Raw genomic sequence first — 57,028 nt, 5'->3', positions numbered from 1 at the left:
AGTTCGAGCCGTTCGGCGGCTGAGCCCCGGGCCGGACGGCCCGCACACCGTGCAGCGAGGCGTGACACCTACCGGTGTCACGCCTCGCTGGTATGGACCGCCTCGCTGGTATGGACCGCCTCGCTGGTATGGACTGCCTCGCGCTCACCCCTCGCCGGCGAAGACCACCTGGTAGCCGCTGGCCCGCAGCGCGCTGATCAGAGTGTCCGAATGCTCCACGCCGCGCGTCTCCACCGAGAGCGCCACCTCCACCTCACCGAGGTGCAGGTGTGGGTGGACCCGCTGGTGCTCCACGTCCACCACGTTCGCCCGGTGCTCGGCGATCTCGCTCAGCAGCGAGGCGAGCTGACCGGGACGATCCGAGCAGCGCACGGTGAAGCGCAGGTAGCGTCCGGCGGCGGCCAGTCCGTGTTCGATCACCCGCAGCATCAGCAGCGGATCGATGTTGCCGCCGGAGAGCACCGCGACCACCGGCGCCTCCACCTGCACCACACCGGCCAACAACGCCGCCACTCCGACCGCGCCGGCCGGCTCGACCACCTGCTTGCCGCGCTCGAGGAGCATCAGCAGCGCCCGGGAGATGTCCTCCTCGGAGACGGTGACCACCTCGTCCACCAGCTTGCGTACGTGAGTGAAGGTGAGATCGCCGGGACGGCCCACCGCGATGCCGTCGGCGATGGTGGCGAACGCCGGCAGCCGCACCGGCTCCCCCGCGAGCAGGGAGGGCGGGTACGCGGCCGCGCCGGTCGCCTGCACACCGATCACCCGGATGTCCGGACGCAGTGCCTTCGCGGCCACCGCGATCCCGGAGACGAGGCCACCGCCGCCCACCCCGGTGATGATCGTCTTGACGTCCGGGCACTGCTCGAGGATCTCCAGCGCCACCGTGCCCTGACCGGCGATCACGTCCCGATGGTCGAACGGGTGGATGAACACCGCGCCGGTCCGCTCGGCGAACGTCTGCGCCGCCACCATCGACTCGTCGACCGTGTTGCCGATCAGCTCGACCTGCGCGCCGTACCCCTTGGTGGCGGCGACCTTCGGCAGCGGCGCGTTCACCGGCATGAAGACCGTGGCGTGCGTACCGACCAGGCCGGCGGCGAGCGCCACCCCCTGGGCGTGGTTGCCGGCGCTCGCCGCCACCACACCCCCGGCGCGTTCCTCCGCCGACAGCCGGGAGATCCGGACGTACGCACCGCGCACCTTGTACGACCCGGCCCGCTGCACGTTCTCGCACTTGAGCCAGGCCGGTCCACCGAGGGCTGCGCTCAGCGGCCGGGAGGGTTCCAGCGGGGTGGTGCGGGTGACGCCGGCGAGCAGCTCTCGCGCGGCCTGTACGTCGGCGAGACCGACCAGTTCCGTCATGCCCCGATCGTGCCACCCGCCGGTCGGACCTCCGGCGGCGACGCCCGCGAAGCGTCGCCTACCCGACGCGTCAGACGATCATGCGACGGCGGGTGACGCCGTACCGACCCGGGGGTAGCCGGGGGCATGCCGGGGCCACGGCGACTCCATCTCGAACTGCCCGGCGACCCCGAGCAGCAGCAGCTCCGAGCCGGGCGGCCCGACCAGCTGCACGGCGACCGGCAGGCCGTCCGGACGCCGCCCCACGGGCACCACGATCGACGGCAGGCCGGCGACGTTCCAGGGCGCCGCGAACGGGGCGTACCGGATGTTGGCCGCCATGTTGGCCCGCCAGGAGCGGGACGACCAGCTGATCGCCTCCGGCGGCACGGACGCCAGCGCCGGGGTGAGCAGCAGGTCGATTGAGTGGTCGCCGAAGAAATCGACGGAGCGGACCCGCCAGGCGGCACGGTCGGCCTCCCGGACGTACCCGCGTCGCTGCGCCCACTCGCCGAGCGCGACGTGGCGGCGGCTGCGCCGCTGCAGGTGGCGCCGGTCGACACCGCTGGCCCGCACGTCCGCGGCGGCCGCCGCGAACCAGGTGGCAAGCCCCTGGAGGCCGAGGCGGGTGGGGTAGACCGGGTCGGCCGGTACGGTGTCGTGGCCGGCGGCGGCGAGCAACCGCCCCGCGGCTGCCACGGCGTCCCGGTTCGGCTCGTCCGGCGACACACCGCGCACCGGCGAGCGCAGCGACACGCCGACCCGCAGCCGCTGCGGCGGCACCAGCTTCTCCGGGCGCCGCCCGGCCAGCACCGAGAAACCCACCGCCGCGTCGGCGACGGTGGTGGTCAGCACGCCGTGCTCGGTGAGGCCGAACCAGTCGTCCGCGCCGAGCTCGCAAGGGATCACGCCGCGGCCCGGCTTGAGCCCGATCAGGCCGCAGCAGGCGGCCGGGATGCGGATGGAGCCGAGGCCATCGTTGCCGTGCGCCATCGGCACCAGCCCGGCGGCGACCGCGGCGGCGGCTCCGCCGGAGGAGCCACCCGGGGTGCGCCGGGTGTCCCAGGGATTGCGGGTCACCCCGGTCTCGTCGTCGGTCAACGCCCAGAGGCCCAGCTCCGGCATCCGCGTCACGCCGAGGATCACCGCACCGGCGCCGCGCAACCGGCGGACCACCTCGTGGTCGGCCTCGGCCACCGGGGTACGCGCCGCGGCCGATCCGTTCCAGGTGGGCAGCCCGGCGACCGGTGTGTTCTCCTTCACCGCCACCGGCACCCCGGCCAGCGGAAGGTTGGCCAGGTCCTCCTGCTCGTCGACCTTCTCCGCCTCGGTGATCGCCTCCCCGCCGCGCAGCGCGCGGAACGCGGCGAGGTCGGCGTCGGCCCGGGCGATGTGGTCGAGGTGGTCCGCGACGACCTGGGTGGCGGAGACGTCACCCCGCCGTACGCCCCGGGCGATCTGCTTGGCGGTCGCCCCGACCCAGGTCGGCATGATGTCCTGCACGGCCACCCTCCCCAGCCAGCGGTCAGCCCAGCGCCTGCTCCAGATCGGCGAGCAGGTCGTCGACCGTCTCGATGCCGACAGACAGTCGCACGAGATCGCCGGGAACTTCAAGCGGTGAGCCCGCAGCACTTGCGTGTGTCATCCGGCCCGGGTGCTCGATCAGCGATTCCACCCCACCGAGCGACTCGGCGAGGACGAAGAGCTTGGTCCGGTTGCAGATCTCGACGGCGTGCTCCTCGCCGCCCGCCGCCCGGAAGGAGATCATGCCGCCGAACCGGCGCATCTGCTTCGCCGCGATCTCGTGACCCGGGTGCGCGGGCAGGCCGGGGTAGATCACCTGCGCGACCTGCGCGTGCCCGTCGAGGTAGGCGGCCAGCCGCTCGGCGTTGTCGCAGTGCCGGTCCATCCGTACACCCAGGGTCTTGATGCCCCGCAGGGTCAGCCACGCGTCGAAGGGACCGTTGACGGCGCCCATCGCGTTCTGGTGGTAACGCAGCTCCTCGCCCAGCCCGGGGTCGGCCGTGACCAGCGCACCGCCGACCACATCGGAGTGGCCGCCGACGTACTTCGTCGTCGAGTGCACCACCACGTCGGCGCCGAACGCGATCGGCTGCTGCAGGTACGGCGACGCGAAGGTGTTGTCGACCACCAGCAGCGCACCCGCCTCGTGCGTCACGGCGGCCAGGGTGGCGATGTCGGCGATGCCGAGCAGCGGGTTGGTGGGCGTCTCCACCCAGACGATCTTCGTGCTGCCGGGGCGGATCGCGGCCCGGACGGCGTCCGGGTCGGAGACCTTGGCCGGCGTGAAGTCCAGGCCCCAGCGCTCCAGTACGCGGGAGAAGAGGCGGTAGGTGCCGCCGTACGCGTCGTCGGGGATCACCACGTGGTCACCGGGCTTGCAGAGGGTACGCAGGACCGTGTCCTCGGCCGCCAGGCCGCTGGCGAAGGCGAGCCCGACCGAGCCGCCCTCCAGCGCCGCCAGGCATTCCTGGAGCGCGTCGCGCGTCGGGTTGCCGGAGCGGCTGTACTCGTAACCGAGCCGCGGCGCGCCGACGGCGTCCTGCGCGTACGTGCTGGTCTGGTAGATGGGAGGGATCACCGCGCCGGTACGGGCCTCAGGGTCCTGACCGGCGTGGATGGCGAGCGTCTCGAAGCCGTGACTCATTCCCGTGACGTTAGTCCGCCATCCTCGCCGGTCGGGCGCAACCCAGCGCGTCGCGTCGGCGGGCTGTCCCACCGGTCGGCGATAATGGCTCAGTGACCTCGGCCGCCCTCCCCTCCCGTCTGCTCGGTGCGGCCGACCGCATTCCGGCCTCGCTCGCGGAGCTGTCCGGCCCCGAGCACGGCCGGGTCGAGCTTCCGGTACGACTGGCCTGGTCCGGCCTGACCAAGTTCGACGTCAGCGACCCGCGGCAACGGCTGACGCTCTACCGGACTCTGATGGACTGCGGCCAGCGCGAGGACATTGTCCGTTATGTCAACGCGTCGCTGCTGTGTTCCGACTGGCCTCGGATCAAGCGCCTGACCGCACGGCGCACAGTGGCTCTCTGGGAGCGCAAGCTGCCCGGGCTCGCCGCCTGACAATGGACGGCCTGCATCTGCGGCTGCTGCAGATCGGCTTCGCTGCGGGCGACGACCTCGGGCTGGTCCTCGCCGGTGGTTACGCGCTGTCGGCCCACGAACTCGTCGACCGACCCTCGCGAGACATCGACTTCGCGACCGCCACGGTCCTGCCGCTGCCGGTCGTGGCTGCCCGCCTCACCGAGGCGTACGCATCCGCCGGGTTCATCGCACGCGTCATCGAGGCCACGCCCCGCATGGCTCGCCTGATGGTGCTCGCGGGACCGCTGGCGTGCGAGGTCGACCTACTCAAGGAAGCGATCGGCCCGCCTGCGTCGCTCGCGGTCGGTCCGGTCCTCGCGTTCGAGGATGCGATAGGCCTGAAGGTGCGAGCACTGCATGACCGGGCGGCGCACCGCGACTACATCGACATTCACGCCGCCCATCGGCGGCTGAGTTGGCGAGAGCTGGAGTCCCAGGGTGCGCGGCACACCGTCGCGTTCTCGCTCCTGGAACTGGCCGATCGGCTCGGCGGGATCACTGAGCTGGACGACGAGACCTTCCTGTCCTACGGCCTCAGCGACTCGGACATCGACGAGCTGAGAAGTTGGGCTCTCGCCTGGGAGGCGGACATTCAGGGGCGCCTCGCCAGCGGTGAGACCGGGCCGGTCGGGGTGCCGGACGACGGCTGGGACGCGTACCTCGACCCGGCCTGATCCCATCGCCGGCCCCGGCATAGCCTGGCCGGGTGGCCGGGTGCGTGTTCTGCGGGATCGTGGCGGGTGAACTGCCCGCGATACGGGTGACCGACGAGGCCGACGGGGTGGCCTTCCTGGACACCCGACCGGTCTTCAAGGGGCATTTGCTGGTTGTGCCGCGTGCCCACCTGGTGACGCTCGCCGACCTGCCGCCGGCGACCCTGCCCGGCTACTTCGCCCTCGTCCGGCGGCTCGCGGTGGCGGTCGAGTCCGGTCTGGGCGCTGATGGGACCTTCGTGGCGATCAACAACAAGGTGTCCCAGTCCGTCCCGCACCTGCACACCCACGTCGTGCCCCGGACGAAGGGCGACGGTCTGCGCGGCTTCTTCTGGCCCCGCACCCGCTACACCGACGACGCCGAGGCGCAGGAGTACGCCGGTCGGATCACCGCCGCGCTCGCCACCGGGTGAGCTTGGGACCGCCGCAGCCGCCGCAGCTCGCCACCGGATGAGCCGGGGCCGCCGCCGCGCTCGCCACCGGGTGAGCCGGAGCGCAGCGGGTAAGGATGAGGCACCCCGCGGTGTTGCATGCGCTGGGAAAGCCACGAAAGGAGTCCCACTGTGTTCCTTCGCCGCATGAAGGCCGAGATGATCTCCGCCGACCAGGCCCTGCCGGGCCGCCTGATCGCGATGCCGGTGGCCGACCGGCATGAGGTCCTCGGCACTCCGCTGAAGGGCCCCTTCCCCGAGGGCAGCCAGGTCGCCGTCTTCGGGATGGGGTGTTTCTGGGGAGCCGAGCGGCTGTTCTGGACCCTGCCCGGTGTCATCACCACCTCCGCCGGCTACGCGGGCGGCTACACGCCGAACCCGACGTACGAGGAGGTCTGTTCGGGCAGGACCGGGCACGCGGAGGCCGTCGAGGTGGTCTACGACCCCTCGAAGATCACCTACGAGGACCTGCTGAAGGTCTTCTGGGAGAACCACGACCCGACCCAGGGCATGCGCCAGGGCAACGACGTCGGCACGCAGTACCGGTCGGCGATCTACGCGACCACTGACGAGCAGCTGGCCACCGCGATCGCTTCCCGCGACGCGTTCGCGCCGATCGTGGCCCGCGCCGGCAAGGGTGAGATCACCACGGAGATCGACCGGCTCGGCGCGTACTACCTGGCCGAGGACTACCACCAGCAGTACCTGGCGCCGACGAAGAACCCGAACGGCTACTGCAATCACGGCCCGAACGGGCTGAGCTGCCCGGTGGGCGTGGCCAAGACCGCCTGACCCAGCGCTGGCGCGGTTCTGCGGATCCGCGCCAGCGCCAGCTTGGCGTGACCGGCCACGGGCCACGATCGTGACAGACTCACCCCGTGAGGATCAGTCAGGCGCGTCCGGACGACGTCGGAGGGCTGGCCCGGCTGTTGTGGCTGGACACGCTTCACGAGGAGCCACCCCGGCTCTCCGTTGACACGTTCACCGCGGAGCTTGCGCGGTGGTGGGCCGCCCGCCAGGACTCGCATCTCGCGTTCGTCGCTCGACTGCACCGACCGGAGATCGTCGGCATGGCCTGGGTCGCGCTCGTTCCTCGCGTCCCGCGACCTGGAGCGACAAGCCGGCTGTCCGCCGACATCCAGAGCGTCTTCGTGAAACCGGACCAGCGAGGCCAAGGGATCGGCTCGGCGCTCGTCGAGGCTGCTTCAGCGCATGCCGCACACCTCGGATCGCTCCGCGTGACGGTTCAATCCGGCCGCAAGGCGGTGCCGGTGTACGAACGGCTGGGCTTCGAGTCGTCCCGACAGCTCCTACAGCGATCGCCAGCCGGACCAGCCGGCCAGTGGCACACCGTCTCACCACCGACGATGAACCCGAACGGCTACCGCAACCACGCCCGAACGGGCTGAGCTGCCCGGTCGGGGTCGCCCGGGTGCCGTCGGACCTTCACCAGGTCTCTTGGACAGAGCCGGTCCCCGCCCGAGAACGCAACGACAACCGTACGCGTCGCTCGGCACGTGGACCGGTGACGGACCCGCACCGCCGCTCCCCGGCCAACATCGAGGTGGAAATTTTCGGCCTGAGGTGTCGTATCCGCCCGGCGCCGTTCGTGGTGAGGATGGAGGCAGACAAGGGTCCGCCCGAGACGAGGGAGCAGACATGGCCGAGTACCTCATCTACTTCAACCAGCAGTGGGTGGGCGACCACAGCGCCGAGTGGTTTCGCGGGCGCGGGCCACTCGCTGCGGCGGTCGTGGACGAGATCAAGGCCGCCGGGGCGTACGTGTTCGCCGGGGGCCTGGAAGAGGACGGGCCCGTCTTCAGTGCCGACGCCACGAGCGGCACATTGACGTTCACCGACGGACCCTACGCCGAGACCAAGGAGTGGCTGGGCGGGCTGACCGTGGTGGACGTGGCCGACGAGGAAACGGCCCGGATGTGGGCCGGCAAGATCGCGGAAGCATGCGGCTGGCCCCAGGAGGTCCGACGGTTCGGGCGGCAGCCCGCCACCCGGTGATGAGTGAGGGCTCGCATTCCCGCCCGGCGTGTGATCGAAATCCGTTGCCGCGCCCCTCGGCAACTGGATAGCGTGGCGGTACACGGGAAAGGAGGTGGTCCAGACTTGTATAGCAATCGGACTCGTGAGGTGGCTGTCCGCTAGCCGCTGTCCTCGACAGTGATTCACGTCCGCCGCGAGGCGGGCACAGGCACCATCGTCGAGACCGTGTGGCAGCGGTGCGGCGAAACCACGACAGCCACCCGACCCCCGGGGTGCCGGCCAAAGTCCAGCCGGCCCGCGCGAGAGCGCGGACACCCCGGGGGTCGCTTCATATCCGGCGGAGGAGCCCCCGTGTCCATGCGTGAACTGGTGGTGCTCGGGACGGCCAGTCAGGCGCCGACACGGGCGCGTAACCACAACGGGTACGTGCTGCGCTGGGACGACGAGGTGATCCTCTTCGACCCGGGCGAGGGCAGCCAGCGGCAACTGCTGCACACCACGGTCACCGCGACCGACCTGACCCGCATCTGCGTCACCCACTTCCACGGCGACCACTGCCTGGGCCTGCCCGGCACCATCCAGCGGCTCTCCCTGGACCGGGTACCGCATCCGGTGGCGGTCCACTTCCCGGCCGGCGGGGCGGAGTACTTCGCGCGTCTGCGGTACGCCACGAGCTTCCACGAGACCGCCGAGCTGCGCGTCGAGCCGATCGAGGCCGACGGACAACGGTTCGAGCTGCGCTGCGGCACGCTGCAGGCCCGCCGGCTGCGCCATCCCATCGAGACGTACGGCTACCGGTTGGTCGAGCCCGACGGCTGGCGGATGCTGCCGGAGGAGCTGGCCGCGTACGGCATCAGCGGTCCGGCCGTCGGTGAGCTGATCCGCGTCGGCCACCTGGACGTGGACGGACGACGTGTCACCCGGGACGAGGTGAGCGTGCCCCGGCCGGGACAGCGGTTCGCCTTCGTGATGGACACCGGCCTGTGCGACGGGGTGTACGCCCTGGCCGAGCACGCCGACCTGCTCGTCATCGAGTCGACCTTCCTGGAGCCGGAGGCCGCGCTCGCCGCCGAGGTCGGGCATCTCACCGCCGGCCAGGCCGCCCGGGTGGCGGCCGAGTCGGGCGTACGCCGGTTGGTGCTCACCCACTTCTCCCAGCGGTACGCCGACCCACGCCGTTTCCACGACGAGGCCCGGATGCACTTCGACGGCGACCTGATCATCGCCGAGGACCTCACCACCGTTCAGGTCCCGCCACGCCGGGTAGCCTCGGCCCGGTGACCGTCACGCTCCGCCGGGCCGCCGCCGACGACCTGATGGCGATCGGCGCGCTGCACCAGCGTTCCCGGGTCGCCGCGTACTCCTCTTTCCTGCCTGCTGAGGCACTGGCCGAGCCGACGGCGGATGCGATGGGCCGCTACTGGGTCGAGCGGTGGGGCTGGGAACGCGACGACCACCTGATGACCGTCGCCGAGCGGGACGGCGAACTCGTCGGGTTCACCTACCTGGGCCCGGACGACGAGGGCGACCCGGCCACCGGGCTGCTGAACGCCATCCACCTCGACCCGGCCGAGCGGGGCCGCGGGACGGGGCGGGAGCTGATGATCGACGCGCTAACCAGCATGCGGAAGCGGAGCTGGCGGCGGGCGGTGCTGTGGGTACTGACGAAGAACGCCTCCGCCCGCCGCTTCTACGAGCGGGGCGGCTGGTCGCCGACCGGCGTCGAACGGGACGAGTTGATCGGCTCCGCGGTGACCGGCCAGCTCCGGTACGTTCGTCCGCTGTAGGCGCCGCCCGGCCGTGTGGTCCGGGGGCGTGGTCGGGCTCCCGACCGGGCCACCCCGACACAGCGGGGTGACCCGATCGTCCGGTCGTCAGCTCAGCGAGCGCCGAGGTGTGCCAGCAGGTCCTGCCGGGTGAGCACGCCCTTGGGCTTGCCGTCGACCAGCACCAGGGCGGCGTCGGACTTCTCCAGCAGACCGACCGCCTCGCTGACCGGCTGCCCACCGCCGATCATCGGCAGCGGCGCGGCCATGTGCCGCTCGATCGTGTCGTGCAGGTGTGCCTGGCCGGTGAAGAGCGCGTCCAGCAGGTCCCGCTCCGCGATCGAGCCGGCCACCTCACCGGTGACCACCGGCGGCTCGGCCTTGAGTACCGGCAGCTGGGAGACGCCGTACTCGCGCATGTAGTCGATCGCGTCCCGGACCGTCTCGGTCGGGTGCACGTGCACCAGCTCGGGCAGGCCGCCCGGCTTGCTGGCCAGCGCGTCGGCGACGGTCGGTTCGGTACCCGAGTTGTCCAGGAAGCCGTACCGGGCCATCCAGGTGTCGTTGAAGATCTTGGAGAGGTACCCGCGGCCGCCGTCCGGCAGCAGCACCACGACCACGTCGTCCGGTCCGGCCTTGCGGGCGACCTCCAGCGCGGCCACCACTGCCATTCCGCAGGAGCCACCGACGAGCAGCCCCTCCTCGCGGGCCAGCCGCCGGGTCATCTCGAACGAGTCCTTGTCGGAGACCTCGACGATCTCGTCAGCGATGCCCCGGTCGTACGTCTCCGGCCAGAAGTCCTCACCGACCCCCTCGACCAGGTACGGCCGGCCGGTGCCGCCGGAGTAGACCGAGCCCTCCGGGTCCGCGCCGATCACCCGCACCCGCCCCTCGGAGGCCTCCTTCAGGTACCGGCCGATGCCGGAGATGGTGCCTCCGGTGCCCACTCCCGCGACGAAGTGGGTGATCCCGCCCTCGGTCTGCCGCCACACCTCCGGGCCGGTGGTCTCGTAGTGCGACCGCGGGTTGGCCGGGTTGCTGTACTGGTCGGGCTTCCACGCGCCGGGGATCTCCCGGGCCAGCCGGTTGGAGACGTTGTAGTAGGAACGCGGATCCTCCGGGGCCACCGCGGTGGGGCAGACCACGACCTCGGCGCCGTACGCCCGCAGCACGTCCTGCTTGTCCTGGCTCACCTTGTCCGGGCAGACGAATACGCAGCGGTAGCCCTTGAGCTGCGCCACGAGGGCCAGCCCGACGCCGGTGTTGCCGCTGGTCGGCTCGACGATCGTGCCGCCCGGCTTGAGCAGTCCGGCAGCCTCGGCGTCCTCCACCATCCGCAGCGCGATGCGGTCCTTCACCGAGCCGCCCGGATTGAGGTACTCCACCTTCGCCAGCACGGTGGCCTGGATGCCCTCGGTGACGTTACGCAGGCGCACCAGCGGGGTGTTGCCGATCATGTCGACGACGTTGTCGTAGTACTGCAACTCGATCTGTCCTTCTCCTCGGCGCCGGCGCCGGGCGGCCGGGCAGCTGGGCGGATTCCCAGCGCCCAGGGTACGTGCCGTCAGGGCACCGCATGCCCAGGGATGACCTGGCCACGACGCGTCTCCCACTCCAGGAACCGCTCCGTCTCGGCCAGGACGCTGCCGGCCAGCCAGGCGACCAGGACCGCGTCGTCGGCCAGCCCGAGGACCATCAGCGGGATCTCCGGAACCAGGTCGATCGGCGAGGCGATGTACGCCGTGGCGGCCGCCATCATCGCCAGTCGGAGACCACCGTCGTACTCCCGGCGGGCGGTCGCCCGGATCATCCGGGGCAGCGCGGCCAGCCGGGCACCAAGCGACGGACCACCGCGTGCTCCGGTGGCCAGCGCCCGGGCCAGCGCCGTGAAGGCCGCGCTCCGCCTCAATGTCTTCGCCATCCTCGTGCTCCCTTCCCGCGAGCAGCATGCCGTCCCGGCGCAAGCGGGCCGGGCAGGCCCCGCCGGCCGAAGCCGAACGGGAGTCGCATCGGCCGTGGTGGAGTCGCGCCGGGCACCACGGATCGCGCCGGACCGCAGCCGATCGGAGGAGTTGGTACCCGGAACGGTCGTGCGTGTCCCATGGCCGTCTGCCCGGTCTGACGACAGCGGTCTGTCGGGGTGGCGCGATACTGTCGCGGTATGGGGGTGGCTGGTTCCGTCGCACCGGTCGGTCCGCGCTGGCAGCGCGCCCGGCAGATCGCCCGCTTCACGGCGATCGGCACGGGCGCCACAGCGGCGGCCGTGGTCGCCACCGTCGGAGTGCTGCTCGGTCAGGCCCGCCAGGCCCGCCGCACCATCCCGATGGCCGAGGCGCCGCCACCACGCGTTGACGGTGTCTACGGTGCCAAGTTTCCCGGGCCACCGCTCACCATGGTGGTGCTCGGCGACTCCTCGGCCGCCGGTTACGGCGTGCACCGCCGCCGGGAGACGCCCGGCGCGCTGCTCGCCACCGGCCTGTCCCGCCGCGCGCAGCGTCAGGTGCGGTTGCACCGCTTCGCCGTGGTCGGGGCGATCTCAGCCGGCCTGAAGCACCAGGTGGACGCCGCCCTGGAGTGCCAACCCGACATCGCGGTGATCTTCGTTGGTGGCAACGACGTCACCAACCGCACCCCGCCGGCGCTGGCCGTGCGCTACCTGGTCGAGGCGGTCCGCATGCTGCGCGCCGCCGGCTGCGAGGTGGTCGTCGGCACCTGCCCGGATCTCGGCGCGATCCAGCCCATCCAGCCGCCGCTGCGTTGGTTGGCCCGGCGGTGGAGCCGGCAGCTCGCCGCGGCCCAGACGGTGGCCGTCGTCGAGGCGGGCGGCTGGACGGTCTCCCTCGGCGACCTGCTCGGCCCCCGGTTCGCCGCCGAGCCGGCCCGGATGTTCGCCTGGGACCGGTTCCACCCCTCCGCCGAGGGCTACGCGGTGGCCGCCGCCGCGACGTTGCCTACCGTGCTCTCCGCGCTCGGCATCGGGCCGGAACGCCAGGCAGCGCCGGTCCTCGATCGGGGCGTACGGTCACTGCCCGAGGCCGCCCAGGAGGCGGCCCGGCACGCCGGAACCGAGGTCAGCGGCGCCCAGGTTCGCGGCCGCGACCGTGGGCCGACGGGTCGATGGGCGCAGTTGCGCCGGCGGGCGTTCTTCGGGGTCGGCGCGGTGCCACAGTCCGGTCCCGCCGCCGACTCACCCACCGTGGAGGGACTGGCATGAGCGAGCGTGACCTCGCCACGAGGTTCGCCGGCCGGCTCGGCCGGGCGGCCCTGCTCACCCTGATCGCCGGCACGGTCGGCGGTGCCGCCGTCCTGGCCGGCGAGGCTTTCGTCGCCCGGCACCGCCGTTACGCCGAGCCCGAACTCGGACTGGCGCTGCGCGCGACGGTCGGGCGGGCCGGCGCGCCGCCGCTGCGACTGGTCCTGCTGGGCGACTCGTCCGCCCTGGGCGTCGGCGTCGACCGGCTCGACGACACGATCGGCGGCCAGCTCGCGAACCTGCTCGCCGAGGGGCCCACCGGTCGCTTGGTGCACCTCTCCAGCGTCGGGGTCAGCGGCTCCCGCTCGACCGACCTCGCCACCCAGGTGGCTCGGGCCCTGCTCGGCAGGCGGCCCGACGTGGCGCTGATCCTCATCGGCGCGAACGACGCCACCGGGCTGCGCCGCTCGCGTGACGCGGCGGCGTACCTTGCGGCGGCCGTGCACCGGCTGCGCGAGGCGGGCGTGGAGGTCGTGGTCGGCACCTGCCCGGATCTCGGCGCGGTCCGTGCCATCGCGCCACCGCTACGGCAGGTGGTCGGCTGGTCGGGACGGCGGGTCGCCCGCGCCCAGACGGCCGCCGTGCTGAACGCCGGTGGGACGGTGGTCGACCTGGCCACCGAGACCGGGCCGGTCTTCCGGGCCGACGCCGGCACCCTCTGCTTCGACGGCTACCACCCCTCGGCGGACGGTTACCGGGTGTGGGCGCACGCGCTGCTCCCGGCGGTCGCCGCGGCAGCAGCCATCGCCTCGCGGCACTGATCTTACGTGGGCGGCTACCACACCAAGTTACCGACGGGTTAACGTTGCCCCATGTCGACTGAGTCGTCCCGCGACGCCGTCATCGTCGCCACCGCCCGCTCCCCCATCGGCCGGGCCCACAAGGGTTCGCTGCGCGAGGTACGCCCGGACGATCTGGCCGCCACCATCGTCCAGGCCGCTCTCGACAAGGTCCCCCAACTCGATACAGGCGAGATCGACGACCTCTACCTCGGCTGCGGGCTGCCCGGCGGCGAGCAGGGCTTCAACATGGCCCGCGTGGTCGCCACCCTGATGGGCCTGGACGGCCTGCCCGGCGCGACCCTGACCCGCTACTGCGCCTCGTCGTTGCAGACCACCCGGATGGCGATGCACGCGATCCGGGCCGGCGAGGGTGACGTCTTCATCTCCGCCGGTGTGGAGACCGTCTCCCGGTACGCCCGGGGCAATTCCGACGGCCTCCCACCGGAGGCGCAGGCGCTGGTCGGCGGCGGATGGGAGAATCCGCGCTTCGCCACCGCCCGGGCGCGGTCGAAGGCCCGGGCCGAGGGCGACGCCGAGATGTGGACCGACCCGCGCGAGTCCGGTGAACTGCCCGACATCTATCTGGCGATGGGGCAGACCGCGGAGAACCTGGCCCAGGTGTACGACGTGACCCGCGCCGACATGGACGAGTTCGGCGTACGCAGCCAGAACCTCGCCGAGAAGGCCATCACGGACGGCTTCTGGGCCCGCGAGATCACCCCGGTGACCACTCCGGACGGCACGGTGGTCAGCACCGACGACGGCCCGCGCCCCGGGGTGACCCTGGAGGGTGTGGCCGGGCTGAAGCCGGTGTTCCGGCCGGATGGCCGGATCACCGCCGGCAACTGCTGCCCGCTCAACGACGGCGCCGCCGCCGTCGTGGTGATGAGCGCTCAGCGCGCTCGGGACCTGGGCATCACGCCGTTGGCCCGGATCGTCTCCACCGGTGTCACCGCCCTCTCCCCGGAGATCATGGGTCTCGGCCCGGTGGAGGCGTCCCGGCAGGCGCTCAAGCGGGCCGGGATGACCATCGACGACGTCGACCTGGTCGAGATCAACGAAGCGTTCGCCGCCCAGGTGATCCCCTCGTACCGGCAGCTGGGCATCCCGTTGGAGAAGCTGAACGTGATGGGCGGCGCGATCGCGGTCGGCCACCCGTTCGGCATGACCGGTGCCCGGATCACCGGCACCCTCCTCAACGCCCTCGAGTGGCACGACAAGACCATCGGCCTGGAGACGATGTGTGTCGGTGGCGGGCAGGGCATGGCCATGGTGATCGAGCGGCTCAGCTGAGCCGGGCCCGCGTGGTCGTCGGGACCGGGCGGGTTCAGAGAGCGCCGCGGGTCGCCGCCACCTCGGTGGCGGCCCCGGCCAGCACCTCGGCCGCCGCGCCGGCCGCGACGAGGTCCGCAGCGACCACCCGGAGCTGATCGGTCAGGGCGAGGTCGTTGGCCAACCTGGGCACCGTACGCCGCGGCTCGCCCTCGGCATCGGCCGCGAGATTGGCGACCTCCTGCACCAACCGGTGCACCACGTCCGCCCGGGACACGTTGCTGGTGGCGGCGGTCGCCGCCCACCGAGGCTGCTCCCAGTGCCCGACCTGGCGGATCAGCAGCTGCACCGCCCGTTCCAGTTCTGCTGCGCTCACCGCCCCGAGTCTACGGATCGGCCCGCGACGCGTTGGCCGCCCGTGGCAGGTCCCCGAACGACCGCGGGTCGTGCCACGACTCCGGCGCCTGCCGCAGACCGGTTCAGCGGCGACGCCGGGGTTCATCGGCGCAGGTAGCTGAGCAGCCGCAGCAGCTGCCAGTAGAGGAAGACCAGGCCGGTGAGCAGCCCGAACGCGCAGAGCCAGGCGTACCGGCGAGGTCGGCCGGCGCGCACGGAGCGTTCGATGAGATCGAAGTCGAGGACGAAGCTGAACGCGCCCGCGATGATCGCGATGACGGCGATCACGTACGGCAATGCGCCGACCTCGCCGGTGAGGCTGTAGACCACCAGCCCCTGCCGGCCGGTGACCAGGTAGACCACCAGGTTCACCAGACTGATCGCGACTATGCCGAGCAGGGTCCCGATGACCAGGCGGGCCAACCGGGGCGTGGCGCGGATCAGGCGGGCTCGGTAGAGCAACGCCATGCCGAGGAAGACACCGAACGTCCCGGCCACTGCCAGCGCGACGATGCCCGGGTAGACCAGCTCGAACGCTCGGCTCGCCACACCGAGCAGCAGCCCCTCGATCACCGCGTACCCGGCCATGGGTAGCGGGTTGGTGATCCCCCGCAGCGAGATGACCAGTGCCAGCACCAGCGCGGCGAGGGCGCTGCCGCCGAGCGCGCCCGGCACCCAGACCGCCGCCGGTATGAACAGCCAGGAGAGCAGCGCCGTGACGCCGGTGAGCAGGAGCAGCCCGACCGTACGGACGACGACGTCTTCGACTGTCATCTCGTCCGCGACGTCGAGCACCCGGTCGCGCCGCCAGGTGGTCTCGTCGAGCCGGTTCAGCACCGGGTTGCTGCTGCGCACCACGCCCCCTCTCGCCGCCGTACCCCTCGCAGTCACTGTGCACCGGTGGGTCCGACGGCGGCGGGAAAACCACCTCCCTGTTTCGGAAGAACGGGCATTACCTCCGCCGGTGCGACCGTTGCTTGCGGAGGGTAGTCACGGCATCGTGAACACCCAGCGTCATCATGCGCGGGGGCGGCCAGCATCACTTTGCTCGCTTTGCAGAGCAAAGCGTCGACAGGGGTATGCCTGGAGGGGCGCCTATGTTGCGCTGTGTAATGCCGCAGCAGGTCAGGTGAGCGCTCTTGCGCAGGCCGTCCGTGACGGATCAACACGCGAGCCACCGCAGCGGATCAGTACGCCCTGCGGGTCGGGGCCGAACGCACCGGCGCCCGCCCCGCAGTGCGGGACGGGCGCCGGTGGTACGCGGGCGGACGGGTCAGTCGTCGCCCTGGAAGTAGCTCAGCAGGCGCAGGAGCTCCAGGTAGAGCCAGACCAGGCTGACCAGGATGCCGAAGGCGGCGACCCAGGAGTAGCGCTGCGGCAGGCCCATCCGGACGCCGTCCTCGACCTCCTTGAAGCTGAGCACGAAGCTCAGCGCGGCCACCACGATGCAGATGAGGCTGAAGCCGATGGCCAGCTTGCTGCCGTCACGCAGGTGGGTGTTGACACCGAAGAGCGCCAGCACCAGGTTGATCAGCATCACGGCGAAGAGGCCGGCCATCACGGCGACCATGCCCTTGACGAACGCCGGGGTGGCCCGGATGACCCGCGCCTTGTAGAGCATGGCCATCACGAAGAAGACGCCGAAGCTGGCGACCACGGCCTGCAGCACGATGCCGTCGTACGCCCGCTCGAAGGCCTTGCTCACCATGCCGACGAAGACGCCCTCGACGACGGCGTACGTCACGACCAGAGCCGGATTCGCCATCCGGGAGAACGAGATGATCAGGCCGAGGACCAGACCGACGACCGCGGCGCCGATCCAGGCCACCCCGACCAGAGCGTCGGGCACGAGCACCCAGGCGGCCGCGGCGGCGACGCCGAGGATGCCGAGGAGGGCGACCGTCTTGACCACCACGTCGTCGATGGACATGGGCGCCACGGTCGGCGGTGCCGCCGGGTAACCCGCCGGGTATCCGGCCTGGCTCGGGTACTGCTGCGGAACGCCGGGCGCGCCGTACGGCCCGGTCGGGGCGTACCCGGCGGAGCGCTCGCGCTCGGCCGCCTGGCCGAGCCGGGCGAGCACCGGGTTCGAGGTCTTCACTGTCTGGCCTCCCTCAGGGGGTCGTCATGCACGTGAACGCGCACACACAAGAGTAAACCGCCCGGCCCAGCCGTGGAGATCATCGATCGGATGTGGGAGTCGAAAGTGTCGGTGCCCGGGGCGGGGGTCGAACCCGCACGCCTTGCGGCAGCCGCTTTTAAGGCGGCCGTGTCTGCCGTTCCACCACCCGGGCAGGGCGGCACCGGCGCGTCGACACGCGGCGGTGCAATGCCACGTTAACCGGTCGGCCGCGACTCGGCGCACCCCGTCGCCGTTGCCGGATTGTGAGCAGCGCAGCCCCCCCGGCTACCGACGCCGTACCCGAGCGGATTCCCGGCCCCGCCGACCGGACCGCCCGCCGCCTCCGCGCGGCCCGGATCCGGGCCGCCCTCGGCCGGCACCGCACCGACCTCGCGGTGGCGCTGTTCTTCGCGGTGTCAGCCGGTTGGCTCACCCACGAGCTGTGGCCGGATCCCGGTGCTCGGACGCTGGCGCTGAACCCTGCGGACCAGACCCTCTACGAATGGTTCCTCACCATCGACGCTCGGGCTCTCCTCGGTGACTTCGGCCTGCTCACCGACCGGCTCAACGCGCCGGAGGGGGTGAACCTGATGGCCAACACCTCGGTCATCGCGCTCGGGATCGTGCTCGCCCCGGTCACCCTGCTGCTCGGCGCGCCGGTCACCTTCGCGCTGCTGGCCGCAGCCAATGTGGCCGGCACGGCGGTCGCCTGGTACCTGTTCTTCACCCGGGTGCTGCGGGCCCGCCGGCTCGCCGCCGGGCTCGGGGCCGGCCTGTGCGGCTTCGGTCCGGGCATGGTGTCGCAGACCAACAGCCACCTGCACATGACGGCACAGTGGCTGGTTCCGGTGATCGTCTGGTTGGTGGTACGGCTGCTACGCGCCGCGGACCCACGGCGGCTACGGGCCGCCGGCCCGCCGGGACGGGGCCTCCGGACGGGCGCGGACCGCCGGCGGATCGTGAGTTCCGCGGTCGGCCTCGCCGGGACGGTCAGCGCGCAGGTCTTCATCGGCGAGGAGGTGCTCTTCCTCGCCGCGCTCACCCTGCTGGTCATGGCCGTGACCTGCGCCGCGGCCGACCGGGACCTGGCCCGCCGCGCCCTGCCGGGTTTCGCCGGTGGCCTGGCGCTCGCCACCGGGCTCGCCCTGCTGGTGCTCGCGTACCCGCTCTGGTTCCAGTTCGCCGGCCCGCAGGGGGTCGCCGACGGGGTGTTCAACCCGCGCCACTTCTCGGCCGACCTGCGCAGCTGGTGGGCGATCTCACCGCTCTCGGTGGCCGGGAGCGAGAACTCGGCCACGCTGACCACCGGACCGGCCGAGTACAACACCTTCCTCGGCTGGCCCCTCCTGCTCGTCACGGCGGGCTGTGCCGTATGGCTCGGCCGCCGCCGGCTGGCGGCCCTCGCCTGTACGGTCGCCGCGCTGGTGATGGCGGCGCTGGCCCTCGGCCCGGCCGTGGTGCTGGGCGGTACGCGTACCGGGCTGCCCGGCCCGTACGTCCTGCTGGCCGGTCTGCCGGTGGTGGACGGCGCGCTGCCGATGCGGTTCGCTCTCGCCGTGCTACCGCTGGTCGGAGCGCTCCTGGTGCTGGCCGTGGACCGGGCGCTGCGGAGCACCGGTCTCGCCCGCCGGCTGGTCCCGGCGGCGGTCGGCGTGGCGCTGTTGCCGCTGGCGCCCACCCCGCTGCCGGCCATCGAACGCCCCCCGGTGCCGGAGTTCGTCACCGGCGGTCACTGGCGGGAGTGTGTCGAGCCGGGAGGCGTGCTGGTGCCCGTGCCGCTGCCCAGCCCGAAGGATCCCTGGCCCATGCGGTGGGCCGCCGCCGCGGATGCCGCGTTCCGGCTGCCGGAGGGCTTCTTCATCGGCCCGTACGGCCGCCGCGGCACCGCCGCCTTCGGCGCCTACCCGCGGCCGACGTCGCGGCTGCTGGCCGAGGTCGCGCGCCGGGGCGAACGGCCGGTGATCGGGAACGAGGAGCGCCGGCAGGCCGCGCGGGACATGGAGTTCTGGAACGCCTCCTGCGTGGCGCTGGCCGACGGGACTCCGCACGCGGAGAGCCTGCGGATCACCCTCGAGCAGCTGTACGGGCCGGCCACCCGGATCGCCGACGCCTGGATCTGGCGGGTCTGACGCACACCGGCCCGGTACGACGAAACCCCTCCGGCGGTTGGCCGGAGGGGTTTCGCGACAGGTACGTCAGCCCTGGCGAGAGGGCACCGGCGCCGACGCCTCGAGGAACTCGACGCGCGGCTCGTGCAGCTGCCCCAGAGCGATGGCCTCACGCCGGAGGAAGAACGCCAGCGTCCAGTCGACCACGACCCGGACCTTCCGGTTGAACGACGGGATACGGCTCATGTGGTACGTCCGGTGCATGACCCAGGCGGGCAGGCCCTTCACCTTGATGCCGTACACCTGGCCGACGCCCTTGTGCAGGCCGAGGCTGGCCACGCTGCCGGCGTGCTTGTGCTTGTACTCGACCGGTTCGCGCCCGCGGATCACGTTCGCGATGTTGTCGGCCATCCGGGCGGCCTGGCGCACCGCGTGCTGTGCGCTCGGCGAGCAGTAGGCGCCCGCCGGCTTGGTCAGGTCCGGCACCGCGGCGCAGTCGCCCGCGCTCCAGGCGCCCTCGACGACCTTGTCACCGTCGACGACCTGGAGCGTCGGGATGCAGGTGATGTGCCCCCGCTCACCCCGGGGGAGGTCCGTCTTGTCGAGCAGCGGGGACGGCTTCACACCGGCGGTCCACACGATCGTGCCGGCCGGGAAGCTGTCGCCGTCGGAGAGCTTGACGACCCCGTCGACGCACGAGTCGAGCCGGGTGTCCAGCCGGATGTCCATGTTCCGCTTGAGCAGCTGCTGCACCGTGTAGGCGCCCATGTCCCGGTCCACCTCGGGCAGCACCCGCTGGGTGGCCTCCACGAGCACCCAGCGCATGTCCTCCGGCTTCAGCTCCGGGTAGTAGCGCAGCGCGTCGCGGGCCATGTCCTCCATCTCGGCCAGCGCCTCGATGCCGGCGTAGCCGCCGCCCACGAAGACGAAGGTCAGCTCGCGCCGACGGACGTCCGGGTCGGAGGTGGCAGCCGCCAGGTCGAGCCGAGCCAGCACGTGGTTGCGGAGGTAGATGGCCTCGCCGATGGTCTTGAAACCGATGCCGTTCTCGTGCAGGCCCGGGATCGGCAGGGTGCGGGAGACCGAGCCGGGGGCCACGATCACGTGGTCGTACGCGATCTCTCGCGTCGGCCCGGCGATCGGTTGAACCGTCGCGACCTTGCGGTCGTGTTCAAGCCGGGTGACCGCACCAGCCACGACCGTGCAGCGACGCAACTCCCGACGCAGCGGCACCACGGAGTGCCGGGGAGAGATGTTGCCCGCCGAGGCCTCCGGCAGGAAGGGCTGGTAGGTCATGTGGGGCTGGGGGTCGACCACGATGACCTCAGCCTCGAGGGAGCTGAGCTTCTTCGACAGGCGCAGGGCCGCGTAGAGGCCGACGTGACCAGCACCCACCACAAGGATCCGCTTCGGATTCACGCCGACTATCTTTCCCCGGGCCGCTCGGCTAATCCCGATCGCGCCCCCGTTCTGTGACGGAGCACAACCGCTGTGACCTGCGCAACTCCTTCAGGCCACTGGTGTCACCGCCGTCTCAGCAGCCAGCCGAGCAACGCGGCCACACCCACCGCGACCAGCAGCCCACCCACCGTGACCAGCTGATGGCCGGCGGTTCCGCCCAGACCGCCCGCCACCATGATCAGCACCCCGAGCACCGAGGCCCCCAGCACCACCGCGCCCGCACGCGACAGCCAGCGTGTGATCACGTCCGGATCCACGACGGCGTCGTACGGCAGCAACGCGGCCAGCGCGCAGAGTGTGTGCGCCAGGTAGAGCAGAGCGGCGAGGGCGAGCAGCCGCCACAGCTCGATCGGCCGGTCGTACCCGTCGGCGGCGACCAGCCACCCGCCCACCGCGACGAGGGCGGCGAAGGTCGGCCAGACCCGGCGCGGGCCGACCGCGGGCAGCAACGCCGCGATCGCCAGCAGACCGAGCGTCCGGCTGGAGAGCATCTCGGCCGGATAGGCCAGCACGAAGCCCGCCAGCACGGTGAGGAAGATGCCGGCCCGGACGATCAGCGGCACCGGACTGATCCGGGTGGCTGCCGACCGGAGCGTACGCACCCGCTCGGCCAGGGCGTCGATCATCGCGGCCCACCTCCGTCCACCGACCGGCGCCCCGCGCTCACCGGCCGCCCACCCGAGGCGCGGTGGCGAGCCGGGCCACGTCGCGCAGCACCTGGTCCAGGCTGCCCGCCCCGGCCCACCGCACCACCGGCACACCGTGCTCACGCAACTGGGCGATCATCGTGTCCCGGTCCAGCCGCCACAGCCGGTACGCCACCTCGGCCCAGCCCCGGTCCTTGGGCGGCGCCAGGTCGGCGGGAAGGGTGTCCACCGCCACCACGAACCGGCCGGAACGGGCCAATCGGGCCAGCATCTGCGCCGACCGCTCGTCCAGCAGTGGAGTCAGCACCACCACCAGCGCGTCCGCGGAGAGCAACTGCGGGCCGAAGACCTGGTCGTACGGTTCGGACGCGCCACCGACGTCCACGTGCACGTCGAGCAGCCATTCCAGCACGGTCAGGTACTGCCGGCGACCGGTGGCGGGGCGCAGCCGGCGCGCGGCCGGCCCGTACTCCAGCAGGGACACCCGGTCACCGCGGTGCAGGTAGTGCTCGGCGATGGCGGCCGACGCCCGCACCGTGGTGTCCAGTACGGACGCCGCGCCGTCGACGCCACCCGAGCGGCCCGCCTCGGCGAGCACGTCGAGCAGCACCACCACCTCGGCGTCCCGGTCGGAGAGGGTGGCCGCCACGTGCAGCTGCCGCGCCCGTAGCGACACCCGCCAGTCGATGCGGCGCAGCCGGTCCCCCGGCGCGAAGATCCGTACGCCGGCGAGCTCCCCACCCTCACCAGGACGCCGGGAATGGTGCGCGCCGACCAGGCCCGCGGCCCGGGGCATCGCCTCCACCGCCTCGAACGGCTCGGTCTTCGGGTAGACCTTCACCTGGACCGGTTCGGTGACCACCGCCCGGGAGATGAGCAGCCCGCCGGCTGCGGCGACGCGCGCGCCCGCCGGACCGATCGGGTGCCGGCCCCAGCGCAGCGCGGTGCCGGCCAGCTCCAGGTCGACCGCCGCCAAGGTGGGCACCGACGTGACGAACGGACGGTCCAGCACCACACGCCCCTCGGCCCGGGCACCGCTGGCGAATCCGGCCCGGTCGATCCGCAGCCAGGGTGAGACCCGGCTGCGGATCACCGCGATCTCGTAGTCGACCGGGTCCGGGTTGCCGACGGTGACCGCGGTGGCCAGTTCGCTGCCCTCGACCAGGTGGCCGTCGTCGGTCTCCACCCACACCTGGGGCAGCGCCGCGGGCCGGCGGCGCAGCGCGTACGCGGTGCCGAGAGCGAAGGGAGCGGCCAGCACGATCAGGTCGATCCGGCCGAGCACCACTCCCGCCACCAGCAGCAGGCCGGTGAGCAGCACCGCGCGGCCGAGCGCCCGGGTGGGCGCCCAGCCGGTCGCCGCCGGCTGCTGGTCCGGCATGCTCACCCGGGCCATCAGCGCGTGGGCCCGCCGGCCGCGTAGCTGGGCAGGGCGCCGCTGGCCGGTGCGGGGGTGCCCTCCAGCACCTCACCGACCACGAAGGACGGATCGACCCGGCGCAGCCACATCTCCGGCCGGAGCGTGATCCGGTGCGCCAGTGCCGGAGCTGCCACCTCCTTGACGTCCTCCGGTACCACGTAGTCGCGCCCCGCGAACACGGCCCGGACCCGGGAGAGCAGCAACAGCGCGAGCGATCCACGCGGTGACGCGCCGACCAGGACCGACGGGTGCTCACGGGTGGCCGCGGTGAGCGCCACGATGTACCGCCCGATCGAGTCCTCGACGACGACGTCCTCCAGCGCGGACTGCATGGCCCGCAGCGTCGCCGCGTCCACCACCGGCTTGATCTCGGCCTCCTCCCGGCGGCGGGCCATCCGCCGGCGCAGCACCTCCCACTCCTCCTCGTGCTCGGGATAGCCGAACGAGACACGTAGCAGGAAGCGGTCGAGCTGCGCCTCGGGCAGCGGGTAGGTGCCCTCGTACTCGACCGGGTTGGCGGTGGCCAGGACGTGGAACGGCTCGTCCAGCCGGTAGGTGACACCCTCCACCGAGACCTGCTTCTCCTGCATCGCCTCGAGCAGCGCCGACTGGGTCTTCGGCGGAGTCCGGTTGATCTCGTCGGCGAGCAGCAGGTTGGTGAAGACCGGTCCGGCCCGGAAGGAGAAGTCACCGCTGCGCTGGTCGTAGAGGAACGATCCGGTGACGTCGGCGGGAAGCAGGTCGGGGGTGAACTGGAGCCGGCGGAAATCCAGCCCGAGCGCCTGTGCGAACGAACGCGCCGTGAGTGTCTTTCCGAGCCCGGGCAGGTCCTCCAACAGGACGTGCCCGCCGGCCAGGATCCCGGCGAGGACCAGTTCCAGCGCGTCCCGCTTGCCGACCACGACCGAGCCGACCGCGTCCAGCACCGCCCGGGCCAGGCGGCCGACCTCGGCGGCAGGCATGCTCCGGTCCACGTCGTTCATCAGATCTTCTCCAGTTCGGCGACGATCGCCGCGATGTCGCGCGGCGACGGTGTGCGGCGGGGGGAAGTCTCCAGGAACACCCAGAGCCGCTCGCCCAGCAGGTCACGGGCCCGGGCCGGGTCCGACTCGCGGGTGACGCCGTGCCGCAGGCGTAGCCGCTCGTCGGCCAGCTCGCCGAGGCGGGGCAGGATCACCCCGGTGAACCGCTCGGGCCGAGTGTTCGACCACTCCAGCGGCCACTCCCAGCCGTTGATCGCTCTGCGCAGCGCGTCCTGGGCGGTCCAGTTCCAGGTGCCGTCGTCCGCCCGGGTGACCGGGCGCCGGGGCGGGGGTGGAAGCGGGCCGGGAGCGAGCGCGGCCACGATCCGGCGTACGAGGAACAGGGCGAGCACGCCGGCGATCAGGATGAGCAGCGAGACCTGCATGCCGACCGCCCGTAGACCGACGATCACCACGACGACGACCGAGGCGACACCGGCCAACAGGCGCAGCACCCCACCCAGACGGCTGCGCCCGGTCCGCTCGTCCGGCCGGGGCCGCTCCTCCTCGAAGGTGAGCAGGTCGTCGATGCTCGCGCTACCGCTCATGTGGCAGCACCGCTCTGCGTGGCCGTGGTCAGTTCGCCGCGCAGCCGTCGCAGCGCCGCCCGGGCCTGGTCGCGGGTGCTTTCGTCGACCGGGCGGGTCGCGTACCGCGCCTCCCGGTAGACGTGGGCGAACTCGGCCAGCACGTCGGCGCTGGCGATCGCCGGCACACCGGCCGACGGGTCACCGCGCAGCAGGCGCAGCACCAGATCCGTCGAGGTGTCGCCGGCCAGCCGGGGTACGCCGGCCGCGGCGGCGGCCTCCTCCAGCCGTACCCAGCAGGCGATCACCGCGACCCTCGGGTCGACGGCCTGGTCGTCGAGTTCGACGAGGCCGGCGTCGACTGCGGCCACCACGTCCTGGGTGGTGCCCTGGGCAGTGCGTCGGTGCCGCTGCTGGGGTAACGCACGGGTACGCCGGCGCAGTGTCCCGCGGAGCAGCACCCAGAACAGGTAGCCGAGCGCGGCCACCACGGCCAGACCGCCCAGGACGAGCGCCGCGGTGACGATCCACTTCGGGATCTCGCGCCCGTCGGCCTGGCCGGTGTCGCGGGGCTCCACCGGAATCGACGGCTGCGCCGACGGGTACTCCGGGAGGAACGGGACCTCCTTGACGGCCGGCGGGATCCGGCTCGCGCCGATCGACGAGTGCCCGGCCGCCACCGCGGCGACGCCCAGCAGCAGGGCCACCGCGACCACCGGCCACCAGCGACGCACCAGGTCGAGACCGGTACGCGCCGGCGCCTCGTCGCCCGGAGCGTACGACGTGGGCTGACGCCCGCCGTCCGTCATCGCCACCGCCCCACGCAGGTTCAGTCCACTCCGGCCAGCTGCTTCGCCCGGGCGAACACATCGTCCAGCATTCCTGGTGTCAGCCGTCCCGTGAAGGTGTTCTGCTGGCTGACGTGGTAGCAGCCGAGCAGATCCGGTACGGCCGTGCCGGACCAGTGTGCCCCATGCGTGAAGGCCGGTCGCGGGCTGGGCGGACGGAGGCCGTACACCTGGCGCAGCGTCGGCCACCACGCGGCCCAGGCGAACGCACCCAGCGCGACCACGACACGCAGCGTGGGGCGGATCAGTGTCACCTCGCGATGCAGCCAGGGCGCGCAGTTGTCCCGCTCCTGCGGCGTCGGCTTGTTGTCCGGTGGTGCGCAGCGCACCGCCGAGAAGATCCGGGTGTCGCGCAGGGTGAGCCCGTCGTCGATGGCGACGCTGGTCGCCTGGTTCGCCAGCCCCGCCCGGTGCAGCGCCGCGAAGAGGACGTCTCCGGAGCGGTCGCCGGTGAAGATCCGACCGGTCCGGTTGCCGCCGTGCGCGGCGGGGGCGAGGCCGAGGATCGCGATCCGGGCGTCGGATGCGCCGAACCCGGGCACGGGGCGGCCCCAGTACCGTTGGTCGCGGAACGCCGCGCGACGGGTGCGGGCCACCTCCTCGCGCCAGTCGACCAGGCGTGAACAGGCGAAGCAGTCACTGACGGCCGCGTCGAGATCAGCGAGGTCGGTCGCCCGCGCCGCGCGGTCGACCACCTCCTCGCGGGTACGGGGCTCAACCAAGCTTGGCCCGGAAGAGTTCGAGGGTGCGGGCCCAGGCGGTCGCGGCGGCACGCTGGTCGTAGTTCTCCGGCCGGTCCTCGTTGAAGAACGCGTGCGCGGTGCCCGGGTAGTCGTACGTCTGGCAGGTGCCGCCGGCGGTCTCGATGGCCCGGCGTGCGGTCTGCACGCCCTCGTCCGCGGAAGTGCCGTCCGCTTCGGAGCAGTGGATGATCGCTGCCTTACCGGCGTAGTCGGCCCACTCGGTGCGCATCCCCTCCCAGGGGAGCCGCGGGTAGAAGGCCGCCGTCGCGACGATCCGCTCCGATCGGGTGGCCGCCCACAGCGCAAGGCTGGCTCCGGCGCAGAAGCCGGCGCAGCCGACCTTGCCGGCGACCTCGATGCGACCGGCGAGGTAGTCGGCCGCGGTTGCGATGTCCGCCGCCGCCTCGTCCATCTGCACGCTGTTCAGCATCTGCCTCGGCTCACTCGGCTTGCTGGCCGGCTCCCCGTGCCGGAAATCCGGAGCGAGGGCGACGAATCCGGCCTCGGCGAACCGGTCCACGACGGCCCGCACGTGAGGCACGAGGCCCCACCAGTCCTGGATGACGATGACCGCGGGGCTGGCCGCACCGCCGGAGGGTATCGCGAGATAACCCTCGCCTGCGCCCTGGCTGCGGTACCTCACCATTTCGCCCATCGGACGTCCTCCTAGCGGTCAGTCATCGTTGGCTGGTCGCCCAGTGCCGGTAGCCTGCCATGCCGCGACCGCCCCGGGAAGACGCCGGAACAGTGGTATTCACCTCCTGTTCCCCTGTCGTCGGATCCGGGACACGCCGACGGCGGCGCGAACACTCGCGCCGCCGTCGGGGGCCTGCGTCGGGTGATCCCGGCAGGTAGGTGCGATCAGGCCTTCTCGGTCAGGCAGAGCAGGTAGCCCTTCTTCCCCGGCTCGATGCTGTAGAAGAGGTAGCCGTCCTGACCCTCCTTGAAGAACGGCTCGCACGCGGTGCCGGCCTGCGCCTGCGCCTCGGTCTGCCCGTCCACCCGACCGACCACGTTGTACGCGGCCTCCGTCGAGGTGCAGTCGACGATCTTGGCGTCGTCGACCTCCTCCTCCTCGGTGCCGAGGACCTCGGGCAGCTCGGCGATGCAGTCGCCGACCTTCGCCTCGGCCGTCGCGTCCTTGTCGAAGACGTTCCTGATCGCGGTGGCGACGCCGAACTTGAGTCCCGCGATGACCACGAACACGACGATCGCGCCGATGATGCCGAGCGCCTTCTTGCCGCCGGACTTCTTCGCCTCCGGCTCGGCCGGGGGCGGCACCTGCCCTGCCGGGGGTGGCGCCTGCTCGGCCCACTGGGCCTGCTGCGCAGGGTGAGGCTGCTCAGGGTTGGCCGAGGGGGGCGGTGCGACCTGCTCTGACACGGGGGTTCCTTCCGGGGGGTAAATGAGCAGACGACACGCTAGCGATCATGGGCGTCGTCCGTCGCCCCTCGAACCTCATCCGTTCAGCTATTTCTCAGCTTTTACAGCAAGCTCACAGCTTGCGGCAGACGCCGGAACTCCTGGTCACCGGGCAGACGGCGACCAGGAGTCCGGCGGCGCTCAACGGGTGGCGCCCGGGGTGGGCGTCGCGGTCGCCGTCGCACCCGGATCGGTACCGACGGTCGGCTCCGGGGTGATGGTCGGCTCCGGGGTGGTCGTCGGCTCCGGGGTCGCGCTCCCGGACGGGCCGGACAGCGGCGGAAGGACCGGCGCCACCGAGGGTCCGACCGGCGCCCGTGGCGCGAAAGGCGCCTGCGCCGGGCAGTACGGGTACGGACGCAGCAGCGGGTTGGCGTTGTACGGGTCCTGCTCGTCGAGACAGTCCGGGTAGCCGAGCCGGATCGGGTTGCCGTTCTGGTCGAAGAGCCGGGCGTTCTGCACCAGGCGCCCCTCGCTGTCGTAGACGAAGACGTCCCGGATCTGTTCGTACGGGTTGTTGACCGCGATCGGGTCGTAGGGGTAGTAGCCCGCCCGCTCCTCGGCGTCGGCCAGCCCGGCCAGCCCGAAGACGACGAGGACGAGGCTGCTGGCGTGCAGGGCCCAGCGGCGCCAACCACGCAACCGCGCGGAGCGGCGGCCCAGCCAGATCGATGCGAGCAGGAACCCGACGAGCATCACGAGGCCGGCGAGCAGTTCGCCACCGAACCGCGGCAGGAGTCCGAGCGAACCGCCGGTGCTCACCACGGTCACCAGCATGGCGGCCAGGTAGGCCCGCAGGACCCACCAGGCGGGCCGGAGGAGCCGCAGGAAGTCGGTGGCGCTCGCGTATCCCAGCGGCGGGCCGAGCCGGGCGTCGACGGTGTGGAGTCCACCCCCGATGCGGCGCGCGACGGCGGCCACCCGCTGGTCCAGGTTCCACCCCTTCCGCACGGGAGCACCGGCGGCGGCCCGCAGCTCGGCGGCGTACGCCTCGGGTGCGCCGAGCCGGTCGAGCAACGAGCCGTCGGCCTCCGCGGCCACCTCGGCCAGGTGCTCGGGCAGGTCTTCGGTCAACTCCTCGCGTACCGCCGCCGGCAGGTCGGCCAGCGCGGCCCGGACCCGGCCGACGTACTCCGCGATCTCCTGCTCCGTGACGGTCATGCCGCCGCCCCCCGTTCGTCGAGCAGTGCGTCCATCGTGGTGGCGAACGATCGCCACAGCTTGCCGGAGCGAGCCAACTGGTCCCGCCCGGCCGCGTTCAGCGAGTAGTACTTGCGGTGCGGGCCGGATTCGCTCGGCACGACGTACGTGGTCAGCAGGCCGGCCGCGAAGAGCCGGCGCAGGGTGCCGTAGACCGACGCGTCGCCCACCTCCTCCAGGCCGGCCTCCCGGAGCCGGCGGAGGATGTCGTAGCCGTAGCCGTCCTCGTCGCGGAGCACGGCGAGCACGGCGAGATCCAGCACGCCCTTCAACAACTGCGTGGTGTCCACGCCCCGGACACTACTCCGCTATACGTAGTACCGTCAACGAAAGACTAGTGGGCGAGCCGCAGCGCCGGCGCGCAGGCACGAAACCGGAATAACTGGGAAGACCGCTCCCGACCTGTGATCCGCACCGCTCACACCCGCAACCGGAGGGATGCCTCCATATAATCGGAGGCATCCCTCCGCATAGTGCGGGGGAACCCCGGTCAATGAGGAGATGACGATGGACGCACGCGACAACCGGCGGACCTGGTTGGTGACGGGAGCCTCCCGAGGTCTCGGTCTGCACCTGGCTCGGGCCGTGTTGGAGAGCGGCGACCACCTGGTGGCCACGGCGCGCACCCCGGCCCAGCTGGACGGCCTGGTCGAGACCTACGGCGAGCAGGTTCGGCCGTTCGCGCTGGACGTCACCAACCCCGAGGCCGCCCGGCGTGCGGTCGACTTCGCGATCGAACAGTTCGGCCGGCTCGACGTGGTGGTGAACAACGCCGGTTACGCCAACAGCGCACCGATCGAGGAGATGCCGGAGGAGGACTTCCGGGCGCAGATCGAGACGAACCTGTTCGGCGTGGTCAACGTGACGCGGGCGGCGCTGCCGGTTCTCCGTCAACAACGCAGCGGCACCTTCGTGCAGGTCTCATCGGTTGGCGGCCGGGTCGGCGGCAGTCCCGGCCTGGGGGCCTACCAGGCCGCGAAGTTCGGCGTCGAGGGCTTCTCGGAAGTGCTGGCGAACGAGACCGCGCCGTTCGGGATCAAGGTGATCATCGTGGAGCCGGGGGCGTTCCGCACCGACTGGCAGGGCGCCTCAATGCAGCTGCACGACGTCGGCGCGGACTACCAGGACTCCGTCGGCAGGATGCACCGACTGCGGCGGGAGACCGACGGGGCGCAACCCGGCGATCCGGCCCGCGCGGCGGCGGTGATCGTCGACATCGTCGGCCACGACGCACCGCCGCGACGGCTGCTGCTCGGCGCCGACGCCGTCGAGGCCGCACTGCGCAGTGGAGCGGAGCGCAACGCGGAAGCCGAGGAGTGGGCCGAGATCAGCCGCTCGACCGGCTTCCCCACCTGAGACGGGCGGGGGCCCGAGCGCGACGCCGTGGCCGGCGGCGGGTCAGCCGGCGCTCGGTGCGAGGCTCCAGGCGATGCCGTCGAGGATGTCGTGCTCGGACGCGACCACCGACGGCATCCCGGCCCGCTCCATGATCACCTTGAGCACCAGCGCGCCGGCCCCGATCACGTCGGCCCGGCCCGGGTGCATCACCGGGATCGCCAGCCGCTGCTCCCGCGTCTTGCCGAGCAGGTCGGCGGTCACCTCGGCGACCTGCTCGTACGACACCCGGGCATGGTGGATACGGGCCGGGTCGTACGCCTGGAGGCCCTGCGCGATCGCGACCACGGTGGTGACCGAACCGGCGAGCCCGACCAGGGTGGCCGCCTCGCGGCCGGGCACGACCTCCAGCGCCCGCTCGACGGCGACCGCGATGTCGGCCTGCGCGGCGGCGATCTCGTCCACGCTCGGCGGATCGCCGTGCAGGTGCCGCTCGGTCATCCGGACACAGCCGATGTCCATCGACACCGCCGCCTGCACCCCGCCCTCGCGCGTGCCGACCACGAACTCCGTGGAGCCACCGCCGATGTCCACCACCAGGAACGGCGCCTTCGCGTCGGCGGGCAGCCCGCGTACCGCGCCGGTGAAGGAGAGGCGTGCCTCCTCGTCGCCGCTGACCACCTCCGGAAGGACACCGAGGGTCCGCTCCACCATGGCGCGGAACTCGTCGGCGTTCTCGGCGTCCCGGCTCGCCGAAGTGGCGCACATCCGCACCCGTTCGGCCCCGAGCTTCTCGATCTCGGCCGCGTACTCGACCAACGCGATCCGGGTCCGCTCGATCGCCTCGGGCGCCAGGCGTCCGGTGCGGTCCACGTCCTGGCCGAGCCGCACGATCTCCATCCGCCGGCTGAGGTCGGTGAGCGGGCTGTCCGGCCCGGCGGCCGGGTCGGGCAGGTCGGCCACCAGGAGCCGGATCGAGTTGGTTCCGCAGTCGATGGCGGCCACGCGCGTTGTCACGCCGCAACCCTACGACAGCGATCAGGTCCGAGCCGTGGTCACCGCCCCTGCGCCGCCGCGCCCAGCAGGTGCGTGCCCAACGACGTCAGCCGGTGCCGCACCGTTCCGCCCACCCGGACCGTGGTGAGCAGACCAGCGGCCCGCAGGGCGGTGGCGTGCTCCGAGGCCGACGCCAGACTGATCCCGGTCGCGCGGGCGAGGGCAGTGGTGGTGTGTTCGCCCGGCTCGGCGAGTCCGCGCAGCACAGCGGCCCGGGTACGGCCGAGCAGCCGGACGAGGGGATCCACCTGCGGCGCGACGGTCACCGGTGAACCGATGGCGACCGGATAGACCAGCAGGACCGGGCGGTCCGGCTCCACCAGCACCCGTGGCCGTGTGCCGGCCAGCGGGGACGGCACCAGGATGAGGCCGTACCCGGTACCGGTCAGGTCACCGCTCCACCAGGTGTCGATGTCGAGCACCGGTGCCCGCCAGCGGATCAGTGGGTGCAGCCCGCCGAGCAGACCGTCCAGCCCGGTGGACGCGAACCGCTGCGCCGCCGTGTCCACCTGGTGCCGGTGGGCGAACGTCAGGTACGCCCAGTGCGGCGCGAGCACCGTGTCGAACCAGGTGCGGATCGCCTGCGCGAGCAGATCGAACACCTCCGGATCGGCCGCCGCGAAGCGTCGCCGCAGCGGGGTGGCCGGCAGGTGGGCGTACGCGGCGGCGACGTCCGCCCGTATCCGCCGTACCGGCGCGGATCGGATCGCGTCGAGGCCGGCCTCCAGCGATTCGAGGCCGTCGAACGGGGTCAGGAAGTCCGGCAGCCGGCCACGGGCGGGCAGCAGGTGCCGCAGCGCGGCGGTGGCGGCCCGGACTTCACCACCGGTGGCCTCGGCGGCCCGGTCCGCCAGGGCGGGGGCGTACGCGGCGACCGTCGGCCCGCGAAGCGCCTGACTGGCCAGCAACGCCGTCCCTACCGGGTGCAGGCGGTCGGCGAAGCGGATCCGGCCGAGGTCCGCCGGGCGGAGCCGTAGGCGAAGCATGCCTGAAGCCTGCCCGCCTTCGGCCAGGACCGAAAGGGTTGACCAGGTGACGGCCGGTGACCGAGGGTTTGCCGATCGCGGCGGAAGGGGCAGGCATGCGACGGGTGTTGGCGGTGGCGGTGGCGGCGGGCCTCGTGTTGGCCGGTGCCGCGTGTGACGGGGGCACCGCCACGCCGGAGTCGCCACCCGCTGACCAGACAGCGGAACCGGCGCCCGGGGACCACCGGCTGACCCTCACGCACGGAGGGAAGGAGCGCACGTACCTGCTGCACGCCCCGCCGACGTACGACCGGGCGAAGCCGAGCGCAGTGGTCGTCGCGCTGCACTACTACCCGGGCAAGGGCAGCTCGATGCAGGAGATGATCGGCCTGGACGTCATCGCCGACCGGGAGAACGTCCTGGTCGCGTACCCGGACGGGCTCTCCGGTGGCTTCAACGCGCTGACCTGCTGCGGTACCGCCGACGACGTCGGCTACCTGACCGCCCTCACCGAGCAGCTGGTGAAGAACTGGGGCGCCGACCCCGACCGGGTCTACCTGACCGGGATCTCGAACGGGGGCGACATGAGCTTCCGCGCCGCGGTGGAGGCCGCGGGCGTCTTCGCCGCCATCGGCGTGGTCAGCGGCGGCTACATCGGCCCCTCGGCGCAGCAGGACGACTACGTGCCGAAGCAACCCGTCTCGGTGATCACCTTCATCGGCGGTCAGGACCGGTACTTCGACGCGTTCCGCAGCGGCGTGCAGACCTGGCAGCGGCGGCTCGGATGCAAGCCGGCGCCGGCCGCGCCCACTGGAGCGCCGGGAGTCACCCGCACGGACGCCCGCTGCACCGACGGCAGCGACGTCACCGTCTACACGCTGCCGGAGATGGGCCACTCGTGGCCCGGGGCGACCGCCGGGCAGCTCGCCGACGCCGACGCCGGAGTGAAGGCGACCGACCTGATCTGGGAGTTCTTCTCCGCCCACCCGCGCCGCTCCTGAGCGGGGCGCGCCCAGCGGTCAGAGCCGCAGCAGCATACGGGTGTTGCCGAGGGTGTTCGGCTTGACCCGCTCCAGGTCGAGGAACTCCGCGACGCCCTCGTCGTACGAGCGCAGCAGCTGCTCGTAGACCGGCTGTGGCACCGGGGCGCCATCGATCTCGGTGAAGCCGAACGAGCCGAAGAAGCGGGTCTCGAAGGTGAGCACGAAGATCCGGGCGACGCCCAGCTCGCGGGCCGAGTCGATCAGCTCGCCGACGATCCGATGCCCGAGCTTCAACCCCCGGTACGCCGGGTCGACCGCCACGGTACGGATCTCGGCGAGGTCCTCCCACATCACGTGAAGTGCGCCGCAGCCGACCACCGTCGCGTCGTCGGCCCGTACGGCGACGCGGAACTCCTGCACATCCTCGTAGAGGGTGACGGTGGCCTTGCTGAGCAGCCGACGGTCGTCGGTGTAGGTGTCCACCAGCCGGCGGATCCCCCGTACGTCCCCGGTACGGGCCCGCCGCACCACGATGTCGTCGGTCACCGCGCTCACTCCGCCGCCGGCACGTCCACGCAGGGTCCGGCCGTCCACCAGGGCTCGATCAACGCCAGCGTCTCGTCGCCGAACGGGTTCACCCCGGGCCCCGCGCCGAGCGCGTGGCCCAGGTGCACGTGCAGGCACTTCACCCGCCCCGGCATCCCACCGGCGGAGATGCCGTCGATCTCCGGCACGTGGCCGATCGCCTCACGCCGGGCCAGATAGTCCTCGTGCGCGGCCCGGTACCGGGCCGCCAGCTCCGGGTCGGCCGCCAGCCGATCGGCCATCTCCTTCATCAGCCCGGCCGACTCCAGCCGGCTGCACGCCGCGGTCGCCCGCGGGCAGGTGAGGTAGAAGAGCGTCGGGAACGGGGTGCCGTCGGCCAGCCTGGGCGTCGTCTCCACCACGTCGGGCAGCCCGCACGGGCAGCGGTGTGCCACCGCCCGCGTGCCGCGGGGTGGGCGTCCGAGCTGGGCGGCCACCGCCGCCAGGTCGGCCTCGGTGGCTGGTTCCCGCTGCGGCGGGGGTACGGAATCCGCCGCCGGCTGCTGCGGTGGTACGACAGTCACGATCCCCATCTCTCGTTCGGTGCGGCCGGTGCTCACTTGGCGGGCTGCTCGTTCGCCGCCCGCACGCTCGACCAGAGCGTGTCGTACCAGGGGTCGGGTGTGGCCGGGGCACCCGGCCCGGCCTTACCCGCGTCCCGGGCCGCCCCCTCCGGGTCGTTGAGCACGATCACCAGCTTCTCCCCCGGCCGGCCCATGAAGAACCGGTCCCGCGCCTCGGCCTCGATGAAGGCCGGGTCCTGCCACTTGGCGGCCTTCTCGGAGAGGTCGGCGATCAGCTTCTCCTGGGCCGCCTGCGAAGCCTCCATCCGCTCGATGTCGGCCTGCTGGTCCAGGTAGACCCGGACCGGGTAGGTGTACGCCAGGGCGAGCGCGATCAACACCGCGAACAGCACGGTGGCCCGCCCGGTGAGGCGTCGGGGACGGGGTGCGGAGAGCCGTTTGACCGGACCGCCGGCACCGGTGCGCCGGGCGGCGGCGGGCCGGCTCGCGGAGCGTACGCCCTCGGCGCCGCGGGCGACGCCCGGAGCGCGACCGGCGGCTCTCGGCTCGGCGCGGACGCCGACCTCCCGGAGCGACCCCCGGGCGCGGGCCCCGCCCGGCCGGCCGGACTGGCCGGGCCGGCGGGCGGGACGCTGACCACCCGGTGTGCGGCGCTGCTGCATCGTCACACCCCTCCCCGAGGCCTCGCGCGTCTCAGGCGGAACGGTAGCGCGGGAATGCGCCCGCGCCGGCGTACCGCGCCGCGTCGCCCAGCTCCTCCTCGATCCGGAGCAGCTGGTTGTACTTGGCGACGCGGTCCGAACGGGCCGGCGCGCCGGTCTTGATCTGGCCGCAGCCGGTGGCCACGGCGAGGTCGGCGATGGTGGTGTCCTCGGTCTCGCCGGAACGGTGGCTCATCATGCACTTGAAGCCGGCCCGGTGGGCCAGGTCCACCGCGTCGAGGGTCTCGGTGAGCGAACCGATCTGGTTCACCTTGACCAGCACCGCGTTCGCCGCCTTCTCCGCGATACCGCGCGCGATCCGCTGCGGGTTGGTGACGAACAGGTCGTCGCCGACGATCTGCACCCGGTCGCCGATCGAGGCGGTCAGCGTCTGCCAGCCGCTCCAGTCGTCCTCCGCCAGCGGGTCCTCGATCGACACGATCGGGTACTCGTCGGCCAGCTTCGTGTAGTAGGTGCTCATGTCCTCGGCGGACTTCGCGGAACCCTCGAAGGTGTAGGTGCCGTTGTCGAAGAACTCGGTCGCCGCCACGTCGAGCGCGAACACGATGTCGGTGCCGAGCCGGTAGCCGGCCTTCTCGACCGCCTCGGCGATCAGGTCCAGCGCCGCCGCGTTGGTCGGCAGGTTCGGTGCGAAGCCACCCTCGTCGCCGAGACCGGTCGACAGGCCCTGCTTCTTCAGCACCGACTTCAGCGCGTGGTAGACCTCCGCTCCGGAGCGGAGCGCCTCGCGGAAGGTGGGCGCGCCGATCGGCGCGATCATGAACTCCTGGATGTCGACGTTGGAGTCGGCGTGCGCGCCACCGTTGAGGATGTTCATCATCGGCACCGGCAGGAGGTGCGCGTTCGGGCCACCCAGGTAGCGGAACAGGCTCAGCTCGGCGCTACCGGCGGCCGCCTTCGCCACGGCCAGGGAGACCCCGAGGATCGCGTTGGCGCCCAGTTCCGACTTGGTGTCGGTGCCGTCGATGTCGAGCATCTTCTGGTCGATGAGGCGCTGCTCGCTGGCCTCGTAGCCGATGATCTGGTCGACGATGCGGTCCTCGATGTTCGAGACGGCCTTCTCGACGCCCTTGCCCAGGTACCGGTCGGCGTCACCGTCGCGCAGCTCGAGCGCCTCGAAGGCGCCGGTGGAGGCGCCGGAGGGCACCGCGGCGCGGGCCACCGTGCCGTCGTCCAGACCGACCTCGACCTCGACGGTCGGGTTACCCCGCGAGTCGAGAATCTCCCGGGCGACGATTCCCTCGATGGTTGCCACTGAGTCGCTCCTCGTATGTGTGGTTCGGGTGCGGCCGCGACGGTGCGGCTGAGGCAGGTGTTGAACGCAGCGTAGCGGGCGACCGTTGCACGCGGGCCGTCCGGGCGTACGCGGGCCGCTTCGAAACCCGACCATCGCAGCACCGTGACCGGACATTCCCGGATTCTCCGGCCTCAACCGGCAACGGGTTTGCATAGCGTGGACCCGATCTATAAGGCTGGGTCACATGCCCGCCGCCTCGACCAAACTTCGGATGCTCGCCGTGTCGGTCATCGCGTCGCTCACGGTAACCGGCTGCCAGACCCTGGACGATGCCGGACGGGTGGTCGGGCGAGCCGATCTGGTCAACGACCTCGCCGTCCGGCTGGACCGGGCGCTCGAACTGACGTACTCGGCCGACTACCAGCTACCCGGCGGGCAGAGCGCCTCGATCGCCCAGGCGCAGGATCCGGCCCGCTCCGCGTACAGCTATCCGGGCGGCAAGCTCACCGTCACCGACGAGGCGACCACCCAGTGCGAGATGACCGGCGGCCGTGCGCTGTGCACGCTGGCCGCGCCCCCGGCCACCGGAGGCAAGCCCTCGGTGGCCGTCTTCGCCGAGGCGAAACGGCGCGGCCTGCTCACCCCGCCGGTCGTGGTGGGGATGTTGACCGAGGCCGCGCTCGACCCCGAGGCGATCATCGAGCAGGACGACACCACGGTGGCCGGGTACCACGCCACCTGCGTGGACGTCGACCGGGCCGACGACGACTTCACCGCCTGCGTGACCACGGACGGCGTACTCGGCAGCTTCACTGGTCAGGTCGACGGCAAGCCGATGGAGGTGACGTTGAGCCGGTACTCGGAGACGATCGACAGCTCGGCGTTCGAACTGCCTCCCGGCGCCGGCGTCATCGACCGGCGAACGACGAAATCTTGACCGACGAGCCGGTCTTCCTGCCCGGCGCCGGGGCGTCCGGGCCGCCGGAGCCGCAGCACCTCGCACTGGTGGTGGCCGGACGGAAGCTGCTGCTCGGGGCCGACGACCACTTCCCCCGGGTCGCCGACCTGCCCGACCACTCAGGTTGGGTGCCACTCGGCACGCTGGACGGCGTTCCGGCCTGGGGCACCGCACCTCCGGAGGGCGCAGAGCCGCCGGCCACCGACGCCTGGAACGGGGAAAACGGTCGCTGGACCAGCTGGCCGGCTCTCGCCGCCGAGCTGCCCGCGCCGCTCGCCGCGCTGGCCGGGCGGGCCGTACAGGTGATCACCTGGCGGCACAGCCACCGCTGGTGCGGCGCCTGCCGTGCCGAGCTCGCCGACGTGCCGGGCGAGTCGTCCCGTCGTTGCCCCGACTGCGGCCTGTATGTGCCGATGCAGCTCTCCCCCGCGGTGCTGGTCGCCGTCACCCGCCCCGGCCCGGCCGGTCAGCCCGACGAACTCCTGCTGGTGCGGCACTCGTACGGGCCGACCGAGCTGTGGGCGCTGGTCGCCGGGTTCGTCGAGGCGGGCGAAACGCTGGAAGCGGCAGTGCACCGCGAGGTCGGTGAGGAGGTCGGGCTGGCCCTGACCGAGCCGGCCTACTTCGGTAGCCAGCCGTGGGCGATGTCCGGCCCCGGCGTGCTGCTCACCGGCTTCACCGCCACCGCGGCCGACCCCACCGCCGAGCCGGTGGTGGACGGCCGCGAACTCGTGGCGGCCCGCTGGTTCCCGCTGGACGCGTTGCCGGCCGAGCTGCCGCCTGCGTACTCGCTCTCCCGCTGGCTCATCGACTCGGCCCGGGCAGGTACGGCGTTAGGCGCCGCACCGCCGCAGTAAACGTCCTACAGGCCGAGCAGGGCGCGCAGGTGCCGCGGTGGCGGGCAGTCGTGCGCGAGCATCGCGTCGTGCCAGTCCCGCACCGACACGCCGTCCGGCCGGGCGGCGGCGATCTCCGCGACCTCGGTGTAGCCCACGAAGTACGTGGAGAGCTGGGTGGAGGTGAGCAGCGCCCGCCGCCACTTGCCGGCCGCCTCGCCCTCCTCCTGGAACCCTCGCCCGGTCATCAGCGCCATCGCCTCGGCCTCGGGCAGGTCCTCGCAGTGCACCAGCTGATCCAGCAGCGCGTTGATGGTCATCCGCAGCTGCATCTTGAGCTGCTGCAACCGTACCGGCAGGCCACCGAAGCCGAGCCCGGTCATCACCTCCTCGGCGTAGACCGCCCAGCCCTCGATGAACGGACCGGACTCGGCCAGCGCTCGCACCCGGGTCCCACCGGCGTACCGGCGGGCGTGCGCGAGCTGGAGGAAGTGCCCCGGCATCGCCTCGTGCACCGTGAGGTTGCGGATCATGTGGTCGTTGTACTCGCGGTAGAACGACTCCACCCGCTGCGCCGGCCAGCTCGCCGGGGTCGGTGCGATGCAGTAGAAGGTGGGCACGTCGGCGGTCTCCAACGGCCCGGGCGCGTCGCAGTAGGCGACCGCCACGCCCCGCGCGAACTCCGGCATCTCCTGGATCACGCACGGGTCGTCGACGAGCGTGACCAGATCGTGGGCGCGGACGAAGTCCGTCGCCTCGTCGAGGGTGATCGAGGCGAGATCCACGATGGTCGCGTCGTCCGGGTGCTCGGCGGCGAGCAGGTCCAGCGCGCGGCGTACGGTCTCGTCGTTGGCCGGGCCGCCGACCAGCTCGACCGCCGCCTCCCGGATCTGCTCGGTGACCCGCTCCAGGTTGGCCCACGCCCGCTCGAGGATCTGCGGGGCGCCCAGCTCGGTGTCGAGGGTGTGCCAGAGCCGGGCCTCCCAGCGGCGCCGACCCAGCCGCGGGTCACGCCCGGGGCCGGCGTCGGCGGCCAGTCCGGTCCGCAGCCAGGCGACGAACTCCTCCAGGGCCGCGATCGCCGCGGTCGCGGCCGGCTCGACCCGGCCGTGCAGCTCCGGGGCCTGGGCGAGCAGCGCGGGCACCTCGTCACGGATCAAGGCCGCCGTGCCGGTGAACTGCCCGACCGCCGTTTCCGCGTGGATCCGCGGCATGTCGCGCAGCGTCCCGCGGGCGATGGCCAGCATGTCCGGTACGGCGGAGAGCCGCCCGGCGAGCTGCGTCAGCCGCACGTCGGCCGGAGCGTACGGACGAGCGACGATCGCGTGCAGCAGCGGACCCGGGTTGTGCCGGAGCGGGTCCCACTCGTACGACCGGATCTCGGTCAGCTCGAACAGTTCCCGGTCGACCCGGGCGCTGAGCAGAGCGTGGTCGACCCGTTCCTCGACTTCCAGCGCGTCCGGGTCGATCTCGGAGAGCGCGTTGGCGGCGTCGGTGAGCATGGCCTGGTCGGCCGTACGCCCATCGGGCGAGAAGTCGGGCAGCCGGTCGTCGAAACGGTGGTCGCCGGCGGACGAGGCGAGTTCGGGTCGACTCTCCAGCAGCGCCTCGACGATGCGCTCGGCGAGCGGGGCAAACGATTCCACCCGCCGACCCTACCGACTCTTCCCCCACTCCCCCGAGCCCCCGCCCGGCGCGACCCCGCCCGAGCCGCGGTGATCAAGAGGTTTGCGTCACCAGGGCGGCCGTTCATGACGCGTACCTCTTGATCAACCTGACTGGCTGGGGGGTTCGGGTTCGGTGCGGAGCCCCGGTTCGGTGGCGCGGATGGCGTCGGCGTAGGAAAGGGCGGCGCGGCGCAGGGCGGCCTCCGCGTCGAGGCCCGCCTCGCGGGCGGCGGCGACCGTGGCCAGCAGGCTCGCCCCCAGCCGGGCCTCCGCGTCCACCTGCCCCTCGGCGAGCGGCGGCGGCACCGCCAGCCCGAACCGGTCGGCGCGTTCCAGGATCTTCGCGGCCAGGGCGAGCGCCGGCTGACTGAGCGCGACACCTTCCAACACCGAAGCGCGCGGCTTCTCGGCCCGCTTGATCCGGTCCCAGTTGGCGGTGATCTCCTCCAGGGTCTCCGCCTCGACCCCGGCGAAGACGTGCGGGTTGCGCCGGATCATCTTCTCGACGAGGCCACCCGCCACGTCGTCCACGTTCCACCGTTCGCCCTCGGGCAGCTCCTCGGCGAGCCGGGCGTGCAGCACCACCTGGAGCAGCACGTCCCCCAGCTCCTCGCGCAGCGCGTCGGTGTCCCCGGCGCTGATCGCGTCGTACGCCTCGTAGGACTCCTCCAGCAGGAACCGGGCCAGGCTCTCGTGCGTCTGCGCCCGTTTCCACGGATCACCACCCGGGGAGGCCAACCGGTCCATCACGGCCACCGCGTCGAGCAGCCGGGCCCCCGGGGGGTCCCACGAGCCGTACATCAGCTCCAGTTCCGCCAGGCCGGGCTCCCGCGCCAGCCGCAGCCCCAGCTCCCGCGCGAGCGGCTCGTCACCGCTCGGCCCCGCCAGCCAGACGGCGGTGCCGTGCTCGCGGACCGCGTCGAGCAACGCCTGCGTCGCCGGACCGTCGACCACTGTGACCTGACCACCGGCGACGCGGATCGCCGTGGTCAGCTCACTCTCCGTGCCGGTCAGCACCGGCGCGGAGCGTACGACGTCCCAAGCGGCAGCGGTCAGCAGCCCGGCCGGCAGCCGGGGCGAGGTGACCAGCAGGACGATCCGTGCCGACATGCTCAGTTGCGGACCGGCTCGGTCACCGCGGACGGGTCGGTCGGCTGGGCCGACTCGCTCGACGGGAGCGGCTCAGGGGTGGAGATGTCGGTCACCGGACCATTCTGGTCGACGTACGGCAGGACGTAGATGATGGGTCCCTGCGGGCCGTTGACGAACGACGGCACGCCGAGAGGCCGGAACCGGGGGTTGACCGACAGGTCCGCCCGCTCGGCCTCCTGCTGGAGCGCGGCGCTGACCGCCGTCGCGCTGCGGACGAAGCCACCGTCGCCGAAGGCCTGGCGCACCTCCGCCACCGAGAGCCCGCTGTCGATCTGTCCGGTCTTGGCGATGGCCTGGTAGACGGCCATCACCGCGTCGTCGCTGAGGTCGGCCGGCGGAAGCTGCTGGTTGAGCGCCTGGAGGACGTCGAACCACTCACCCCAGAGCTTGGTGTACTCGGTCGTGGCGGGCACCCTCAGGACCGCTTCGAGCTGCTCGGGGCTGATCTGGTCCGCGACCTGGAGCTTCTTCTCCGCCACCACCCGCTTACCCAGCTCGAGACTGACCAGCAAGCTGAGCACGTCCTCCCGGGTCACCGTCGACCGCAGCTGCTCGGGCGACGGGCTGACGCCGGTCCGGCCGAGCTCCTGGCGCACGGCCTCCCCGAAATCCGCCTGGATGTCGTCGTAGATCTCGTCGACCCGGGCGGTCGACCAGCTGGTGTCACCGACGTACGCGGCGACGTCCGGCGCGGACTGACCGCAGGCCGCGAGGGAGAGCACAGCGAGGGCCGCGACGCTGGCGGCGGCGATGAGTCGGCGAGCACGCATGACGATCACTCTCTCACGCCGACCCTCCACCTGTGACGCCCCCCACCCACCCCACACCGCTCCCGCCCCCGTCCCCACTCCCGTCCCCGTGATCATGAAGTTGTTGCGCGTCGTGCCGGCGTGTCACGACAACAACTTCATGATCGACGCGGAGGAGGGTTAGGGAGGGAGGGGGCGGGGGTGGGGGTTAGCTGGCCGCGGTTGCCAGGGCGGGTTCGCCGAGGACGTCCTTCAGGAGTTGGGCACACCACTCCAGCAGGGCCTGGTCGCGCAACGGCTCGCCGCCGACCCGGCGGGTGCTCGGCCGGGGCACGCTGACCTGATCGGCGGCCGCCTTGTAGACCGCGTCCGGGTGGTAGCGCTTGAGCCGCATCTGCTTGGAGTCCGGCAACGGCAGCGGGCCGAACCGGATGTGCTTGCCCTGCATGGAGACGTCGGTGAGGCCGTACCGGCGGGCCAGCAGCCGGAACCGGGCCACCGCGACCAGGTTCTGCACCTGGGCGGGCGGCTCGCCGTACCGGTCGGTCATCTCGGCGACCACCTCGCGCAGCCGCTCCTCGTCGCGCGCCTCGGCAAGCTTGCGGTACATCTCCAGCCGCAGCCGCTCCACCCCGACGTAGTCGTGCGGCAGGTGCGCGTCGATCGGCAGGTCGATCTTGACGTCGGTCTCCTCCTCGGGACCCTCGCCCTTGAACGCCTGAACCGCCTCGCCGACCATCCGCACGTACAGATCGAAGCCCACGCCCTCGATGTGCCCGGACTGCTCGCCACCGAGCAGGTTGCCGGCACCGCGAATCTCGAGGTCCTTCATGGCCACGTACATGCCGGCGCCCAGCTCGGTGTGCTGGGCGATGGTGGCCAACCGCTCGTGCGCGTGCTCGGTGAGCGGCTTGTCCGGTGGGTAGAGGAAGTACGCGTACGCCCGCTCCCGGCCGCGGCCGACGCGCCCCCGGATCTGGTGCAGCTGGGCCAGGCCGAGCAGGTCGGCCCGCTCGACGATCAGGGTGTTGGCGTTCGGGATGTCGATGCCGGACTCCACGATCGTCGTGCAGACCAGTACGTCGAACTCCTTCTCCCAGAAGCCGACCATGACCTTCTCGAGCGCCTCCTCGCTCATCTGCCCGTGCGCCACTGCGACCCGCGCCTCGGGTACGAGCTCGCGGAGGCGCCGCGCCGCACGCTCGATCGACTCCACCCGGTTGTGCAGGTAGAAGACCTGCCCGTCGCGGAGCAGCTCGCGGTGGATGGCGGCGGCCACCTGCCGGTCGTCGTACGCCCCGACCGCCGTGAGCACCGGGTGGCGTTCCTCCGGCGGGGTGGCGATGGTGGACATCTCCCGGATGCCGGTGATGGCCATCTCCAGCGTGCGCGGGATCGGGGTGGCCGACATGCTCAGCACGTCGACCGAGGCCCGCATGGTCTTCAGGTGCTCCTTGTGCTCGACGCCGAAGCGCTGCTCCTCGTCGACGATCACCAGGCCGAGGGACTTGAACCGGGTCGCCGCCTGGAGTAGCCGGTGGGTGCCGATGACGATGTCGGCGGTGCCCTCGGCAGCCATGGCGAGGGTCTGCTCGGCCTCCTTCGGCGTCTGGAACCGGGACAACTGCTTGATGGTCACCGGGAACTGGCTCATCCGCTCGGCGAACGTGTTGTAGTGCTGCTGCACGAGCAGCGTGGTCGGCACCAGCACGGCCACCTGCTTGCCGTCCTGCACCGCCTTGAACGCCGCCCGTACGGCGATCTCGGTCTTGCCGTAGCCGACGTCGCCGCAGATCAGTCGGTCCATCGGGACCGTCTGCTCCATGTCCCGCTTGACCTCCTCGATCGCGGCGAGCTGGTCCGGCGTCTCCTGCCACGGGAACGCGTCCTCCAGCTCCCGCTGCCACGGCGTGTCCGGGCCGAACGAGTGCCCCTTGGACGCCTTCCGGGCGGCGTAGAGCTGGATCAGCTGAGCGGCGATCTCCCGGACCGCCTTGCGGGCCCGGGCCTTGGACTTCTGCCAGTCCGAGCCGCCCATCTTGTGCAGCGTCGGCTGCTCCCCGCCCACGTACCGGCTGAGCTGGTCGAGCTGGTCGGTCGGGACGAAGAGCCGGTCGCCGGGCTGGCCACGCTTGCTCGCGGCGTACTCGATGACCAGGTATTCCCGGCTGGCCCCGTTGACGGTGCGCTGCACCAGCTCGACGTACCGGCCGATGCCGTGCTGCTCGTGCACCACGTAGTCCCCGGCCTTCAACTCCAGCGGATCGATCGTGTTACGCCGCCGGCTCGGCATCTTGCGCATGTCGCGGGTCGACGTACCCCGGCCGCCGGTGAGGTCGTTGCCGGTGAGCAGCACGAAGCGGGACGCCTCGTCAACGAAGCCGGCGCTGAGCGATCCGCAGGTGACGAGCAGTTCACCGGCGGCCGGCGCGTCCGGCACCTGCTCGGTCAGCCGCGCGCCCAACCCGGCGTCGCGAAGCACCTCGACGGCCCGCGTGGCGGGACCGTGCCCCTCGAAGACCAGCGCGATCGACCAGCCTTCGCCGGCCCAGCGCTTCAGGTCGTCGACCACCCGGGCGGTCTCGCCGTGGTAGAGCGGCGCCGGCTGGGCGGCCAGGGTCACCGCGATGGCGTCGTCGGGGGTGACGCTGACCTCCTCCGGCGCGTCCTCCCAGGGCTGCCGCGCCGGGGCTGCCTCTCCCTCGATCAAGCCGAACGGGGAGAGCGTCCACCACGGCTGGCCGAGCTTCCCGGCGGCCGCGCGGACCTCGGCCAGGCTGCGGAAGGCGGCCGCGCCGAGGTCGACCGGCGCCTGACCGCCGACGGCGGCCGCGGCCCAGCTGGCCTGGAGGAACTCCTCCGAGGTACGCACCAGGTCGTGCGCCCGGGTGCGGATGCGCTCCGGGTCGCAGAGCAGTACGTGGGTGCCGGCCGGCATCACGTCCAGCAGCAGCTCCAGGCTCTCGTCGCCGAGCAGCGCGGGGACCAGGGACTCCATCCCCTCGACCGGGATGCCCTCGGCGAGCTTGTCGAGGATCTCGGCGAGCTCCGGGTGCTGCTCGGCCAGCACCGCGGCCCGTTCGCGCACCTGCGGGGTGAGCAGCAGCTCCCGGCACGGCGGCGCCCAGAGCTGGGTGACCTGCTCGATGGTCCGCTGATCGGCGACGGCGAAGGTACGGATCTCCTCCACCTCGTCGCCCCAGAACTCGACGCGGGACGGGTGCTCGTCGGTCGGCGGGAAGATGTCGAGGATGCCGCCCCGCACCGCGTACTCGCCGCGCTTGGTGACCAGGTCGACCCGGGCGTACGCCATGTCGGTGAGCCGCCGCGCGACCTCCTCCAGGTCCGCCTCGGCGCCTGGTGCCAGCTGCACCGGTTCCAGGTCGCCGAGCCCCTTGAGCTGGGGCTGCAGCAGCGAGCGCACGGGGGCGACCACGACCCGCAGCGGGCCGGTGCGACCGTGCGCGTCGGTCGCCTCCGGGTGGGCCAGCCGACGCAGCACGGCGAGCCGCCGGCCGACGGTGTCGGAGCGGGGTGAGAGCCGCTCGTGGGGCAGCGTCTCCCAGGACGGGTAGACCGCCACCTGCTCCGGCGGGAGCAGGCTGCCCAGCGCGGCGGCCAGGTCGTCGGCCTCCCGAGTGGTCGCGGTGATCGCGAGCACCGCCCGACCGGCCCCGCCGGCCCGCTCGTCACCGGCGCCGCCCTGGCCCGGGTCGGCCGCGACTGCGGCGACCGCGAAGGGGCGCAGCGCCGGCGGGGCGGTGATGTCGAGCCCGTCGACCTGCGCGGCACCGGAGCGCGCCAGGTCACGCGCCCGGGCCAGCCCGGGGTCGGCCAGGGCGGCGGTGAACAGTCCGGTGAGCATCTGCGATCACTTCCAGAGGAGTCGACGCGCGTGGTGCGCTCGGAGCACACGACAGAGACCCCGCGTCCAGCTGGACGGGGGGTGCACGAACACCAGCCTATCTCCGCCGGCTGACACGCACCCCCATCCCACGCCCCCGGCGCCGTCAGCCGGTCGAGATCGTGCTCGATCCTGGAAGTAGTGGCCTCCGACACGCGGTCAGGCCACTACATCCAGGATGTTTCGAGACCTTGACCGCACTGCCAGCGGCATGGTCGGGTTTCAGGATGAACGGCGCGTCCGGTGGCCACCGGTTCGTGGAGCTGAGTCACGTCATCCACGACGGGTCCGCGCGTTCGCGGTGGTCGACGCGGACCGGCCTCAGTAGCGCACGCTGATCCGGCGTTCGCCGGCGTCGATCCGCATCTCGCCGCCGTACGGGATGATCAACTGTGGGTCGGTGTGGCCGAGGTCGACGTCGAAGACCATCACGGCGTCCGGGTTGTACGCGGCCAGCGCCTTCGTGACCGCCGCCCGCTGCGCCTCGCCCCAGGCGATCCGCTCCTCCAGCGTGTGCGGCTTGTCGAACTCCCACGCCTTCGGCCGGCCGACCACGATCGCGGGAAACGCACCGAGCAGCCCGCGCTCGCCCATGTTGCGCACGATCCGGAAGACCTCGGTGTCGGACGGCAACTCCTGGGACGTCTCCATGATCAGCACCGACCCGGCCAGCTCCGCCGCCGACGGGACGCGATCGGTCGCCAGCAGCCAGTGCAGGATCTCCAGGTTCCCACCCCAGGTCGGCCCCTGCACCACACGCTCCGGGCCCTGCCAGCGCCACCCCTCGCCGCGGAACATCACCGGCTCCTCGGTCAGCGTCGCCGGGTCGCGCCAGTCACGCGGCTCGTCACCCCACTCCGTCGCCGGGGTCAGCTCGTACCAGCCGGAGGTGAAGAGAGCGGCCCGCAGCGAGTCGAAGGTCAGCCGGTGCGGCGCGCCGGAGCGGCCGAGGTGCACAAGCACCGACCCGCCGTGGTACGCGACCACCCCGAGCCGGTAGAGGTGGTTGAGGACGTTGGTGTTGTCCGAGTACCCGAAGTACGGCTTCGGGTTGGCCCGCAGCACCTCGTCGTCAAGGTGCGGGGTGACGGTGATCAGGTCGTCCCCGCCGACGGTCGCCAGCACCGCGGTGATCGACGGGTCGGCGAAGGCGGCGGTGAGGTCGCGGGCCCGGTCCCGGGGGTCGGCACCCGCCACCCGGGTCGTCGGGTACTCGACGGGCTCCAGACCGAACTCCTCGCGCAGGCGCCGCAGTCCCAACTCGTACACGTGCGGAAAGATCGCCGGAAGCCCGGCGGACGGCGAGACGACGGCGACGCGATCGCCCGGCTTCGGCTTCGGCGGGTATCGCAGAGGCGGCATGATCAAACGCTAATGGGCCGGACAATCCGTTTTCCACCGCCGGAATGCGACCCGGCCCCGAGGCGTACGACCGTCGCCTGATGATTGCAAGGGCCCCTGGCTATGAAAAAAGCGATAACGAGGGTCCCCTCCTTACATCCACGTCCACGCGGATACGATCCAGTAAGTCGGACAGCGCTGTCCTTCGTACACCACGTAAGGAGCGCCCCGTGACCGACCAGCACGTCCACGACGGCCCCGACGCCGCCCTGCGAGCCGACATCCGCCGCCTCGGCACCCTGCTGGGTCAGACCCTCGCCCGCCAGGAGGGTCGCCCGCTGCTCGACCTCGTCGAGGAGATCCGCGCGCTGGTTCGCTCCGACGCCCCGACCGCCGCTCAGCGGCTCGCCACGCTCGACGTGACCACCGGCACCAAGCTGGCCCGGGCCTTCTCCACCTACTTCCACCTCGCCAACATCACCGAGCAGGTGCACCGGGCCCGTGACCTGCGCCGCCGCCGGGCGACGCACGGCGGTTGGCTGGACCAGGCGGCCAAGATGATCGCCGAGCGTGGAGTACCGGCCGAGGAGGTCGCCGCCGTGGCCCGCCGGCTCGCCGTCCGGCCGGTCTTCACCGCGCACCCGACCGAGGCGGCCCGCCGGTCGATCCTGTCGAAGCTGCGCGCGATCGCCGACGAGTTGGACGCCGAGACCGCCAACGCGATCCTCTACGGGGCGAGCGACGAGGGGCCGGCGAACCGGCGGCTGGCCGAACTGCTGGACCTCATGTGGCAGACCGACGAGCTTCGGCTGGACCGGCCGGACCCGACCGACGAGGCCCGCAACGCCATCTACTACCTGCGCGACCTGTACGCCGAGGCCGCCCCGCAGGTCCTCGACGACCTCGCCGAGACGCTGCGCGCCCTGGGCGTGGAGACGTCGCCCACCGCCCGGCCGTTGAGCTTCGGCACCTGGATCGGGGGCGACCGGGACGGCAACCCGTTCGTCACTCCGGCGGTGACCCGCGAGGTCCTGCGGATCCAGCACGAGCACGGCATCCAGGCCACCGAGGCGGCGATGGAGGACCTGATCAACGAGGTCTCCGTCTCCCGGCGGCTGCGCGGGGTGTCGCTGGACCTCTCCGCCAGCCTCGCCGCGGATCTGGACGCGCTGCCCGAGGTGGCGCCCCGGTTCCGCCGGGTCAACGCCGAGGAGCCGTACCGGCTCAAGGCGCGCTGCGTGAAGGCGAAGCTGGCCAACACCCGCGAACGGCTACGGCAGGGCACTCCGCACGTGCCGGGCCGGGACTACCGGGGCTCAGCCGAGCTGATCTCCGACCTGGAGCTGTTGCGCGCCTCGCTGGCCCGCAACTCGGGCCAGCTCACCGCCGTCGGGCGGCTCGCCTCGACCATCCGTACCGTTTCCGCGTTCGGGCTGCACCTGGCCACGTTGGACGTCCGCGAGCACGCCGAGGCGCACCACGCCGTGCTGGCACAGCTGTACGCCGCGGTCGGCGAGGTGTCGGACTACCCGGGCCTCAGCCGGCTGGAGCGGACGAAGCTGCTCGCCGACGAGCTCAGCGGACGGCGACCGCTGTCCACCCTGGACACCCCGCTCACCGAGACGGCCCGCAAGACGTTCGACGTCTTCAGCACCGTTCGCGAGGCGCAGGACCGGTTCGGCAACGAGGTCATCGAGTCGTACATCATCTCGATGACTCTCGGCGTGGACGACGTGCTCGCCGCGGTGGTGCTCGCTCGCGAGGCCGGCCTGGTGGACGTGCACAGCGGGCGGGCCCGGATCGGTTTCGTGCCGCTGCTGGAGACGCCGGCGGAACTCAACGCCGGTGGCGAACTCCTCGACGAACTGCTGTCCCTGCCGGCGTACCGGGCGCTGGTGGCGGCGCGGGGCGACGTGCAGGAGGTCATGCTCGGCTACTCCGACTCCAACAAGGAGGCGGGTATCACCACCAGCCAGTGGTCGATCCACCGGGCGCAGCGAGCACTACGTGACGTGGCGGCGCGGCACGGCGTGCACCTGCGACTCTTCCACGGTCGCGGTGGCACGGTGGGACGCGGCGGCGGGCCGACGCACGAGGCGATCCTGGCCCAGCCGTACGGCACCCTCGACGGCGCGATCAAGGTGACCGAGCAGGGCGAGGTCATCTCCGACAAGTACAGCCTGCCGTCGCTGGCCCGGGAGAACCTGGAGCTGACGCTGGCCGCGGTGCTCCAGGCCACCCTCCTGCACACCGCACCCCGGCAGCCCGCCGAGATGCTGGAGCGTTGGGACGCCGCGATGGACGTGGTCTCGGAGTCGGCATACCGGTCGTACCGGTCGCTGGTGGAGGACCCGGACCTGCCCGCGTACTTCTGGGCGTCCACGCCGACGGAGCTGCTCGGCGCGCTCAACATCGGCTCCCGTCCGGCGAAGCGCCCGAACACGGGCGCCGGCCTGGCCGGTCTGCGGGCCATCCCGTGGGTGTTCGGCTGGACGCAGACCCGGCAGATCGTTCCGGGTTGGTTCGGCGTCGGCTCGGGACTGGCCGCCGCCCGCGAGGCCGGACTGGCCGACGTACTGGCCGAGATGCATCGCAACTGGCACTTCTTCGGGACGTTCCTGTCCAACGTGGAGATGATGCTGAGCAAGACCGACCTCGACATCGCCCGACGGTACGTCGAGACGCTCGTACCCGAGCAACTGCAGCCGATCTTCAACAAGATCGAGCAGGAGTACGAGCTGACCAGGCGAGAGGTGCTGGCCGTCACCGGTTCTCCCGCGCTGCTCGACAGCTCCCCGGTGCTCCAGCGGACCCTCGCGGTGCGGGACACCTACCTGGAGCCGCTGCACCACCTTCAGGTGGCGCTGCTGCGTCAGTACCGGGACTCGGGCGCCGCCGGTCGGGCGGTGGCCACCGCACCGGGCGGGCGCCGCGCCCCCAGCGACGGTACGGCGCTGGAGCGGGCCCTGCTCACCACTGTCAACGGCATCGCGGCCGGGATGCGCAACACGGGCTGACCGCCGGGGCGAACACGTGTCGTGGGCGTGCCGGCGGATACGCCGCACCGACCAACGAGAGCCTGATACCTCTGAGTCATAAAAATGCCTCGGCGGTATCAGGCTCTTTCGGGTCGGTCGGGGACGGCCCGGGTACGAATCGGGATCAGTCGCCGCCCCCGAAGTCGCCGCCCCCGAAGTCGCCCCCACCGAAGTCCCCGCCGAAATCCCCACCGCCGAAGTCGCCGCCCTGGTCACCGCCGCCCTGGTCGCCGAAGTCGTTGCCGTCGGCGAAGCCCTCCTGATAGCCGGCCTCGTAGCCATATCCGGGATCGGCGAAGGCGGGCGAGAAGAGGGCGTCGGCGATGAGCATGCCGCCGAGCACGCCCGCTCCGGCCCCGAGCGCGGTCTTCCACCAGGGCGTCGAGTACCAACCGGCCGGTACCGGGCGCCCCTGGAACCGTCCGCCCGGGTAGTAGTACGGCGTCTCCCGCCCCGGTTGGGGGCCTGCCTTGAACGTCTGCCCCTGCACCTCGACCTCGCGTGCCCGGGTCAACTCGCCGGTGCCTGCGGCGGCGGCCAGCGGCGGCAGATCAGGGCCGGGATCGATGCCGAGCGCGATCCGGGCCGCCCGCGCGTACGCCAGCCCCTCCAGCGCCGTCTCCCGGGCCAGCCGGTACTGGTGCACCGTACGGGCCTGTTCGAGCTGGCTTCCGGCGGCGTTGTACCGCTCGGCCGCATCCACCAGCGCCTGCCGCACCGCCGGATCGTCGCCGTGCAGGTTCATCACCTGGCCGCCGAGACGCTCGTACCAGCGCTGGGCGTCCGCCCGCACATCGGCCAGCTCACGGGCCGCCCGGGCCGCGGCTTCGCGCCGCGACCAGACCAAAACGCCCACGACCAGCGCCACAACGACGACCACGAGCAGAATTTTCATGGCACGACGGTACCCAAGCCGGCAAAGTCGTACGCGTTTGGCAAGCTTCGGTGATGGACTTCCCGACGCTGGCCGTGGTGGTGGTCTGTCTCGGCGCCGGTGGCGCGGTGGGATGGCTCGCCGCCCGGTCCCGCTCCGCCGCCGAGATCGCCCGGCTGGACGCCACACTGCGGGCCACGCGGGAGGGCGAGGGCCGGCTGGAGCAGTCCCTCCGGGCGCTGAGCTACGAGGCGACCGCCCAGTCCCAGGAGGCGGTGTCCCGGGCCGTCGCACCGCTGCACGAGACGCTGCGCCGCTACGAGCAGCGCGTGGCCGACCTGGAACACGAACGGGTCGACGCGTACGCGGAGCTGCGCGAGCAGGTGCGCTCGATGAGCGTTGTCTCGGGTGAACTGCGCACCGAGACGAAGCAGCTCGTGGCAGCGCTGCGCGCCCCCCAGGTCCGCGGTCGCTGGGGTGAGCACCAGCTGCGCCGGATCGTCGAGGCGGCCGGCATGCTGGAGCACTGCGACTTCGCCGAGCAGGTCACGGCCGCCACCGACCAGCAGGTCGTCCGTCCCGACCTGGTCGTACGGCTGCACGGCGGCCGTTCGGTGGTGGTCGACGCCAAGGCGCCGTTCGACGCGTACCTCACCGCGATGGAGGCGCGCGACGAACGCAGCCGGGACACCCACCTCGACGCACACGCCCGGCACCTGCGGGCGCACGTCGACGCGTTGGCTGCGAAGACCTACTGGGCCGCGTTCGACAGCACCCCGGAGTTCGTGGTGCTCTTCGTCCCGGCGGATCCCTTCCTCGACGTGGCGCTCCAGCGCGACCCGACGCTGCTGGAGCACGCTTTCGCCCGGAACCTGGTGCTGGCCACCCCCGCCACCCTGGTCGCGCTGCTGCGTACCGTCGCCTACTCCTGGCGGCAGGAGGCGTTGGCCCGCAACGCGGCGGCGGTGCACTCGCTGGCCCGCGAGCTGCACGGCCGGCTCGCCACGCTCGGCGACCACGTCGGCAAGCTCGGCACGGCGCTGGGCAGTGCGGTGACCGCGTACAACCGGGCGGTCGGGTCTTTGGAGGCCCGGGTGCTGGTCAGCGCACGCAAGCTCGCCGAGCTGGGCGTCTCCGACCGGGATCTGGAAGCCCCGGCGCAGGTCGAGCTGGCCCCCCGGCAGCCGCAGGCGCCGGAGCTGCTCGACGCGGCCGACGACGACGTTCCGTCCCGCTGACCCCTACGCACCCGGTCACGCCGGTCCGCCCGCCGCCGTGGGTCGCGAACCGGGCGCGGCCGACCGCGGCCCGGCGCACCGTGTCCGCAGCTCCCGAGGCGGCCCGGGCGCGCGGCTCAGGAACGCCGCGCCGCCTCCACGACGAACGGGGTGCCCTGCTGGCAGGTGGTCATCATGCCGCGCTGCACACGGCCGGTGACGGTCACCCGGGCACCCACGGCGAGCACGTCGCGCGGGCCACCGATCAGGAGATAGCCGTCGAGGAGCAGGCAGTTCGCCTCGACGCCGGCAACGATCGTGCCGGTCAGCTCGGTGCCGGCGACCGGCGGCGGAAGCGTCGGCCCGCCCGGCTTGATCGTCCCGCCGGGCTTCGTCGTCGCGCGCGGCGGAGTCGAGACGCTCGGCGGTGTCGGCGTGGCCGGGCCGGTCGACGGGGTCGGAGGCTGGTCGGTCACCGGAGACGCTCCCGTGGAGGTGGGCATGGTGGTCGGAGTGCCGGTGCCGTCCTGACCACCGCAGGCGCTCAGCGCGGCGACGGTGGCCAGGGCGACGGCGGCGAGCCGAAGGGTCCTCATACCGGTATCGGACGTGTCGGGACGGCCGGGCGTTCCGCGCCGGTCAGCCACGAGCCGCGGCGGCGGCCCGCATGTCCCGCTTGAGCTCCTGGGGCAGCGAGAAGGTGAGCCGTTCGTTGGCGGTGGTGATCTCCTCGACGTCGCCGAAGCCCCGGGCGGCGAGGTAGGCGAGAACGTCCTGCACCAGGTCCTCCGGAACGCTCGCCCCCGAGGTCACGCCAACCGTACGGGCGCCGGCGAGCCAGGCGTCGTCGATCTCGTGCGCGAAGTCGATCAGGTGACCGGCGCGGGCGCCCGCGTCCAGCGCGACCTCGACCAGCCGCACCGAGTTCGACGAGTTGCGTGAGCCGACGACGATCACCACGTCGCAGTCCGGCGCGATCTGCTTGACCACGTGCTGCCGGTTGGAGGTGGCATAGCAGATGTCGTCACTGGGCGGCGACTGGAGCATCGGCAGCCGCTTCTTCAGCCGGGCGACCGTCTCCAGCGTCTCGTCCACCGAGAGGGTGGTCTGGGAGAGCCACACGACCTTGTTCGGGTCCCGGACGGTGATCTGGTCGGCCGCGTCCGGGCCGTCGACGAGCTGGATGTGCTCGGGCGCCTCGCCGGAGGTCCCGATGACCTCCTCGTGCCCCTCGTGGCCGATCAGCAGGATGTCGTAGTCCTCGGCGGCGAACCGCTTCGCCTCGTGGTGGACCTTGGTGACCAGCGGGCAGGTCGCGTCGATCGCCTTCAACGAACGCGCCTTCGCCTGCTCGTACACCTCGGGGGCGACGCCGTGCGCGGAGAAGATGACGGTGGCGCCCGCCGGCACCTCCTCGTTCTCCTCCACGAAGATCGCGCCCTGCGCTTCGAGCGTCTGCACCACGTGCTTGTTGTGCACGATCTGCTTGCGGACGTAGATCGGGGCACCGTAGAGCTTCAGCGCCTCCTGCACGGTCTGCACCGCGCGGTCGACTCCCGCGCAGTAGCCGCGGGGCTTGGCCAGGAGCACGCGCTTACCGGTCCGGGGAGTCGCTTCATCCTGAGTCACCCGCCCATCGTACGTGCCCGCCCGGAAGCGGACATCGGCTGCGACCGTCGCCCCGGCCGCCGTCCGTGGCCTGACCCACATCGTCGATCATGACGTTGACCGCGGTTACAGAGATCGACTCCACCGTCAACATCATGATCAACGGTGGGATGGTCGGGGGTGGGCCGTAGGGTGGGCGGGTGAGTACGGGTGAGGTGGACCGGAGCACGTCGGAGGAGCCCTGGCCGGTCCGGGTGGTCAGCCAGAAGATCGGCGCCTGGATCGGGCGGCTCGGCTGGGTCTGGGTCGACGGGCAGGTGGCGCAGATCAGCCGCCGGCCGGGCGCCAGCACCGTCTTCCTCACCCTGCGGGACCCGTCGGCCGACCTGAGCCTGACCGTCACCACCAACCGCGACGTCCTCGACGTCGGCACCCCCGAGCTGCGCGAGGGCGCCCGGGTGGTGCTGCACGCCAAGCCCGAGTTCTACGCGGCCCGGGGCACACTGAGCCTGCGCGCCGACGAGATCCGCCAGGTTGGCCTCGGCGAGCTGCTGGCCCGGCTGGAGAAGCTCAAGAAGCTGCTCGCCGCCGAAGGGCTCTTCGACCGGGCCCGCAAGCGCCGCCCGCCGTTCCTACCCAACCGGATCGGCCTGATCACCGGCCGCGCCTCGGCCGCCGAGCGGGACGTGCTCACCAACGCCCGCCGGCGCTGGCCGGCGGTGGAGTTCCGCACGGTCAACGTGGCTGTACAGGGGCCGAGCGCCGTGCCGCAGATCATTGACGCGCTCAAGGTGCTCGACACCGACCCGACCATCGACGTGATCATCATCGCCCGGGGCGGCGGCAGCCTCGAGGACCTGCTCCCCTTCTCCGACGAGGCGCTCTGCCGAGCGGTCTTCGCCTGCCGCACGCCGGTCGTGAGCGCGATCGGCCACGAGACGGACGCGCCGCTGCTCGACTACGTCGCCGACCTGCGCGCCTCGACGCCCACCGATGCGGCCAAGCGGGTCGTGCCGGACCTGACCGAGGAGGTACGCCTCATCGGGCAGGCCCGATCACGACTGGAGCGGGCGGTCGGCAACCTGGTCGACCGGGAGCAGCACCGGCTGGACGCGCTGCGCTCCCGGCCGGTACTGGCCCGCCCCCAGGTCATGATCGACCAGCGGAGCACCGAGCTGACCCTGCTCCGTCAGCGAGCCGGGCGTTGCCTGCACCACCGGCTCGCCGCCGCCGACGACGAGCTGCGGCACACCCTGGCCCGGCTCCGCGCGCTGTCCCCGGCGGCCACGCTGGAACGCGGGTACGCGATCGTCCAGCGCGCCGACGGGCACGTGGTCCGGGCCGCGGCCGAGGTGGGCAAGGGCGACCCGCTGCGGGTACGCCTCGCCGACGGTGAGCTGGCGGCGACGGTGGACGGGTGAGCGGCCGGATGCCCGGCTGCGCTGCGAGACGAGAACTGAGCCCCCCGCGTCGCGGGACGGTCGTGTGCTGGGATGGAGCCGATGACTGAGCAGACCAAGGCTGGGCCGGACGAACGGCTCAGCTACGAACAGGCCCGCGCGGAACTGGCGTCGGTGGTGGAACGCCTGGAGGCCGGCGGCACGTCGCTGGAGGAGTCGCTGGCGCTCTGGGAGCGTGGCGAGGCGCTGGCGGTGATCTGCCAGCGCTGGCTGGACGGGGCCCGGGCACGCATCGAAGCCGCCCGGGAGTCCCAGACCTCCTGACTCGCACCTCCACCCGCGCCGCACCGATCAGGCGGTCGAGGCATCCGGAACAGGCTGCCGACAACCACGAGATCGGCGGCGCGGGACGGCGTGGGTCAGTTGAACAGGTTGTACAGCTCGGCCGGGGCCTCGACGACCTGGTCGGCCGGGGGCTTCTGGGCGGCCGTGGCGTTGCCGTAGTCCGAGTAGGTGATCCGTACGTCCTGGGCCTGCTGCTGGCCGGCCGCCGGGACCTGGACCACCAGCTCGCTGAGCCGGCCCTGGGCGTCCACCCGGGCGGTGAACGGCACCGCCTTCGCCTGCGCCCCGAGCGCGGTGATCATGTTGGCGTCGAGGGAGCCGGCCTCGGCCGCCTTCGACACGTCGAGGGTGCCGGCGTACGCGCCATCGCCGGTCCGCCGGACCTCCGTGACGCCCTGGGTGAGCACCTCGCTGCCGGCCGGGTCGAGCCGCTCGAAGTCGAAGCCGAGGTTGCGGTTCCCCTTGATCCGGGTCTGGTCGAGGTGCTGGTACTTGCCGAGGTTCAGCTTCTCCAACCCCGGTACGCTGCCCGCCGCCCGGCCACCGAGGTCCACCTTCACCCAGCTGTCCGGCCGGTAGTGGATCACGTCGAGCGTCATCGACAGGTCGGACGACGAGTCACCGATCGACACCTTCATCCGCGCGCTCTGGCTCGGCTCGTGCACCTGCCCCTCGGCGCTGCTCCCGCCGCCGGTCATGGTGAACCGGAAGTTCCCGTCGCGGATCGCCGCCGTGGAGGCGAGCAACGCCTGCTTCGCGTCGCCGGTCGCCGGCGAGGCCGTCCCCGTCGCGGCCGCCGTGCCGGAAGCGGTCGGCATCCCGGAGGCGGTCGGCGAGGCGGTGCCGCCCGGGGCGTCGGTGGCGTTGCACGCGGCGAGGCCCGGGGTGAACAGGGCGGCGGCCACGAGACCGGCGCCGAGTCGTCGTCGAACAGTCATCCGTGTCTCCAGAGGGTCACCCGACGCGGGCTCGTGCGCCGGAACCGGGCGACGCAGCGATCCACTGCTGCGCCGCGCGAGCCGGTCCGACCGGAAGGCCGACCTGTCCGGCCCGCCCCTCCTCTGTTCCCTGCCGCCGGGCCGGGCAATCGCCCGACTGTCCGGTTTCCCGGCAGGCAAGGGCCCGGAGGCGATGCTCGGAGGACACGAAAACGGGGGCGGCAGCTGCCGCCCCCGTTCCGCACGTACGGCGATTACTTGAGCATCTGGTAGGTCTGCTCGGAGGCCTCCACGACCTTGTCCGCGGCCGGCTTCTGCGCGGCGGTGGCGGCGCCGTAGTCGGCGTAGCTGACCTTGATCTCGTGCGCCTTGGTCTCACCGGCGGCCGGGATCGAGAGCACCAGCTCGGTGAGCCGACCCTGCGCGTCCAGCTTCGCGGTGAAGGGCAGGGACTTGGCCTGATCGCCGAGCGCCTTGATCAGGTCCTGGTCCAGGGCGTCGGAGTCGGTCACGCCGGAGGCGTCGAGCTTGCCGCTGTACGCGCCCTCACCGGTCTTCTGCACCTCGGTGATCGCCTTGATGATCGCGGCGCTGTTGCCCGGGTCCGGCTTGGTCAGGTCGAGCGAGAGCGAGCTGTCCTCGATCTTGGACTTGTCCAGGTGCTGGTACTTGTCCTTCATCGCGGCCGCGCCGGGGATCATGTCGCCGAGCTCGCCGAGATCGAGCTTCACCCAGCTCTCCGACTCGATGTAGACCATGTCCAGATCCATCGTGGCGCCGGAGCCGTCGTCGATCGTCATGGTGATCTGGGCACTGTTGCTCGGCTTGTGCACGAGCCCCTTGCCGGTCACGCCGTCACCGCCGAGCGTGAAGGTGAAGTTGCCGTTCTCGAGCTCCTTGGTGGAGGCGAGCAGCGCCTCCTTCGGGTCCGACGGGACGGCGGCAGCGGACGCGTCGGCCGAAGCACCGGCGTCGGCGGACTTGCCGGCGTCCGAGTTGCAGGCGGTCAGGCCC

Annotated in this window: 55 protein-coding genes, 1 tRNA gene and 1 pseudogene (2 of these 57 only partly in view); 21 read left to right on the top strand and 36 right to left on the bottom strand. The window is 72.1% G+C overall.

Annotated elements, in window-relative coordinates; translation table 11 throughout:
* Nucleotides 1-23, top strand: the final stretch of a protein-coding gene (gene greA, locus BXA10_RS16230) for a transcription elongation factor GreA (RefSeq protein ID WP_076471198.1). 475 nt of this gene lie to the left of the window's left edge; only the last 23 of its 498 coding nucleotides appear in the window; its start codon lies beyond the left edge, outside the window; its stop codon occupies nt 21-23.
* 121 nt (nt 24-144) lie between these two features.
* Here the strand turns inward: greA and ilvA are convergent, their stop codons facing one another.
* From ilvA to BXA10_RS16215, 3 genes are all read right to left on the bottom strand, one after another.
* Entirely contained in the window at nt 145-1,365 is a 1,221-nt protein-coding gene (ilvA, locus tag BXA10_RS16225) for a threonine ammonia-lyase (protein ID WP_076471197.1), read from the bottom strand.
* 78 nt (nt 1,366-1,443) lie between these two features.
* Nucleotides 1,444-2,853, bottom strand: a complete 1,410-nt coding sequence (locus BXA10_RS16220) for an amidase (RefSeq protein ID WP_076471196.1) — start codon at nt 2,851-2,853, stop codon at nt 1,444-1,446.
* A 16-nt stretch (nt 2,854-2,869) separates the two neighbouring features.
* Entirely contained in the window at nt 2,870-4,012 is a 1,143-nt protein-coding gene (locus tag BXA10_RS16215; protein WP_076471195.1) for a cystathionine gamma-synthase, read from the bottom strand.
* Between the two features lie 92 nt (nt 4,013-4,104).
* On the opposite strand from BXA10_RS16215, the gene BXA10_RS16210 reads away from it, so the two are divergent.
* The 8 genes from BXA10_RS16210 to BXA10_RS16175 all read left to right on the top strand — a co-directional run bounded on the left by BXA10_RS16210 (nt 4,105) and on the right by BXA10_RS16175 (nt 9,378).
* Entirely contained in the window at nt 4,105-4,428 is a 324-nt protein-coding gene (locus BXA10_RS16210) for a hypothetical protein (RefSeq protein ID WP_076471194.1), read from the top strand.
* A gap of 2 nt (nt 4,429-4,430) precedes the next feature.
* Nucleotides 4,431-5,123, top strand: a complete 693-nt coding sequence (locus tag BXA10_RS16205; protein WP_084752869.1) for a nucleotidyl transferase AbiEii/AbiGii toxin family protein — start codon at nt 4,431-4,433, stop codon at nt 5,121-5,123.
* 32 nt (nt 5,124-5,155) lie between these two features.
* Nucleotides 5,156-5,575: an HIT family protein gene (locus BXA10_RS16200; protein ID WP_076471193.1), complete on the top strand. Its 420-nt coding sequence runs from the start codon at nt 5,156-5,158 to the stop codon at nt 5,573-5,575.
* Between the two features lie 150 nt (nt 5,576-5,725).
* Nucleotides 5,726-6,385 carry a peptide-methionine (S)-S-oxide reductase MsrA gene (gene msrA, locus BXA10_RS16195; RefSeq protein WP_076471192.1) on the top strand — a complete coding sequence of 220 codons (660 nt, stop codon included), beginning with the start codon at nt 5,726-5,728 and terminating at the stop codon, nt 6,383-6,385.
* 86 nt (nt 6,386-6,471) lie between these two features.
* Nucleotides 6,472-7,002, top strand: a complete 531-nt coding sequence (locus BXA10_RS16190) for a GNAT family N-acetyltransferase (RefSeq protein WP_076471191.1) — start codon at nt 6,472-6,474, stop codon at nt 7,000-7,002.
* 250 nt (nt 7,003-7,252) lie between these two features.
* A complete protein-coding gene (locus BXA10_RS16185) occupies nt 7,253-7,609 on the top strand; it encodes a YciI family protein (RefSeq protein WP_076471190.1) in 357 nt (118 codons plus the stop codon).
* A gap of 333 nt (nt 7,610-7,942) precedes the next feature.
* Complete coding sequence (locus BXA10_RS16180; protein WP_076471189.1) at nt 7,943-8,872, top strand: ribonuclease Z; 930 nt, start codon at nt 7,943-7,945, stop codon at nt 8,870-8,872.
* Nucleotides 8,869-9,378 (top strand): GNAT family N-acetyltransferase, encoded by a 510-nt coding sequence (locus BXA10_RS16175; RefSeq protein ID WP_076471188.1) that lies wholly within the window; start codon nt 8,869-8,871, stop codon nt 9,376-9,378. The genes BXA10_RS16180 and BXA10_RS16175 overlap by 4 nt, the downstream gene beginning before the upstream one ends.
* 92 nt (nt 9,379-9,470) lie before the next feature.
* Here BXA10_RS16175 and BXA10_RS16170 read toward each other — a convergent pair whose 3' ends face one another.
* Entirely contained in the window at nt 9,471-10,841 is a 1,371-nt protein-coding gene (locus BXA10_RS16170; protein ID WP_076471187.1) for a cystathionine beta-synthase, read from the bottom strand.
* An 80-nt stretch (nt 10,842-10,921) separates the two neighbouring features.
* Nucleotides 10,922-11,278, bottom strand: coding sequence for a YkvA family protein (locus BXA10_RS16165; RefSeq protein ID WP_076471186.1), 357 nt, complete (start codon nt 11,276-11,278; stop codon nt 10,922-10,924).
* 240 nt (nt 11,279-11,518) lie between these two features.
* Here BXA10_RS16165 and BXA10_RS16160 point away from each other — a divergent pair.
* From BXA10_RS16160 to BXA10_RS16150, 3 genes and pseudogenes are all read left to right on the top strand, one after another.
* A pseudogene (locus tag BXA10_RS16160) lies at nt 11,519-12,579 on the top strand (SGNH/GDSL hydrolase family protein); the annotation flags it as partial.
* On the top strand, nt 12,568-13,371 hold the full coding sequence (locus tag BXA10_RS16155) for an SGNH/GDSL hydrolase family protein (RefSeq protein ID WP_076471184.1): 804 nt from the start codon (nt 12,568-12,570) through the stop codon (nt 13,369-13,371). The pseudogene BXA10_RS16160 and the gene BXA10_RS16155, both read left to right, overlap by 12 nt.
* 51 nt (nt 13,372-13,422) lie before the next feature.
* Nucleotides 13,423-14,685, top strand: a complete 1,263-nt coding sequence (locus tag BXA10_RS16150) for an acetyl-CoA C-acetyltransferase (RefSeq protein ID WP_076471183.1) — start codon at nt 13,423-13,425, stop codon at nt 14,683-14,685.
* Nucleotides 14,686-14,719: 34 nt separating this feature from the next.
* Here BXA10_RS16150 and BXA10_RS16145 read toward each other — a convergent pair whose 3' ends face one another.
* From BXA10_RS16145 to BXA10_RS16130, 4 genes are all read right to left on the bottom strand, one after another.
* Nucleotides 14,720-15,040: a hypothetical protein gene (locus BXA10_RS16145; RefSeq protein WP_076471182.1), complete on the bottom strand. Its 321-nt coding sequence runs from the start codon at nt 15,038-15,040 to the stop codon at nt 14,720-14,722.
* 122 nt (nt 15,041-15,162) lie between these two features.
* Nucleotides 15,163-15,915: a Bax inhibitor-1/YccA family protein gene (locus BXA10_RS16140; RefSeq protein WP_076471283.1), complete on the bottom strand. Its 753-nt coding sequence runs from the start codon at nt 15,913-15,915 to the stop codon at nt 15,163-15,165.
* Between the two features lie 418 nt (nt 15,916-16,333).
* On the bottom strand, nt 16,334-17,161 hold the full coding sequence (locus BXA10_RS16135; protein WP_076471181.1) for a Bax inhibitor-1/YccA family protein: 828 nt from the start codon (nt 17,159-17,161) through the stop codon (nt 16,334-16,336).
* Nucleotides 17,162-17,273: 112 nt separating this feature from the next.
* Nucleotides 17,274-17,354, bottom strand: a tRNA-Leu gene (locus BXA10_RS16130).
* A gap of 91 nt (nt 17,355-17,445) precedes the next feature.
* Between BXA10_RS16130 and BXA10_RS16125 the strand changes: the two genes are divergently transcribed.
* A complete protein-coding gene (locus BXA10_RS16125) occupies nt 17,446-19,311 on the top strand; it encodes a hypothetical protein (RefSeq protein WP_139338014.1) in 1,866 nt (621 codons plus the stop codon).
* Between the two features lie 66 nt (nt 19,312-19,377).
* Here the strand turns inward: BXA10_RS16125 and BXA10_RS16120 are convergent, their stop codons facing one another.
* From BXA10_RS16120 to BXA10_RS16070, 11 genes are all read right to left on the bottom strand, one after another.
* Nucleotides 19,378-20,709, bottom strand: a complete 1,332-nt coding sequence (locus tag BXA10_RS16120) for an NAD(P)/FAD-dependent oxidoreductase (RefSeq protein WP_076471180.1) — start codon at nt 20,707-20,709, stop codon at nt 19,378-19,380.
* A gap of 104 nt (nt 20,710-20,813) precedes the next feature.
* On the bottom strand, nt 20,814-21,374 hold the full coding sequence (locus BXA10_RS16115) for a hypothetical protein (RefSeq protein WP_425436075.1): 561 nt from the start codon (nt 21,372-21,374) through the stop codon (nt 20,814-20,816).
* A gap of 40 nt (nt 21,375-21,414) precedes the next feature.
* A complete protein-coding gene (locus tag BXA10_RS16110) occupies nt 21,415-22,794 on the bottom strand; it encodes a DUF58 domain-containing protein (protein ID WP_076471178.1) in 1,380 nt (459 codons plus the stop codon).
* Nucleotides 22,794-23,801 carry an AAA family ATPase gene (locus tag BXA10_RS16105; RefSeq protein WP_076471177.1) on the bottom strand — a complete coding sequence of 336 codons (1,008 nt, stop codon included), beginning with the start codon at nt 23,799-23,801 and terminating at the stop codon, nt 22,794-22,796. The genes BXA10_RS16110 and BXA10_RS16105 overlap by 1 nt, the downstream gene beginning before the upstream one ends.
* On the bottom strand, nt 23,801-24,388 hold the full coding sequence (locus tag BXA10_RS16100; protein WP_076471176.1) for a hypothetical protein: 588 nt from the start codon (nt 24,386-24,388) through the stop codon (nt 23,801-23,803). Before BXA10_RS16100 ends, BXA10_RS16105 begins: the two co-directional genes overlap by 1 nt.
* Nucleotides 24,385-25,176, bottom strand: coding sequence for a DUF4129 domain-containing protein (locus BXA10_RS16095; RefSeq protein ID WP_076471281.1), 792 nt, complete (start codon nt 25,174-25,176; stop codon nt 24,385-24,387). The genes BXA10_RS16100 and BXA10_RS16095 overlap by 4 nt, the downstream gene beginning before the upstream one ends.
* 20 nt (nt 25,177-25,196) lie before the next feature.
* Nucleotides 25,197-25,910 (bottom strand): uracil-DNA glycosylase, encoded by a 714-nt coding sequence (locus tag BXA10_RS16090; protein ID WP_076471175.1) that lies wholly within the window; start codon nt 25,908-25,910, stop codon nt 25,197-25,199.
* Between the two features lie 19 nt (nt 25,911-25,929).
* Nucleotides 25,930-26,613: a dienelactone hydrolase family protein gene (locus tag BXA10_RS16085; RefSeq protein ID WP_076471174.1), complete on the bottom strand. Its 684-nt coding sequence runs from the start codon at nt 26,611-26,613 to the stop codon at nt 25,930-25,932.
* A gap of 206 nt (nt 26,614-26,819) precedes the next feature.
* Complete coding sequence (locus tag BXA10_RS16080; RefSeq protein ID WP_076471173.1) at nt 26,820-27,341, bottom strand: LppU/SCO3897 family protein; 522 nt, start codon at nt 27,339-27,341, stop codon at nt 26,820-26,822.
* Nucleotides 27,342-27,521: 180 nt separating this feature from the next.
* Nucleotides 27,522-28,541, bottom strand: a complete 1,020-nt coding sequence (locus BXA10_RS16075) for an HAAS signaling domain-containing protein (protein WP_076471172.1) — start codon at nt 28,539-28,541, stop codon at nt 27,522-27,524.
* Nucleotides 28,538-28,870 carry a PadR family transcriptional regulator gene (locus tag BXA10_RS16070; RefSeq protein WP_076471171.1) on the bottom strand — a complete coding sequence of 111 codons (333 nt, stop codon included), beginning with the start codon at nt 28,868-28,870 and terminating at the stop codon, nt 28,538-28,540. Before BXA10_RS16070 ends, BXA10_RS16075 begins: the two co-directional genes overlap by 4 nt.
* A 217-nt stretch (nt 28,871-29,087) precedes the next feature.
* On the opposite strand from BXA10_RS16070, the gene BXA10_RS16065 reads away from it, so the two are divergent.
* Nucleotides 29,088-29,936, top strand: coding sequence for an oxidoreductase (locus BXA10_RS16065; protein ID WP_076471170.1), 849 nt, complete (start codon nt 29,088-29,090; stop codon nt 29,934-29,936).
* A gap of 42 nt (nt 29,937-29,978) precedes the next feature.
* Here BXA10_RS16065 and BXA10_RS16060 read toward each other — a convergent pair whose 3' ends face one another.
* Entirely contained in the window at nt 29,979-30,920 is a 942-nt protein-coding gene (locus BXA10_RS16060; protein WP_076471169.1) for a Ppx/GppA phosphatase family protein, read from the bottom strand.
* Nucleotides 30,921-30,970: 50 nt separating this feature from the next.
* Nucleotides 30,971-31,957: an ArsR/SmtB family transcription factor gene (locus tag BXA10_RS16055; protein WP_076471168.1), complete on the bottom strand. Its 987-nt coding sequence runs from the start codon at nt 31,955-31,957 to the stop codon at nt 30,971-30,973.
* 95 nt (nt 31,958-32,052) lie between these two features.
* On the opposite strand from BXA10_RS16055, the gene BXA10_RS16050 reads away from it, so the two are divergent.
* Nucleotides 32,053-32,937 (top strand): CE1 family esterase, encoded by an 885-nt coding sequence (locus BXA10_RS16050; RefSeq protein WP_175649222.1) that lies wholly within the window; start codon nt 32,053-32,055, stop codon nt 32,935-32,937.
* 18 nt (nt 32,938-32,955) lie between these two features.
* Here BXA10_RS16050 and BXA10_RS16045 read toward each other — a convergent pair whose 3' ends face one another.
* Genes BXA10_RS16045 through eno form a run of 4 tightly spaced genes read right to left on the bottom strand, consistent with a single transcriptional unit; the run spans nt 32,956 to nt 36,005 of the window.
* Entirely contained in the window at nt 32,956-33,474 is a 519-nt protein-coding gene (locus tag BXA10_RS16045; RefSeq protein WP_175649221.1) for an amino-acid N-acetyltransferase, read from the bottom strand.
* The gene (locus BXA10_RS16040; protein WP_076471279.1) at nt 33,471-34,028 is read right to left on the bottom strand and encodes a DUF501 domain-containing protein; all 558 of its coding nucleotides are present in this window, start codon (nt 34,026-34,028) and stop codon (nt 33,471-33,473) included. Before BXA10_RS16040 ends, BXA10_RS16045 begins: the two co-directional genes overlap by 4 nt.
* Before the next feature lie 32 nt (nt 34,029-34,060).
* Entirely contained in the window at nt 34,061-34,690 is a 630-nt protein-coding gene (locus tag BXA10_RS16035) for an FtsB family cell division protein (RefSeq protein ID WP_076471277.1), read from the bottom strand.
* A 31-nt stretch (nt 34,691-34,721) separates the two neighbouring features.
* Nucleotides 34,722-36,005 (bottom strand): phosphopyruvate hydratase, encoded by a 1,284-nt coding sequence (gene eno, locus BXA10_RS16030; protein ID WP_076471167.1) that lies wholly within the window; start codon nt 36,003-36,005, stop codon nt 34,722-34,724.
* A gap of 226 nt (nt 36,006-36,231) precedes the next feature.
* On the opposite strand from eno, the gene BXA10_RS16025 reads away from it, so the two are divergent.
* Entirely contained in the window at nt 36,232-36,924 is a 693-nt protein-coding gene (locus tag BXA10_RS16025) for a hypothetical protein (protein ID WP_076471166.1), read from the top strand.
* Nucleotides 36,921-37,802 carry an NAD(+) diphosphatase gene (locus BXA10_RS16020; RefSeq protein WP_076471165.1) on the top strand — a complete coding sequence of 294 codons (882 nt, stop codon included), beginning with the start codon at nt 36,921-36,923 and terminating at the stop codon, nt 37,800-37,802. The genes BXA10_RS16025 and BXA10_RS16020 overlap by 4 nt, the downstream gene beginning before the upstream one ends.
* A gap of 5 nt (nt 37,803-37,807) precedes the next feature.
* Here BXA10_RS16020 and BXA10_RS16015 read toward each other — a convergent pair whose 3' ends face one another.
* From BXA10_RS16015 to BXA10_RS15995, 5 genes are all read right to left on the bottom strand, one after another.
* Nucleotides 37,808-39,427 (bottom strand): DUF885 domain-containing protein, encoded by a 1,620-nt coding sequence (locus BXA10_RS16015; protein ID WP_076471164.1) that lies wholly within the window; start codon nt 39,425-39,427, stop codon nt 37,808-37,810.
* Between the two features lie 123 nt (nt 39,428-39,550).
* Nucleotides 39,551-40,558 (bottom strand): nucleoside triphosphate pyrophosphohydrolase, encoded by a 1,008-nt coding sequence (locus BXA10_RS16010; RefSeq protein WP_076471163.1) that lies wholly within the window; start codon nt 40,556-40,558, stop codon nt 39,551-39,553.
* A gap of 2 nt (nt 40,559-40,560) precedes the next feature.
* Nucleotides 40,561-41,370 carry a hypothetical protein gene (locus BXA10_RS16005; protein ID WP_076471276.1) on the bottom strand — a complete coding sequence of 270 codons (810 nt, stop codon included), beginning with the start codon at nt 41,368-41,370 and terminating at the stop codon, nt 40,561-40,563.
* A gap of 187 nt (nt 41,371-41,557) precedes the next feature.
* Nucleotides 41,558-45,214, bottom strand: a complete 3,657-nt coding sequence (gene mfd / locus BXA10_RS16000; RefSeq protein ID WP_076471162.1) for a transcription-repair coupling factor — start codon at nt 45,212-45,214, stop codon at nt 41,558-41,560.
* A 360-nt stretch (nt 45,215-45,574) separates the two neighbouring features.
* A complete protein-coding gene (locus BXA10_RS15995) occupies nt 45,575-46,615 on the bottom strand; it encodes a S66 family peptidase (protein WP_076471275.1) in 1,041 nt (346 codons plus the stop codon).
* Nucleotides 46,616-46,824: 209 nt separating this feature from the next.
* Here BXA10_RS15995 and ppc point away from each other — a divergent pair, with 209 nt between their 5' ends.
* On the top strand, nt 46,825-49,611 hold the full coding sequence (ppc, locus tag BXA10_RS15990) for a phosphoenolpyruvate carboxylase (protein ID WP_076471161.1): 2,787 nt from the start codon (nt 46,825-46,827) through the stop codon (nt 49,609-49,611).
* A 145-nt stretch (nt 49,612-49,756) separates the two neighbouring features.
* Here the strand turns inward: ppc and BXA10_RS15985 are convergent, their stop codons facing one another.
* On the bottom strand, nt 49,757-50,527 hold the full coding sequence (locus tag BXA10_RS15985) for a hypothetical protein (protein WP_076471160.1): 771 nt from the start codon (nt 50,525-50,527) through the stop codon (nt 49,757-49,759).
* Between the two features lie 53 nt (nt 50,528-50,580).
* Here BXA10_RS15985 and BXA10_RS15980 point away from each other — a divergent pair, with 53 nt between their 5' ends.
* A complete protein-coding gene (locus BXA10_RS15980; protein WP_076471159.1) occupies nt 50,581-51,744 on the top strand; it encodes a DNA recombination protein RmuC in 1,164 nt (387 codons plus the stop codon).
* Between the two features lie 116 nt (nt 51,745-51,860).
* Here BXA10_RS15980 and BXA10_RS15975 read toward each other — a convergent pair whose 3' ends face one another.
* Entirely contained in the window at nt 51,861-52,319 is a 459-nt protein-coding gene (locus BXA10_RS15975) for a hypothetical protein (protein WP_076471158.1), read from the bottom strand.
* A 43-nt stretch (nt 52,320-52,362) separates the two neighbouring features.
* Nucleotides 52,363-53,352 (bottom strand): 4-hydroxy-3-methylbut-2-enyl diphosphate reductase, encoded by a 990-nt coding sequence (locus BXA10_RS15970; RefSeq protein WP_076471274.1) that lies wholly within the window; start codon nt 53,350-53,352, stop codon nt 52,363-52,365.
* Between the two features lie 179 nt (nt 53,353-53,531).
* Between BXA10_RS15970 and xseA the strand changes: the two genes are divergently transcribed.
* Nucleotides 53,532-54,752, top strand: coding sequence for an exodeoxyribonuclease VII large subunit (gene xseA, locus BXA10_RS15965; RefSeq protein WP_076471157.1), 1,221 nt, complete (start codon nt 53,532-53,534; stop codon nt 54,750-54,752).
* A gap of 81 nt (nt 54,753-54,833) precedes the next feature.
* Nucleotides 54,834-55,055 (top strand): exodeoxyribonuclease VII small subunit, encoded by a 222-nt coding sequence (locus BXA10_RS15960; RefSeq protein WP_076471273.1) that lies wholly within the window; start codon nt 54,834-54,836, stop codon nt 55,053-55,055.
* A 95-nt stretch (nt 55,056-55,150) separates the two neighbouring features.
* On the opposite strand, the gene BXA10_RS15955 is transcribed toward BXA10_RS15960, so the two are convergent.
* A complete protein-coding gene (locus BXA10_RS15955; RefSeq protein ID WP_076471156.1) occupies nt 55,151-56,014 on the bottom strand; it encodes a hypothetical protein in 864 nt (287 codons plus the stop codon).
* Between the two features lie 254 nt (nt 56,015-56,268).
* A protein-coding gene (locus BXA10_RS15950) for a hypothetical protein (RefSeq protein WP_076471155.1) crosses the window boundary here: on the bottom strand, nt 56,269-57,028 show its 3' portion. The gene runs 53 nt beyond the window's last position; 760 of the gene's 813 nt are visible here — the last part of the coding sequence; its start codon lies off the right edge, out of view — the gene reads right to left on this strand; the stop codon is at nt 56,269-56,271.

It is taken from the genome of Micromonospora avicenniae, from assembly GCF_900156065.1.
Taxonomy (GTDB): Bacteria; Actinomycetota; Actinomycetes; order Mycobacteriales; family Micromonosporaceae; genus Micromonospora; species Micromonospora avicenniae.
The sequence above is the reverse complement of the archived record's forward strand: the minus strand, read 5'-3'. Positions and strand labels throughout refer to the sequence as shown.

Excerpts from the sequence above, each read along its gene's own strand:
- BXA10_RS16215 (WP_076471195.1), bottom strand. The coding sequence starts at position 4,012 with ATGAGTCACGGCTTCGAGACGCTCGCCATCCACGCCGGTCAGGACCCT.
- BXA10_RS16095 (WP_076471281.1), bottom strand. The coding sequence starts at position 25,176 with ATGACGGACGGCGGGCGTCAGCCCACGTCGTACGCTCCGGGCGACGAG.
- BXA10_RS15980 (WP_076471159.1), top strand. The coding sequence starts at position 50,581 with ATGGACTTCCCGACGCTGGCCGTGGTGGTGGTCTGTCTCGGCGCCGGT.
- BXA10_RS15975 (WP_076471158.1), bottom strand. The coding sequence starts at position 52,319 with ATGAGGACCCTTCGGCTCGCCGCCGTCGCCCTGGCCACCGTCGCCGCG.
- BXA10_RS16150 (WP_076471183.1), top strand. The coding sequence starts at position 13,423 with ATGTCGACTGAGTCGTCCCGCGACGCCGTCATCGTCGCCACCGCCCGC.
- BXA10_RS16155 (WP_076471184.1), top strand. The coding sequence starts at position 12,568 with ATGAGCGAGCGTGACCTCGCCACGAGGTTCGCCGGCCGGCTCGGCCGG.
- BXA10_RS16005 (WP_076471276.1), bottom strand. The coding sequence starts at position 41,370 with ATGCGTGCTCGCCGACTCATCGCCGCCGCCAGCGTCGCGGCCCTCGCT.
- BXA10_RS16025 (WP_076471166.1), top strand. The coding sequence starts at position 36,232 with ATGCCCGCCGCCTCGACCAAACTTCGGATGCTCGCCGTGTCGGTCATC.
- BXA10_RS16050 (WP_175649222.1), top strand. The coding sequence starts at position 32,053 with ATGCGACGGGTGTTGGCGGTGGCGGTGGCGGCGGGCCTCGTGTTGGCC.
- BXA10_RS16110 (WP_076471178.1), bottom strand. The coding sequence starts at position 22,794 with ATGGCCCGGGTGAGCATGCCGGACCAGCAGCCGGCGGCGACCGGCTGG.
- BXA10_RS16185 (WP_076471190.1), top strand. The coding sequence starts at position 7,253 with ATGGCCGAGTACCTCATCTACTTCAACCAGCAGTGGGTGGGCGACCAC.
- BXA10_RS16035 (WP_076471277.1), bottom strand. The coding sequence starts at position 34,690 with ATGCAGCAGCGCCGCACACCGGGTGGTCAGCGTCCCGCCCGCCGGCCC.
- BXA10_RS16105 (WP_076471177.1), bottom strand. The coding sequence starts at position 23,801 with ATGAACGACGTGGACCGGAGCATGCCTGCCGCCGAGGTCGGCCGCCTG.
- BXA10_RS15985 (WP_076471160.1), bottom strand. The coding sequence starts at position 50,527 with ATGAAAATTCTGCTCGTGGTCGTCGTTGTGGCGCTGGTCGTGGGCGTT.
- BXA10_RS15960 (WP_076471273.1), top strand. The coding sequence starts at position 54,834 with ATGACTGAGCAGACCAAGGCTGGGCCGGACGAACGGCTCAGCTACGAA.
- BXA10_RS16075 (WP_076471172.1), bottom strand. The coding sequence starts at position 28,541 with ATGACCGTCACGGAGCAGGAGATCGCGGAGTACGTCGGCCGGGTCCGG.
- BXA10_RS15995 (WP_076471275.1), bottom strand. The coding sequence starts at position 46,615 with ATGCCGCCTCTGCGATACCCGCCGAAGCCGAAGCCGGGCGATCGCGTC.
- BXA10_RS16055 (WP_076471168.1), bottom strand. The coding sequence starts at position 31,957 with ATGCTTCGCCTACGGCTCCGCCCGGCGGACCTCGGCCGGATCCGCTTC.
- BXA10_RS16010 (WP_076471163.1), bottom strand. The coding sequence starts at position 40,558 with ATGTCGGCACGGATCGTCCTGCTGGTCACCTCGCCCCGGCTGCCGGCC.
- BXA10_RS16165 (WP_076471186.1), bottom strand. The coding sequence starts at position 11,278 with ATGGCGAAGACATTGAGGCGGAGCGCGGCCTTCACGGCGCTGGCCCGG.
- BXA10_RS16100 (WP_076471176.1), bottom strand. The coding sequence starts at position 24,388 with ATGAGCGGTAGCGCGAGCATCGACGACCTGCTCACCTTCGAGGAGGAG.
- BXA10_RS16085 (WP_076471174.1), bottom strand. The coding sequence starts at position 26,613 with ATGGGCGAAATGGTGAGGTACCGCAGCCAGGGCGCAGGCGAGGGTTAT.
- BXA10_RS16205 (WP_084752869.1), top strand. The coding sequence starts at position 4,431 with ATGGACGGCCTGCATCTGCGGCTGCTGCAGATCGGCTTCGCTGCGGGC.
- mfd (WP_076471162.1), bottom strand. The coding sequence starts at position 45,214 with ATGCTCACCGGACTGTTCACCGCCGCCCTGGCCGACCCCGGGCTGGCC.
- ilvA (WP_076471197.1), bottom strand. The coding sequence starts at position 1,365 with ATGACGGAACTGGTCGGTCTCGCCGACGTACAGGCCGCGCGAGAGCTG.
- BXA10_RS15955 (WP_076471156.1), bottom strand. The coding sequence starts at position 56,014 with ATGACTGTTCGACGACGACTCGGCGCCGGTCTCGTGGCCGCCGCCCTG.
- BXA10_RS16065 (WP_076471170.1), top strand. The coding sequence starts at position 29,088 with ATGGACGCACGCGACAACCGGCGGACCTGGTTGGTGACGGGAGCCTCC.